The organism is Proteus sp. TJ1640 (assembly GCF_003144445.1).
Lineage (GTDB): Bacteria > Pseudomonadota > Gammaproteobacteria > Enterobacterales > Enterobacteriaceae > Proteus > Proteus penneri.
The window spans coordinates 288,357-346,027 of record NZ_PENY01000021.1; the positions used below are offsets into that span (position 1 = coordinate 288,357).

At 37.5% G+C, this 57,671-nt stretch carries 49 protein-coding genes and 12 tRNA genes (2 of these 61 cut by a window edge); 44 read left to right on the forward strand and 17 right to left on the reverse strand.

Annotation, left to right across the window (positions count from 1 at the left end; translation table 11 throughout):
* The 11 genes from pbpC to DK861_RS08815 form a co-directional block, all read left to right on the forward strand.
* Window positions 1-1,573, forward strand: partial view of a peptidoglycan glycosyltransferase PbpC gene (pbpC, locus tag DK861_RS08765; protein WP_109399854.1) — the 3' portion only. 749 nt of this gene lie to the left of the window's left edge; only the last 1,573 of its 2,322 coding nucleotides appear in the window; its start codon lies off the left edge, out of view; it ends in the stop codon at window positions 1,571-1,573.
* Window positions 1,574-1,914: 341 nt separating this feature from the next.
* Window positions 1,915-2,340, forward strand: coding sequence for a nucleoside-diphosphate kinase (gene ndk / locus DK861_RS08770; protein WP_072063236.1), 426 nt, complete (start codon window positions 1,915-1,917; stop codon window positions 2,338-2,340).
* A 158-nt stretch (window positions 2,341-2,498) separates the two neighbouring features.
* Window positions 2,499-3,680: a bifunctional tRNA (adenosine(37)-C2)-methyltransferase TrmG/ribosomal RNA large subunit methyltransferase RlmN gene (locus DK861_RS08775; protein WP_072063235.1), complete on the forward strand. Its 1,182-nt coding sequence runs from the start codon at window positions 2,499-2,501 to the stop codon at window positions 3,678-3,680.
* A gap of 88 nt (window positions 3,681-3,768) precedes the next feature.
* Window positions 3,769-4,203 carry a hypothetical protein gene (locus tag DK861_RS08780; protein ID WP_006533431.1) on the forward strand — a complete coding sequence of 145 codons (435 nt, stop codon included), beginning with the start codon at window positions 3,769-3,771 and terminating at the stop codon, window positions 4,201-4,203.
* 74 nt (window positions 4,204-4,277) lie between these two features.
* On the forward strand, window positions 4,278-5,249 hold the full coding sequence (rodZ, locus tag DK861_RS08785) for a cytoskeleton protein RodZ (RefSeq protein ID WP_109399855.1): 972 nt from the start codon (window positions 4,278-4,280) through the stop codon (window positions 5,247-5,249).
* 47 nt (window positions 5,250-5,296) lie between these two features.
* Window positions 5,297-6,418 carry a flavodoxin-dependent (E)-4-hydroxy-3-methylbut-2-enyl-diphosphate synthase gene (ispG, locus tag DK861_RS08790; RefSeq protein WP_006533429.1) on the forward strand — a complete coding sequence of 374 codons (1,122 nt, stop codon included), beginning with the start codon at window positions 5,297-5,299 and terminating at the stop codon, window positions 6,416-6,418.
* Window positions 6,419-6,540: 122 nt separating this feature from the next.
* Window positions 6,541-7,824 (forward strand): histidine--tRNA ligase, encoded by a 1,284-nt coding sequence (hisS, locus tag DK861_RS08795; protein ID WP_006533428.1) that lies wholly within the window; start codon window positions 6,541-6,543, stop codon window positions 7,822-7,824.
* A gap of 10 nt (window positions 7,825-7,834) precedes the next feature.
* On the forward strand, window positions 7,835-8,455 hold the full coding sequence (locus DK861_RS08800) for a YfgM family protein (protein ID WP_036912561.1): 621 nt from the start codon (window positions 7,835-7,837) through the stop codon (window positions 8,453-8,455).
* A 14-nt stretch (window positions 8,456-8,469) separates the two neighbouring features.
* Window positions 8,470-9,642: an outer membrane protein assembly factor BamB gene (bamB, locus tag DK861_RS08805; protein WP_006533426.1), complete on the forward strand. Its 1,173-nt coding sequence runs from the start codon at window positions 8,470-8,472 to the stop codon at window positions 9,640-9,642.
* 119 nt (window positions 9,643-9,761) lie between these two features.
* Window positions 9,762-11,252 (forward strand): ribosome biogenesis GTPase Der, encoded by a 1,491-nt coding sequence (gene der / locus DK861_RS08810; protein ID WP_109399856.1) that lies wholly within the window; start codon window positions 9,762-9,764, stop codon window positions 11,250-11,252.
* Between the two features lie 181 nt (window positions 11,253-11,433).
* Window positions 11,434-11,781 (forward strand): hypothetical protein, encoded by a 348-nt coding sequence (locus tag DK861_RS08815; RefSeq protein ID WP_239452157.1) that lies wholly within the window; start codon window positions 11,434-11,436, stop codon window positions 11,779-11,781.
* 89 nt (window positions 11,782-11,870) lie between these two features.
* Here the strand turns inward: DK861_RS08815 and hemF are convergent, their stop codons facing one another.
* Window positions 11,871-12,779 carry an oxygen-dependent coproporphyrinogen oxidase gene (hemF, locus tag DK861_RS08820; protein WP_109399857.1) on the reverse strand — a complete coding sequence of 303 codons (909 nt, stop codon included), beginning with the start codon at window positions 12,777-12,779 and terminating at the stop codon, window positions 11,871-11,873.
* Window positions 12,780-12,912: 133 nt separating this feature from the next.
* On the opposite strand from hemF, the gene DK861_RS08825 reads away from it, so the two are divergent.
* The 8 genes from DK861_RS08825 to cysM all read left to right on the forward strand — a co-directional run bounded on the left by DK861_RS08825 (window position 12,913) and on the right by cysM (window position 20,431).
* On the forward strand, window positions 12,913-13,350 hold the full coding sequence (locus tag DK861_RS08825) for a GNAT family acetyltransferase (RefSeq protein WP_072063231.1): 438 nt from the start codon (window positions 12,913-12,915) through the stop codon (window positions 13,348-13,350).
* A 334-nt stretch (window positions 13,351-13,684) separates the two neighbouring features.
* A complete protein-coding gene (locus DK861_RS08830) occupies window positions 13,685-14,287 on the forward strand; it encodes an RpoE-regulated lipoprotein (protein ID WP_239452158.1) in 603 nt (200 codons plus the stop codon).
* Between the two features lie 135 nt (window positions 14,288-14,422).
* Window positions 14,423-15,319, forward strand: a complete 897-nt coding sequence (locus DK861_RS08835; protein WP_109399858.1) for a Dyp-type peroxidase — start codon at window positions 14,423-14,425, stop codon at window positions 15,317-15,319.
* A 235-nt stretch (window positions 15,320-15,554) separates the two neighbouring features.
* Window positions 15,555-16,574, forward strand: coding sequence for a thiosulfate ABC transporter substrate-binding protein CysP (gene cysP / locus DK861_RS08840; RefSeq protein WP_109399859.1), 1,020 nt, complete (start codon window positions 15,555-15,557; stop codon window positions 16,572-16,574).
* Window positions 16,574-17,407, forward strand: a complete 834-nt coding sequence (cysT, locus tag DK861_RS08845; RefSeq protein ID WP_109399860.1) for a sulfate/thiosulfate ABC transporter permease CysT — start codon at window positions 16,574-16,576, stop codon at window positions 17,405-17,407. Before cysP ends, cysT begins: the two co-directional genes overlap by 1 nt.
* Window positions 17,407-18,249: a sulfate/thiosulfate ABC transporter permease CysW gene (gene cysW, locus DK861_RS08850; RefSeq protein ID WP_109399861.1), complete on the forward strand. Its 843-nt coding sequence runs from the start codon at window positions 17,407-17,409 to the stop codon at window positions 18,247-18,249. Before cysT ends, cysW begins: the two co-directional genes overlap by 1 nt.
* Window positions 18,250-18,280: 31 nt before the next feature.
* Window positions 18,281-19,369 (forward strand): sulfate/thiosulfate ABC transporter ATP-binding protein CysA, encoded by a 1,089-nt coding sequence (gene cysA / locus DK861_RS08855; protein WP_109399862.1) that lies wholly within the window; start codon window positions 18,281-18,283, stop codon window positions 19,367-19,369.
* Between the two features lie 177 nt (window positions 19,370-19,546).
* Window positions 19,547-20,431, forward strand: coding sequence for a cysteine synthase CysM (gene cysM / locus DK861_RS08860; RefSeq protein WP_109399863.1), 885 nt, complete (start codon window positions 19,547-19,549; stop codon window positions 20,429-20,431).
* Between the two features lie 221 nt (window positions 20,432-20,652).
* On the opposite strand, the gene crr is transcribed toward cysM, so the two are convergent.
* The 4 genes from crr to cysK all read right to left on the reverse strand — a co-directional run bounded on the left by crr (window position 20,653) and on the right by cysK (window position 24,617).
* Entirely contained in the window at window positions 20,653-21,162 is a 510-nt protein-coding gene (gene crr, locus DK861_RS08865) for a PTS glucose transporter subunit IIA (RefSeq protein WP_006533410.1), read from the reverse strand.
* Window positions 21,163-21,211: 49 nt separating this feature from the next.
* Complete coding sequence (gene ptsI, locus DK861_RS08870) at window positions 21,212-22,939, reverse strand: phosphoenolpyruvate-protein phosphotransferase PtsI (protein ID WP_072063226.1); 1,728 nt, start codon at window positions 22,937-22,939, stop codon at window positions 21,212-21,214.
* 137 nt (window positions 22,940-23,076) lie between these two features.
* Window positions 23,077-23,334, reverse strand: a complete 258-nt coding sequence (ptsH, locus tag DK861_RS08875; RefSeq protein ID WP_006533407.1) for a phosphocarrier protein Hpr — start codon at window positions 23,332-23,334, stop codon at window positions 23,077-23,079.
* A 329-nt stretch (window positions 23,335-23,663) separates the two neighbouring features.
* On the reverse strand, window positions 23,664-24,617 hold the full coding sequence (cysK, locus tag DK861_RS08880; RefSeq protein ID WP_109399864.1) for a cysteine synthase A: 954 nt from the start codon (window positions 24,615-24,617) through the stop codon (window positions 23,664-23,666).
* A 236-nt stretch (window positions 24,618-24,853) separates the two neighbouring features.
* Here cysK and DK861_RS08885 point away from each other — a divergent pair, with 236 nt between their 5' ends.
* Window positions 24,854-25,384: a hypothetical protein gene (locus DK861_RS08885; RefSeq protein WP_109399865.1), complete on the forward strand. Its 531-nt coding sequence runs from the start codon at window positions 24,854-24,856 to the stop codon at window positions 25,382-25,384.
* A 122-nt stretch (window positions 25,385-25,506) separates the two neighbouring features.
* On the opposite strand, the gene cysZ is transcribed toward DK861_RS08885, so the two are convergent.
* Window positions 25,507-26,277 (reverse strand): sulfate transporter CysZ, encoded by a 771-nt coding sequence (gene cysZ, locus DK861_RS08890; protein WP_072063223.1) that lies wholly within the window; start codon window positions 26,275-26,277, stop codon window positions 25,507-25,509.
* A 223-nt stretch (window positions 26,278-26,500) separates the two neighbouring features.
* On the opposite strand from cysZ, the gene zipA reads away from it, so the two are divergent.
* The 4 genes from zipA (at window position 26,501) to DK861_RS08910 (ending at window position 31,538) form a co-directional block, all read left to right on the forward strand.
* Entirely contained in the window at window positions 26,501-27,529 is a 1,029-nt protein-coding gene (gene zipA / locus DK861_RS08895) for a cell division protein ZipA (protein WP_006533402.1), read from the forward strand.
* Window positions 27,530-27,711: 182 nt separating this feature from the next.
* A complete protein-coding gene (gene ligA, locus DK861_RS08900) occupies window positions 27,712-29,739 on the forward strand; it encodes an NAD-dependent DNA ligase LigA (protein WP_109399866.1) in 2,028 nt (675 codons plus the stop codon).
* 228 nt (window positions 29,740-29,967) lie between these two features.
* On the forward strand, window positions 29,968-31,152 hold the full coding sequence (locus tag DK861_RS08905; protein WP_006533399.1) for a NupC/NupG family nucleoside CNT transporter: 1,185 nt from the start codon (window positions 29,968-29,970) through the stop codon (window positions 31,150-31,152).
* 170 nt (window positions 31,153-31,322) lie between these two features.
* Complete coding sequence (locus DK861_RS08910; RefSeq protein WP_072063220.1) at window positions 31,323-31,538, forward strand: DUF3820 family protein; 216 nt, start codon at window positions 31,323-31,325, stop codon at window positions 31,536-31,538.
* Window positions 31,539-31,540: 2 nt separating this feature from the next.
* Here the strand turns inward: DK861_RS08910 and DK861_RS08915 are convergent, their stop codons facing one another.
* Window positions 31,541-31,981 (reverse strand): MarR family transcriptional regulator, encoded by a 441-nt coding sequence (locus DK861_RS08915; protein ID WP_109399867.1) that lies wholly within the window; start codon window positions 31,979-31,981, stop codon window positions 31,541-31,543.
* A 183-nt stretch (window positions 31,982-32,164) separates the two neighbouring features.
* Between DK861_RS08915 and DK861_RS08920 the strand changes: the two genes are divergently transcribed.
* Complete coding sequence (locus DK861_RS08920; protein ID WP_109399920.1) at window positions 32,165-32,917, forward strand: SDR family NAD(P)-dependent oxidoreductase; 753 nt, start codon at window positions 32,165-32,167, stop codon at window positions 32,915-32,917.
* A 65-nt stretch (window positions 32,918-32,982) separates the two neighbouring features.
* On the opposite strand, the gene DK861_RS08925 is transcribed toward DK861_RS08920, so the two are convergent.
* The 3 genes from DK861_RS08925 to gltX form a co-directional block, all read right to left on the reverse strand.
* A tRNA-Ala gene (locus DK861_RS08925) sits at window positions 32,983-33,058 on the reverse strand.
* A 27-nt stretch (window positions 33,059-33,085) separates the two neighbouring features.
* A tRNA-Ala gene (locus DK861_RS08930) sits at window positions 33,086-33,161 on the reverse strand.
* A 158-nt stretch (window positions 33,162-33,319) separates the two neighbouring features.
* Entirely contained in the window at window positions 33,320-34,738 is a 1,419-nt protein-coding gene (gltX, locus tag DK861_RS08935; RefSeq protein WP_006533395.1) for a glutamate--tRNA ligase, read from the reverse strand.
* A 319-nt stretch (window positions 34,739-35,057) separates the two neighbouring features.
* Between gltX and DK861_RS08940 the strand changes: the two genes are divergently transcribed.
* The 10 genes from DK861_RS08940 (at window position 35,058) to DK861_RS08985 (ending at window position 38,472) form a co-directional block, all read left to right on the forward strand.
* Window positions 35,058-35,133 (forward strand) — tRNA-Val (locus tag DK861_RS08940).
* Between the two features lie 39 nt (window positions 35,134-35,172).
* Window positions 35,173-35,248 (forward strand) — tRNA-Val (locus DK861_RS08945).
* 43 nt (window positions 35,249-35,291) lie between these two features.
* A tRNA-Val gene (locus DK861_RS08950) sits at window positions 35,292-35,367 on the forward strand.
* A 41-nt stretch (window positions 35,368-35,408) separates the two neighbouring features.
* Window positions 35,409-35,484, forward strand: a tRNA-Lys gene (locus DK861_RS08955).
* A 41-nt stretch (window positions 35,485-35,525) separates the two neighbouring features.
* Window positions 35,526-35,601, forward strand: a tRNA-Lys gene (locus DK861_RS08960).
* Window positions 35,602-35,642: 41 nt separating this feature from the next.
* Window positions 35,643-35,718 (forward strand) — tRNA-Lys (locus tag DK861_RS08965).
* 38 nt (window positions 35,719-35,756) lie between these two features.
* Window positions 35,757-35,832: transfer RNA gene (locus tag DK861_RS08970), tRNA-Lys, on the forward strand.
* A gap of 41 nt (window positions 35,833-35,873) precedes the next feature.
* Window positions 35,874-35,949, forward strand: a tRNA-Lys gene (locus tag DK861_RS08975).
* A gap of 14 nt (window positions 35,950-35,963) precedes the next feature.
* Window positions 35,964-36,039, forward strand: a tRNA-Val gene (locus DK861_RS08980).
* Window positions 36,040-38,169: 2,130 nt separating this feature from the next.
* Complete coding sequence (locus tag DK861_RS08985) at window positions 38,170-38,472, forward strand: helix-turn-helix transcriptional regulator (RefSeq protein WP_006533394.1); 303 nt, start codon at window positions 38,170-38,172, stop codon at window positions 38,470-38,472.
* A gap of 971 nt (window positions 38,473-39,443) precedes the next feature.
* Here DK861_RS08985 and phsC read toward each other — a convergent pair.
* From phsC to DK861_RS09005, 4 genes are all read right to left on the reverse strand, one after another.
* Entirely contained in the window at window positions 39,444-40,223 is a 780-nt protein-coding gene (gene phsC / locus DK861_RS08990; RefSeq protein WP_109399868.1) for a thiosulfate reductase cytochrome B subunit, read from the reverse strand.
* Window positions 40,220-40,798, reverse strand: coding sequence for a 4Fe-4S dicluster domain-containing protein (locus DK861_RS08995; RefSeq protein WP_006533391.1), 579 nt, complete (start codon window positions 40,796-40,798; stop codon window positions 40,220-40,222). The genes phsC and DK861_RS08995 overlap by 4 nt, the downstream gene beginning before the upstream one ends.
* 14 nt (window positions 40,799-40,812) lie before the next feature.
* Window positions 40,813-43,092, reverse strand: a complete 2,280-nt coding sequence (gene phsA, locus DK861_RS09000) for a thiosulfate reductase PhsA (RefSeq protein ID WP_109399869.1) — start codon at window positions 43,090-43,092, stop codon at window positions 40,813-40,815.
* Window positions 43,093-43,966: 874 nt separating this feature from the next.
* A complete protein-coding gene (locus DK861_RS09005) occupies window positions 43,967-44,770 on the reverse strand; it encodes a sulfite exporter TauE/SafE family protein (RefSeq protein ID WP_109399870.1) in 804 nt (267 codons plus the stop codon).
* Between the two features lie 104 nt (window positions 44,771-44,874).
* Here DK861_RS09005 and DK861_RS09010 point away from each other — a divergent pair, with 104 nt between their 5' ends.
* The 3 genes from DK861_RS09010 (at window position 44,875) to mlaA (ending at window position 47,364) form a co-directional block, all read left to right on the forward strand.
* Window positions 44,875-45,651, forward strand: coding sequence for a helix-turn-helix transcriptional regulator (locus tag DK861_RS09010; protein ID WP_109399871.1), 777 nt, complete (start codon window positions 44,875-44,877; stop codon window positions 45,649-45,651).
* Window positions 45,652-45,844: 193 nt separating this feature from the next.
* A tRNA-Arg gene (locus DK861_RS09015) sits at window positions 45,845-45,919 on the forward strand.
* A gap of 707 nt (window positions 45,920-46,626) precedes the next feature.
* Window positions 46,627-47,364, forward strand: coding sequence for a phospholipid-binding lipoprotein MlaA (gene mlaA, locus DK861_RS09020; RefSeq protein ID WP_109399872.1), 738 nt, complete (start codon window positions 46,627-46,629; stop codon window positions 47,362-47,364).
* An 85-nt stretch (window positions 47,365-47,449) separates the two neighbouring features.
* On the opposite strand, the gene fadL is transcribed toward mlaA, so the two are convergent.
* On the reverse strand, window positions 47,450-48,760 hold the full coding sequence (gene fadL, locus DK861_RS09025) for a long-chain fatty acid transporter FadL (protein ID WP_109399873.1): 1,311 nt from the start codon (window positions 48,758-48,760) through the stop codon (window positions 47,450-47,452).
* Between the two features lie 346 nt (window positions 48,761-49,106).
* Here fadL and DK861_RS09030 point away from each other — a divergent pair, with 346 nt between their 5' ends.
* From DK861_RS09030 to sixA, 4 genes are all read left to right on the forward strand, one after another.
* Window positions 49,107-49,403: a YfcZ/YiiS family protein gene (locus DK861_RS09030; protein WP_006533378.1), complete on the forward strand. Its 297-nt coding sequence runs from the start codon at window positions 49,107-49,109 to the stop codon at window positions 49,401-49,403.
* Window positions 49,404-49,638: 235 nt separating this feature from the next.
* Window positions 49,639-50,943, forward strand: coding sequence for an acetyl-CoA C-acyltransferase FadI (gene fadI / locus DK861_RS09035; RefSeq protein ID WP_006533377.1), 1,305 nt, complete (start codon window positions 49,639-49,641; stop codon window positions 50,941-50,943).
* The gene (fadJ, locus tag DK861_RS09040) at window positions 50,940-53,102 is read left to right on the forward strand and encodes a fatty acid oxidation complex subunit alpha FadJ (protein ID WP_109399921.1); all 2,163 of its coding nucleotides are present in this window, start codon (window positions 50,940-50,942) and stop codon (window positions 53,100-53,102) included. Before fadI ends, fadJ begins: the two co-directional genes overlap by 4 nt.
* Before the next feature lie 386 nt (window positions 53,103-53,488).
* Window positions 53,489-53,962: a phosphohistidine phosphatase SixA gene (gene sixA, locus DK861_RS09045; protein ID WP_109399874.1), complete on the forward strand. Its 474-nt coding sequence runs from the start codon at window positions 53,489-53,491 to the stop codon at window positions 53,960-53,962.
* Window positions 53,963-54,047: 85 nt separating this feature from the next.
* On the opposite strand, the gene smrB is transcribed toward sixA, so the two are convergent.
* Both smrB and DK861_RS09055 read right to left on the reverse strand, forming a co-directional pair.
* Window positions 54,048-54,590 carry an endonuclease SmrB gene (gene smrB, locus DK861_RS09050; protein ID WP_109399875.1) on the reverse strand — a complete coding sequence of 181 codons (543 nt, stop codon included), beginning with the start codon at window positions 54,588-54,590 and terminating at the stop codon, window positions 54,048-54,050.
* Between the two features lie 152 nt (window positions 54,591-54,742).
* On the reverse strand, window positions 54,743-55,297 hold the full coding sequence (locus DK861_RS09055) for a DNA starvation/stationary phase protection protein (RefSeq protein WP_072063209.1): 555 nt from the start codon (window positions 55,295-55,297) through the stop codon (window positions 54,743-54,745).
* Window positions 55,298-55,679: 382 nt separating this feature from the next.
* On the opposite strand from DK861_RS09055, the gene prmB reads away from it, so the two are divergent.
* Together prmB and aroC are read left to right on the forward strand one after the other, a co-directional pair.
* Complete coding sequence (gene prmB, locus DK861_RS09060) at window positions 55,680-56,612, forward strand: 50S ribosomal protein L3 N(5)-glutamine methyltransferase (protein WP_109399876.1); 933 nt, start codon at window positions 55,680-55,682, stop codon at window positions 56,610-56,612.
* An 84-nt stretch (window positions 56,613-56,696) separates the two neighbouring features.
* Window positions 56,697-57,671, forward strand: partial view of a chorismate synthase gene (aroC, locus tag DK861_RS09065; protein WP_109399877.1) — the 5' portion only. Its footprint extends 111 nt past the window's final position; the window shows 975 of its 1,086 coding nt (coding positions 1-975); the start codon lies at window positions 56,697-56,699; its stop codon lies off the right edge, out of view.

The window sequence follows — 57,671 nt, forward strand, 5'->3', positions numbered from 1 at the left end:
ACCACAATTAGCGCCATTGCTGGCTCGTCGTATGTATAACGAAAAGCGAGAGCCTGTTATTACAACAACGATTGATATTAATATTCAACGGCAACTTGAAGAGATTGCGAATCAATGGAAGTATCAATTAGCAGATAAAACATCCTTAGCCATATTGGTTGTTGATCATACGGATATGAGTGTGAAAGGGTATGTCGGTTCTGCCGATTTTAATGACAATTCGCGCTTTGGTCATGTCGATATGATTAGTGCATGGCGCTCACCAGGTTCAACATTAAAGCCATTTATTTATGCGCTAGCATTAGATGAAGGGCTTATTCATGCAGAATCACTCTTACAAGATGTTCCTCGTCGATTTGATAATTATCGTCCTGGTAATTTTGACTCTGGTTTTAATGGGGCGGTCAGTGCCAGTGAAGCACTAAGTCGCTCTTTAAATTTGCCTGCGGTGCAACTTATCGAAGTGTATGGTGCCAAGAAATTTGCAGCAAAATTGCGTCATAACCATATTGAAATGCGCTTTCCTTATGGTTCAGAACCTAATTTAGCGCTGATCTTAGGAGGAACTGCGACACGAATGGATGAGCTTGTTTCTGCCTTTAGTGCGTTGGCAAGGCAAGGAAAAACAGCACCGTTACGTTTTAAACCGGAACAAATAATAGAAAACCGGGTGTTGATGTCACAAGGATCAGCATGGATTATTAGGCGAATATTAGCCGGAGAAGCCAGACCTCGTCCAGATAGCGCAATTTCACCTGTTGTTCCTTTGGCTTGGAAAACAGGGACAAGTTATGGTTATCGGGATGCGTGGTCTATAGGTGTAAATGCACGCTATACCATTGGCGTTTGGGTGGGCAGGCCTGATGGAACACCGGTTGCTGGGCAATTTGGCTTTGCGACAGCTGTTCCTATTATGAATCAGGTCAATAACTTATTAACTGGCTATTTTTATCAAAATAAACAAAGACCACCAACAGATTTACGTCCTAATAGTGTAACTGCGGCAACAATCTGTTGGCCAACAGGTAAGGCATTACCGAAAGAAGATAGCAATTGTAGAGTCAGTCGTCGAAGCTGGATCTTAGATAACACTATTCCGCCAACTTTATTAAATGATAGCCAAGAAGGCATTTTGGGGATCAACGAAAAAATTTGGTTAGATGATAAAGGCAAACGCACAGGGCCTAATTGCCCTAATGCAGAGCTAAAAGATATTGCTTTATGGCCGATAGCATTAGAAGCATGGTTACCTGAAAAAGAGCGTAGAGCAAAACGCCTACCACCGATTTCTGAAACTTGTCCACCAATCAAAGAGGACATTATTCCCTTGTTTATTTCGGGTATTCGTGCGGGTGATTTGCTAAGACCATTGCCTGGTGAAACTAATCTTGAAATAACCGTTTCTACGCAAGGTGGAAGTGGTATGCAATGGTGGTTTTTAAATGGTGAACAAATAGGGAAGACTGAAAATGGGGAAACGTTCTCTTATTTACTAGAAAAACGAGGTAAATACCAATTATCGGTGCTTGATTTAAGTGGTCAAACAGATATGGTTAATTTTATATTTCGTTAAACTAAAACGATGAGATAAACGAGAACTGAGTGATTTTTCACTAAAATAAGTTTTAATAAAGACAAAGAGGCTATTTATCGTGTGTCATTTCGGTTCTTTTTTATTGTTATTTTTAAGTTTGAACATGGAAAGCGTCAAAAATGTGATTAGATCGATAATTCATAACTTTTTTGCCACAGTTTTTTAAAAAAAAGGGTGTTTAATCTGTGCAATTCATTTTTATCCTCCTATAATCGAGCACTATTTTTTGCAGGGAATGCGGTTTTTGATTCGTTTTTCCATGATCTGCGATAAAAGAGATAAAAAAAGTTATCATTAATAAAATAATTTAGAGGTAAGACATGGCTATTCAGCGCACATTTTCTATTATCAAACCAAACGCAGTGAAAAAAAATGTTATCGGTGCAATTTATAACCGTTTTGAAAGTGCAGGCTTTAGCATCATTGGTGCTAAAATGTTGCATTTAACGCGTGAACAAGCTGAAGGCTTTTATGAAGAACACAAAGGCCGTCCTTTCTTTGATGGTTTAGTTGAATTTATGACTTCTGGCCCAATTATGGTTCAAGTGTTAGAAGGTGAAAATGCGATTCAGCGTCATCGTGATTTGATGGGCGCAACTAATCCAGACAACGCATTAGCGGGTACATTACGTGCTGACTACGCTGATAGCTTTACTGAAAATGCGGTACACGGTTCAGATTCAGAAGCTTCTGCTGCTCGTGAAATCGCATACTTCTTCACTGAAAACGAAGTTTGCGCGCGCTAATTTATTAGCATCTCTACGCGAAAAACAGTACAATGCGACGCCCTGTTTGATAATTAACGGGGCGTTTTTTTATTATTGTTTAAATATACAAATTATATAAGTATCCCGTTAGCATCAATGCTAATGCAGGCCGCATAGTGTAACAACGAGGCAATGTCATGACCCAATCTACCACTCCAGCGCCAAGCGCTTCTGTCGCTGTTTCTAAAGAAAATACTGTGAATCAAAAAACTAAAATTAATCTGTTAGATTTAAATCGTAAACAGATGCGTGAGCTTTTTGTCTCTATGGGCGAAAAACCTTTCCGTGCTGACCAAATTATGAAGTGGATGTACCACTACTGTTATGACGATTTTGATCAAATGACAGATATCAATAAGGTGTTACGCAATAAATTAAAAGAAATTGCTGAAATTAAAGCACCTGAAGTTTCTGAAGAACAACGTTCAACAGATGGCACGATTAAATGGGCAATTAAAGTTGGCGATCAACAAGTAGAAACTGTGTATATCCCAGAAGATGATCGCGCAACATTATGTGTTTCTTCACAAGTTGGTTGTGCTTTAGAGTGTAAGTTCTGTTCAACTGCACAGCAAGGTTTTAACCGTAACTTGAAAGTATCGGAAATTATTGGACAAGTTTGGCGTGCCGCTAAAATTATTGGCTCATTAAAAGAGACAGGCCGTCGTCCTATTACTAACGTTGTTATGATGGGAATGGGCGAGCCGTTGCTGAATTTAAATAATGTTATTCCAGCACTTGAAATTATGATGGATGATTTTGGTTTTGGTTTATCAAAACGTCGCGTTACTGTCTCTACATCAGGTGTTGTTCCTGCATTAGATAAATTAGCAGATGCGGTTGATGTGGCTTTAGCTATTTCATTACATGCGCCAACTGATGATATTCGTGATGAAATTGTTCCAATTAATAAGAAATATAATATTGCAATGTTTCTTGAAGGTGTTCGCCGTTATATCGCCAAATCAAATGCGAACCAAGGGCGTGTGACTGTTGAGTACGTTATGCTTGATCATATTAATGACAGCACAGAACAAGCTCACCAATTAGCAGAATGCTTAAAAGATACACCATGTAAAATTAACTTAATTCCATGGAACCCGTTCCCAGGTGCACCATATGGACGTAGTTCCAATAGTCGAATTGACCGTTTTTCTAAAGTATTAATGGAATATGGTTTTACGACGATTGTACGTAAAACGCGAGGTGATGATATTGATGCGGCTTGTGGACAATTAGCCGGCGATGTTATTGACCGTACAAAACGTACACTGAAAAAACGCCAACAAGGTGAACTAATTTCAGTAAAAGCAGTCTGATACGGTTAGGAATCTCTTTCTTTGTGAAGTGTATTACACAATTACAATGTAGAGAGAACACGGATGAATATATTTGAGGAATAAAGCGATGATAAGGATATCATCAGTAGTTATAACTATTGGCGTGATGTTATTGACATTAGGTTGCCAATCATCAGCCAATCAACAACGTGTTGCCGTGTCTACACGTTTACAATTAGGTGATGCATATTTAGCTGAAAAACAATATCAAATAGCACAATATCATTTCCAAAAAGTGTTATCGGTGATACCAAATCACCCTGATGCTAATTTAGGAATGGCATTAACATCTCAGTTATTGGGAAATTCTATTCAAGCGTTAGATTATTACAAATTAGCGATGAAGTCGAAGCCAGTAAATGTTAATGTATTAAGGCTTTACGGTAATTTCCTTTGTGAACAAAAACTATTAAACAATAATAGTGTGTCAATTGAAGATATACCGCCAGATTATTTGGTTTGTCAGCAAAGTGATCATAAAATATCAATAAATTCGCGGTGAGACGTTAAGGTACTTGGTGCTTTTGCGAGTTCATCAATGTTAAACATCCAATAGCCACAGTGCCTAGATTGCTAATGAATACTGAAAACAAAACCGAAGAAGTGAAATTAACAGCAGGTCAACTTTTACGCCAGGCACGAGAAAAAGTGGGGCTAACACAACAAACTGTTGCTGATCGACTTTGTTTGAAGTTATCAACAGTGCGCGACATTGAAACAGATTCTGTTTCTTCTGACATTGCACCAACATTTTTACGCGGATACATGCGTTCTTACGCTAAGTTAGTTGGCGTTCCTGAAAAAGAAATCCTTGGTTTTATCGACCAACAAGCTCCAGTTAAACAAATTAGAATGACAACCACACAAAATTATTCATTAGGAAAACGTCATAAAAAACGTGAAGGTTGGCTAATGAAAATCACATGGGTGATTTTGATTATTATGGTTGCTCTCGTAGGGATTTGGTGGTGGCAAGGTCATCAGGCTGATCAACAAGAATTAGTCTCTATGGCATCTCAAGACATAGGGCAAAGTAGCGCACAAGAAAACACCAATCCGATAGATTCTTCTTTAGTAACCTCAGATAATACGTCAACATCTGAAGGTGATAATTTACAAGTACCTGCTTCGTCATTAGTTGATAATCAAGCGAATAATGTCGCTACAACATCACCAACGACTGAAACTACATCACCAGCACCAACAGAAGTGAGAACGGTTCCATTACCCGTATCACCTTTAACAACATCAACAACTTCTCGGGCAGATTCAGAACAAGAATCTACCTCTTCGGAAACCCCTGCTATTGCGAACCAATTGGTTCTTATGTTTGATGGTGAATGTTGGTTAGAAGTTCGTAATGCTCAAAATAAAGTTTTATTTAATGGTATTAAGAAAGCGGGTGATCGTTTGGAATTTGATGGTGAGCAACCTTATAAACTAAAAATAGGCGCACCTTCTGTTACTCGCATACAGTTTAATGGTGAATCTGTTGATTTAAGCCGTTTTACTGGAAAAATAGCAAAAATAACAGTACCGAGTGCTTAATCTGACTACATATTTGAGCAAGCATGGAAGCATGGGAGAATTAATCAATGCATAAAGAATCACCTATTATTCGTCGTAAATCGACACGAATTTATGTGGGTAATGTACCTATTGGCGATGGTGCTCCTATCGCAGTACAGTCGATGACGAATACACGAACGACAGACGTAGAAGCGACTGTTCGCCAGATAAAATCTCTGGAGCGTGTAGGGGTGGATATTGTTCGTGTTTCTGTACCTACAATGGATGCTGCGGAAGCATTCAAATTAATTAAGCAACAAGTTAATGTGCCTTTAGTGGCTGATATCCATTTTGATTATCGTATCGCATTAAAAGTTGCTGAATATGGTGTTGATTGTTTGCGTATCAATCCAGGTAATATCGGTAGTGAAGAGCGTATTCGCCAAGTTGTTGACTGTGCTCGTCATAACAATATTCCGATTCGTATTGGAGTAAACGGTGGTTCACTTGAAAAAGATATTCAAGAGAAATATGGAGAACCAACACCTGAAGCGTTAGTTGAATCAGCAATGCGCCATGTTGATATTCTTGAAAGACTTAATTTTGAACAATTTAAAATTAGTGTAAAAGCTTCTGATGTTTTCCTCGCTGTTGATTCTTACCGTTTATTAGCGAAAAAAATAGATCAACCCTTGCATCTTGGGATCACCGAAGCGGGAGGGGCAAGAGCAGGATCGGTTAAATCTGCGATTGGCCTTGGGATCTTATTATCAGAAGGTATCGGTGATACATTAAGGATCTCATTGGCGGCCGATCCGGTTGAAGAAGTTAAAGTTGGTTTTGATATCTTAAAATCATTACGTATTCGCTCTCGCGGAATTAACTTTATTGCTTGTCCAACGTGTTCCCGTCAAGAATTTGATGTTATTGGAACCGTCAACGAATTAGAGCAACGTTTGGAAGATATTATTACACCTATGGATGTCTCTATTATTGGTTGTGTTGTTAATGGCCCTGGTGAAGCTGAAGTTTCAACATTAGGTGTAACTGGCGCAAAAACACGCAGCGGTTTTTATGAAGATGGTGTGAGACAAAAAGAGCGTCTTGATAACGTTAATATGATTGATCTACTAGAAGCCAAAATTCGTGCTAAAGCATCAATGCTTGATGACAATATGCGTATAAACATAAATCAATTGGACAAATAATACTCAAAAAACTGGCTCATTAATCAATGAGCCAGTTTTACTATTGATTTCACGTTGAATACTGATTGATTTCGCTTCTATAATCAGCCTAACAATCAATTAATAACTATTAGAGAAGAAAAGTGGCCCAAAAAATCCAAGCCATTCGTGGTATGAACGACTATCTACCTGCTGACACTCGTGTATGGCAGAAAATTGAAAATACGCTAAAACAAATTTTAGCAGGTTACGGCTTTAGTGAAATCAGAACACCTATCGTAGAGCATACCCCTCTATTTCAGCGAGCAATTGGTGAAGTGACCGATGTTGTTGAAAAAGAAATGTATACTTTTACCGATCGTGGTGAAGATGCCCAAAGTCTGACATTACGCCCAGAAAATACAGCAGGTTGTGTTCGTGCAGGTATCGAGCATGGTTTGCTTTATAATCAAGAACAGCGTTTATGGTATTTAGGGCCAATGTTTCGTTATGAGCGCCCTCAAAAAGGTCGTTATCGTCAATTCCATCAGTTAGGTGCAGAGGTCTTTGGCCTACAAGGCCCTGATATTGATGCAGAATTAATTATGCTGACTGCGCGTTGGTGGAAAGCGTTAGGTATTGCAGAACATGTAACATTAGAACTTAATTCTATTGGTTCACTAGAAGCGCGTGCTAAATATCGTGAAGCGTTAGTCGCTTTCTTAGAACAACATGTCGATAAGTTAGATGAAGACTGCAAACGTCGTATGTATTCTAACCCATTACGTGTTTTAGACTCAAAAAATCCAGAAATTCAGACTTTATTGAATGATGCGCCTGAACTTTTCGATTATCTTGATGACGAATCAAGAGCGCATTTTGATGGTCTTTGTGCCTTATTGGACGCTGTCGGTATTACATACCGTGTTAATCAGCGTTTAGTCCGTGGGTTAGACTATTATAACCGTACTGTCTTTGAGTGGGTAACTAGTGCATTAGGTTCACAAGGAACAGTGTGTGCCGGTGGCCGTTATGATGGCCTTGTGAAACAACTTGGTGGACATCCGACACCGGCAGTTGGTTTTGCTATGGGGATGGAGCGCATGATCTTATTAGTTCAAGCGGTTAATCCTGAATTTGTTGCAGATACTAATGTCGCTGATGTTTATCTCGCTTCATTTGGTGAAAAGAGCCAAAGTGCAGCATTAATGCTGGCTGAAGAAATTCGTGATCAATTACCAACATTACGTTTAATGACGAATCATGGTAATGGCAACTTTAAAAAGCAGTTAGGACGTGCTGATAAACAAGGCGCTAAAATTGCTCTTATTTTAGGCGAAGATGAAATTAATGCCGGCACTGTTGCAGTGAAAGATTTGCGTTCAGGGGAACAAACAATCGTTGCTCGCAATGACCTCGCTCAGCAATTGACTCTGTTATTAGGTTAAGGAGAGACTTGTGGAAGTTTATAGCACCGAAAACGAACAAGTTGATGCAATTAAACAGTTCTTTAAAAACTACGGTTTAACTATCGTTTTAGCCGCTGTTATTGGTTTTGGTGGTGTATTTGGCTGGAAATATTGGCAATCACACCAAACAAATCGCCTGCAAGAAAGTGCAGGTGCTTTTGCAACAGTCAGTGAGGCACTTGCTAAGCCTACGCCTGAAAATATTGCATTAGCTGAAAAATTTGTTACTGAAACCAATGATATTTATGGCGCTTTAGCTTCATTAGAATTAGCTCAAATTGCTATCGATGCTAATGATTTAGTCAGTGGTGAACGTCATCTAACTAATGCGGTGGCAAAAGTAAAAAATGACGCATTTGCAGATATGCTTAATCTTCGTTTAGCTCGCGTACAATTAGCATTAGATAAAACAGATGCTGCTTTAGTTTCTTTAGAGCAAGTGAAGGGCAAAGCATGGAATGGAATGAAAAATTATATCCGTGGTGATGTCTTAGCGAAGAAAGGCGATAATGCTGGTGCAGCAACCGCTTATCGTAGCGCGTTAACTGATGAAAACGCGGGTGCTATTCGCTCACTGGTTGAACTTAAACTCAATAATTTATCCAATTAAAGGGATCTTCAGACATGCAACTGCGTAAAACTCTCCTGGTTGGTCTACTAGCATCTGCTTTGTTGGCAGGATGTTCTAGTGAACAGGACAATGTGACAATGTCTCCATTGCCTGAGGTGCAAAGCCAATTTACACCTAAAGCTGTTTGGGACAAATCAGTTGGAAATGGTATTGGTAAATACTATTCTCACTTGTCACCAACATGGGATAGCGCAGTTATTTATGTCGCTGATCGCCATGGTTTAGTTAAAGCATTAGATGTAGAAACAGGTAAAGAGCTTTGGTCGCAAGATCTCTCTATTAAAACAGGTTTTCTTTCATCCAATGAGTCTGCATTACTTTCTGGTGGATTAACAGTTTCTGGCACTCGCGTTTTTGTGGGAACGGAAAAAGCGAAAGTATATGCACTGAACACAGAGGATGGCTCCATTGATTGGGAAACAGACGTTGCTGGTGAAGCCATTTCAAAACCTGTTGTTAGTGATGGTCTAGTACTTATTCATACCAGTAATGGCATGTTGCAAGGACTTGACTTATTAAGTGGTGAGATTGCTTGGACTATTAACTTAGACACTCCTTCATTATCTCTTCGTGGCGAGTCTGCACCTGCTGTCGCTTATGGCGCAGCGATTATTGGTGCGGATAATGGTCGCGTCAGTGCTGTTGTCCTTTCTCAAGGACAATTGATTTGGCAACAAAATATTTCACAAATTAAAGGCTCTACTGAAATTAGCCGATTAAATGATGTGGATATCACACCGATTATTGATGAAAATACAGTTTATGCAATGGCGTATAACGGTAATTTAGTTAGCCTTGATATGCGTTCTGGACAAATCCTTTGGAAACGCGAGCTAGGCTCAGTCAATGATATGGTGTTGTTGGGTGATAATCTTTACCTAGTTGACCAAAATGATAGAGTTTTATCTGTGCGTAAATCTGATGGTGTGACATTATGGACACAAGAAGATTTATTGCATCGTAATTTAACTGCTCCGGCTATTTTTGATGGCTATTTAGTTGTTGGTGATGCAGAAGGTTATCTCCATTGGATTGATACCAACACAGGTAAATTTATTGCACAAAACCAAGTGAATAGCTCAGGCTTATTAAGCCGCCCTCAAGCGGTACAAGATAAACTGATGATCCAAGCTCGTGACGGTAAGCTTTATCTTTATAGTCGGTAATTAATTGCTGACAAATCTATTTATTTTACGGCTCCTTTAAAGGAGCCGTTTCGTCTTTTTAGTAATTACATGTAAAATACAATCAGGTTTGTGATTGTATTTTTATGAGGCATCAAAAAATGATACCCGTTATTGCCTTAGTAGGGCGCCCTAACGTGGGTAAATCCACGTTATTTAATCGACTAACACGCACAAGAGACGCATTAGTTGCTGATTTTCCTGGCCTCACCCGTGACCGTAAATATGGTCGAGCAGAGTTAGAAGGCGAAGAATTTATTATTATTGATACCGGTGGTATTGATGGTGCTGAAGAGGGTGTTGAAACTCATATGGCATCACAATCGCTACAGGCTATTCAAGAAGCCGATATCGTACTGTTTTTAGTTGATGCTCGTGCGGGTTTGATGCCAGCAGACCAAGGTATTGCAAAACACCTTCGTGGTGTCGAGAAAAAAACGTATTTAGTTGCAAATAAAACTGACGGTATTGATATTGATACTGCATTAGCCGATTTTTACTCTTTAGGATTAGGTGAAATCTTCCCAATCGCGGCATCCCATGGTCGTGGTGTTGCTCAATTGATTGAACAAGCGTTATTACCAATTACGGGTAAAGTAGTGGAAGAAGAAGTCGAGCTGACTGAAGAAGAAGAAAATGCGGCTTATTGGGCTGCATTAGAAGCAGAACAAGAAGCGCAAGCATTAGAAGAGGAAGAAGATGACTTCGATCCTTCTACATTACCAGTAAAATTAGCGATTGTTGGTCGTCCTAACGTCGGTAAATCAACACTGACAAACCGTATGCTTGGTGAAGATCGTGTGGTTGTTTACGATATGCCGGGTACAACCCGCGACAGTATCTACATTCCTATGGAACGTGATGATAAAGAATATATCATTATCGATACTGCGGGTGTTCGTAAACGCGGTAAAGTAAAAGAAACAGTTGAAAAATTCTCTGTTATCAAAACATTACAAGCCATTGAAGACGCTAACGTTGCATTGCTGGTAATCGATGCCCGTGAAGGTATTTCAGATCAGGATCTTTCATTATTAGGTTATATCCTGAATGCAGGTCGTTCATTAGTCATTGCTGTCAATAAATGGGATGGCATGACACAAGATGATCGCGAACAAGTAAAAGCAATGCTTGATCTTAAACTAGGCTTTGTTGATTTTGCACGTGTTCACTTTATTTCTGCATTACATGGAAGTGGCGTGGGTAATCTTTTTGAATCAATTCAAGAAGCTTATGTCTGTGCAACCCGTCGTGTAGGGACTTCTATGCTCACTCGTATCATGAAGATGGCAGAAGATGATCACCAGCCACCGATTGTTCGTGGACGCCGTGTAAAAATGAAATATGCACACGCCGGTGGTTATAATCCACCTGTTGTGGTTATCCATGGTAATCAGGTAACTGATTTACCAGATAGCTATAAGCGCTATTTGATGAACTATTTCCGTCGTACTTTGCAAGTGATGGGTACGCCAATCCGTATTCAATTTAAAGAGGGTGAAAACCCTTATGCGGATAAGAAAAATAAATTAACCGTTTCTCAAATGCGTAAACGTAAACGTTTAATGTCGCACTTAAAGAAATCTAAATAAGAAATTTTATTATTTAAGTGAAAAGCCACATTTTATGTGGCTTTTTTATATCTACAATTCAATTAGTTATTTGGATGTCACTGTTGTTAGTCGCTTTTTATATTTCATAAAAAATTAATTATTTCTTTAAAAAAACGGCTAAAATGCAATTGATACTTATTCGTCTTAAAGAGCTATTACGTTGAAAAAAAAGATTATTATCACATCAGTTTTTATGCTTTCCGCTTGTGCAACACCTGAAAAATGGGAAGCAAATACCACTATACCATCTCCTTTAGATATCGCTAAAAACATGTGTATGCAAGAAGCCAATGCGCTATATCCCGCGAGATATATAGCTTCAAGTCAGCCTTCTTTTGCTCCAATGAAAATAAATGGTAAAGATATTCCAAACTCAAGGGCGGGAACAACTTTTCCTTCAGATGTGAATGAATGGCAGCGTAGGGATTATTTTAATACCTGTATGAAAGGAGAAGGTTGGGAAAATAAAAATAAAGTCACAGGGTTACTGGCTTTTTTATTTAATTGATTTTAGACAATATTTGTCATTAAACTTCTAGTTCTACTTTAGTAAAGCCACATTTTTAATGTGGCTTTATCATCAATAAATTAAGTTTTTTACACCCACTCTTTTTGGATCAAAAAGTCGCTGTATAACTTTGCTTCAGGGGTATTGGGTTCAGGGGAGTAATCATATTCAAAACGGACTAAAGGTGGCATAGACATTAAAATTGATTCAGTTCTTCCACCACTTTGTAAGCCAAATAATGTCCCTCTATCCCACACTAAATTGAATTCAACATAGCGACCACGGCGATAGAGTTGGAACTGGCGTTCTCGCTCTCCCCAATGCATTGATTTGCGCTTTTCAACAATAGGTAAATAGGCATCAAGATAACCAAGTCCAACGTGTTGGACAAACTCGAAACAGTGGTCAAAATCTGGGGTATTTAAATCATCAAAGAAAAGGCCACCCACACCACGAGGTTCATTGCGGTGTTTAATATAAAAGTAGTCATCACACCATTTTTTATAACGAGGGTAATAATCTTCACTAAAAGGTGTACAAACAGATTTAGCAACTTTATGCCAATGAATAACATCTTCTTCAAATCCATAATAAGGTGTTAAGTCAAAGCCGCCACCAAACCACCACACTGGATCTTCACCTTCTTTTTCAGCAATAAAAAAACGCACATTAGCATGAGAAGTCGGAATATAAGGATTAATAGGGTGAATAACTAATGAAACTCCCATTGCTTGGAAGCGACGCCCTGCTAATTCGGGGCGATGTGCAGAGGCTGATTTCGGTAAAGTGTCGCCATAAACATGTGAAAAATTGACGCCAGCTTGTTCAAAAAGAGCGCCATTAGTTAAAACGCGAGTACGACCACCACCACCTTCTTTTCTTTCCCAAGTATCTTGCTGAAAAGTGCCTTTTTGGTCTATATTTTCAAGAGAGTGACAAATTGTATCTTGTAGAGATAAGAAAAATTCTTTAACGCGATGAATATCAGGTAAACTCATAATAACCTACAGTTTTTATCATATTTATTAAAAATAGAACTTCATATTGTCTATGTTCTCATTTTCAAGTTGATTCATAAACTAAACAAGCGATAATAAATTCAGATTTATATGACTAATAATGGGCAAAGCCATGGAAATACGTGTATTTCGCCAAGATGATTTTGAGGCAATTATTACACTTTGGGAGCGTTGTGATTTGATATCGCCTGATAACGATCCTGAAATTGATATTGAAAGAAAGTTAAACCACTCACCCGATTTATTTTTGATAGCAGAAGTGTCAGGTGAGCTTGTAGGCACTGTGATGGGAGGCTACGATGGTCATCGTGGCTCTTTATACTATTTAGCTGTTCATCCAGACTTTCGAGGAAGAGGCATTGCGAATGCATTGATCTCCCGATTAGAGAAAAAGCTGATTGCGAAAGGATGCCCACAAATTACATTAGTTGTACCAGAAGAAAATGATGCAACAATTTGTATGTTTGAGAAGTTATTGTATGAAGATCAAAATCAAGAAAGCACAACTTATACTAAGCGATTAATTGTTGATCAGGATTTCGATCTTTAATTGTGTTTAAACCCCTGATATCTTTAGGGGTTGTTTCTCTTCCCTTTATACTTATCTCTTTTTCTTTGTTTCTATTCTTACGTTTATACTTCTTATTTTATACGTAAAATCTGATATTGCCTTTTCTGTGGAACAAAATGTTATGTTGATGGTCGTAACTAGGCTTTCTTTTCATGTGGTTATCTAAGATCAAATCAGTATATATTTTGTTATGCTGACTTATTGTAACTGTTTTAGCCTGATGTTTGAGGCAATACAAAGAGTAAGATAAGGTGTGCTTGATACCCTCAATATCTATTTTAATGTGTGATGAAAAAGTTTAACGGAGAAATAAATGATGCCTAAGTTTTGGTTATCCTTGTGTTTAAGCACGAGTGTTTTGCTATTAAGTGGCTGTTCATCCATGGGAGGAATGTCTTTTTCTGCACTAAATCCGATGAATTGGTTTTCAAATGATACGTTAACCGTTTCTGCTAATGGATTAGGAAATATCACCCAATCAACAAAAATAACAGAAAGTGAAATAAAAAATGAGTTAGGTGGTAGCTTCAATTACCGTGAAGGTATGGAGATGCAAGGTAGTGATATTATTGTTGTCGTCCAAGCATTAAAAGATAATAAAGTTCAAGTGGCTTTCTATGGCAAAGAAAAAAGTACCGTTGAGAAAATAGAAGTCTTTGATGACAAGGCAATGACAGATTGGGGTACAACGATAGGTACACCATTTAAAGATATTTATAAGAAAGCATTTGGTGCGTGTAGCAAAGGTCCTAAAGATGAAAAGCAGAGAACCATTTTGTGCCAATCTGCAGAAGCTAAATCGGTAAGTTATGTCTTTAGTGGCCAATGGGATGGCCCCGACGGATTAATGCCACCTGATGAAGTTTTATCAAACTGGACATTAACGCAAATTATTTGGCTTAATAAATCGCTTTAACGCTATTCCTTATAAAACAAGGAATAGTTTATAACTAGACTGTCTGATATTTGTTAAAAGGCAAATATTCAGAAAAAGATATTCGATATAATCAACATCATTTTGGGTGTTTTGATTATTGATTAGGAAAGCAATATGTCCCATGCACAAAGTGGCATTTTAGTCTCACATAGTAAATTTGGTCTTTTTATTGAAGCAATGGTCGTGGGTGAATTAGATGCTCTGCGTGAAGGGTGTCAGAAATTCATGCAATCATTATCTGATTTACAAAAGCAATTTCCTGATGCGTCATTAGGCGCAGTTGTTGCATTTGGCTCTGATCTTTGGAAAAAATTATCAGATGAAAACAGTGCTCCTGAGCTAAAACCTTTTCGCCCATTAGGTAAAGGTTTAGCACCAGCGACACAACGTGATCTCCTTATTCACATTCAATCTATGCGCCATGATGTGAATTTCTCACTCGCTCAAGCTGCTATTGCTGCTTTTGGTGATGCAATCAAAGTTGAAGAAGAAATTCATGGTTTCCGTTGGATAGAAGAGCGCGATTTAAGTGGTTTTATTGATGGTACAGAAAACCCACAAGATGATGAGCGTTATGGTGTTGCGCTAATTAATGATGGTGTTGATGCGGGTGGTAGTTATGTTTTAGTTCAACGTTATGAGCATAACCTAAAAAAATGGGCTCGTTTTAGTGAATCAGATCAAGAGAAAATGATCGGTCGTACTAAAAAAGACAGTGTTGAACTTGATGAATCAGAACGTAATGTGACATCTCACGTTTCTCGTGTTGTGATTGAAGAAGATGGTGAAGAGTTAGCGATTTTACGTCACAGCCTACCTTACGGCACTGCAAGCGGCAAACATGGTTTATATTTCTTAGCTTACTGTGGTCGTTTATATAACATCGAGCAGCAATTATTGAGCATGTTTGGTGAATTAGATGGCAAACATGACGACCTATTACGTATGAGTAAACCTGTAACAGGGAGTTATTACTTCGCACCTTCTTATGAAGTATTAAAAGCACTTTAATTATTATCTAGTGTTAAATACGTTTTATTAATGAAATGCCTGCTTTAAAGCGGGCATTTTTGTCTGAATTTTTTTCACATTAATAGCAATTGATACAAATTTAATAAATTAGCCTGAGTTTTATTCAGTTTTAATAACTTTCAGTTATATCAAATAACAAAAGCTAACTACACTGTTATAAATAAAGCCGATAAAGTAACCATTAGAATAAAACTTACAATGATGGGTACTTTTGATGAAGAAAAATACAATCAAAACCTTTGCATTACAAGCAACCGCAGTATTGTCTTTGGTTGTTAGTAGTTACGCAGGGGCCGCTCAATTACTTAATAGCTCTTATGACATTGCGCGAGAGTTATTCACACAGCTAAATAGTGATTTTAAAACGCAGTGGGATGCACAGCATCCTGATGACAAAGTGACTATCAAACAATCTCATGCAGGTTCTTCTAAGCAAGCACTTGCGATATTGCAAGGGCTACCTGCGGATGTAGTGACCTATAACCAAGTTACAGATGTGCAAATTCTGCATGATAAAGGCAAGCTTATTCCTGCGGATTGGCAACAACGTTTGCCTAACAATAGCTCACCTTATTATTCCACTATGGCGTATTTAGTTCGCAAAGGTAATCCTAAAAATATTACAACATGGGAGGATTTAACCCGCGAAGATGTCAAAGTGGTTTTCCCTAATCCAAAAACATCAGGTAATGGGCGTTATACCTATTTAGCTGCTTGGGGAGCTTTTGAAAAAGCTTATGGTAATGATGCAAAAACCCAAGAAGCAATGAAAAAGTTCCTTAAAAATGTTGAAGTGTTTGATACGGGAGGTCGTGGTGCTACAACCTCTTTTATTGAGCGTGGGCTTGGGGATGTGCTGATCAGTTTTGAATCCGAAGTTAATAATATTCGCCAGCAATATGGTGAAGATGAATATCAAGTTATTGTGCCACCTGTAGATATTCTAGCTGAGTTTCCAGTCGCTTGGATTGATAAAAATGTGCAACGTAATAACACAGAAACATTGGCAAAAGCTTACCTCAATTATTTATACAGTCCTAGAGCACAAGAGATCATCACGCAATTTAACTATCGCGTAAATGATAAAGCAGTCATGGCTCAAAAAGTAGCACAGTTTCCAGCAACATCTTTATTTACCGTTGAAGAGATATTTGGTGATTGGAATAACGTGATGAAAACGCATTTCACAACTGATGGCATGCTTGACAAGTTATTAGTGCAAGGACGTCAATAATGTTTACCACAACCAGTAAGCAGGTATTACCGGGATTTGGATTAAGCTTAGGCGGAACACTATTTTATACCTGCTTGATCTTACTATTACCAATGAGTGCGCTGGTTGTGCAACTTTCTGATATGAGTTGGTCCCAATATTGGGCGGTGATAACACATCCTCAAATTGTGGCTGCGTATAAAGTCACACTATTAGCGGCTGCGGTTGCCAGTATTTTTAATGCTATTTTCGGTATGTTGCTTGCGTGGATCATTACTCGTTACCGTTTTCCGGGTAGACGACTACTTGACGGTTTAATGGATTTACCTTTCGCTTTACCTACGGCTGTTGCTGGCTTGACGCTTGCAACTCTTTTTTCAACACAAGGCTGGTACGGTTTTGTATTGGATAAATTTGATATCAAAGTCATTAATACATGGATTGGCATCGCCGTTGCGATGGCTTTTACCAGTTTACCTTTTGTTGTAAGAACAGTTCAGCCAGTGCTTGAAGAGTTAGGCCCTGAGTATGAAGAAGCGGCTGAAACACTCGGGGCGAGTCGTTGGCAAACTTTTCGTAAGGTTGTATTACCGGAGTTATCGCCGGCGCTAATAGCGGGAACTGCGCTCTCGTTTACGCGCAGTTTAGGTGAGTTTGGCGCTGTGATTTTTATTGCTGGCAATATTGCTTGGCAAACAGAAGTCGTTTCTTTGATGATTTTTATTCGATTGCAAGAATTTGATTATCCTGCGGCAAGTGCTGTGGCTTCCGTGATTTTACTTGTTTCTTTAGTCTTACTGTTTTCAATTAATGGATTACAAAGCCGATTTGGTCAACGGTTGAGGGGGCATTGATGTCAGATATTATGCAACAACGCTCTATCTATCGTCGCCAAATAGATTGGGTAAAGTGGGGATTAATTCTTACAGGCGTTGTGTTATCCATTTTATTTTTAGTTGTGCCGATTGCGTGGATCTTTATGACTGCGTTTTCAAAAGGTGTTGAAATATTTACTGAAAACTTATTAGACAGCGATATGTTACATGCTGTCTGGTTAACGGTATTAATCGCGTTAATCACGGTGCCTGTCAATATGTTGTTTGGTGTCAGTATGGCATGGCTGGTTACTCGCTTTCGTTTTCCGGGGCGACAACTATTAATGACACTCATTGATATCCCTTTTGCGGTATCGCCTGTTGTCGCTGGACTGCTTTATTTACTTTTTTACGGCAGTAATGGCTGGGCTGGTCAATGGTTATCTCAGTTTGATATTCAGCTTATGTTCTCATGGCCGGGAATGGTTTTAGTCACCATATTTGTCACTTGTCCTTTTGTTGTTAGAGAACTGGTGCCGGTGATGATGAGTCAAGGTAGCCAAGAAGATGAAGCCGCGGTGTTATTAGGGGCGAGTGGATGGAAAATGTTTTGGCGTGTGACATTACCAAATATTCGCTGGGCATTGTTATATGGTGTGGTTTTAACCAATGCCAGAGCCATTGGTGAGTTCGGCGCTGTTTCGGTGGTATCTGGTGCTATTCGTGGTGAAACCTATTCACTGCCGTTACAAGTTGAATTGCTGCATCAAGATTACAATACTGTTGGTGCATTTACTGCAGCTGCATTACTCGCGATGATGGCAATTTTTACCTTAATGTTTAAAAGTGCTTTGCAATGGCATTTAGCCCGTCAGCAATGACATCATTATTGACACAAAGTAGAGGCAAAATATGAGTATTGAAATTAATAGTGTCACAAAATATTTTGATCGCACTGAAGTGTTGCATGATGTCACCCTTGATGTCGCTTCAGGTGAAATGGTGGCCCTGTTAGGGCCTTCAGGATCAGGAAAAACAACGCTTTTACGTATTATTGCGGGATTAGAACATCAAACCCAAGGGAAAATCTGTTTTGAAGGACAGGATGTTAGCCAATTGCATGCGAGAGATCGTAAAGTTGGCTTTGTTTTTCAGCACTATGCGCTGTTTCGCCATATGACCGTATTTGAGAATATTGCTTTTGGTTTAACAGTATTACCTCGACGAGAGCGCCCGAACAAAGAAGCTATTCATAAAAAAGTGCAGCAGTTGTTAGAGATGATCCAATTGCCTCATTTAGCGCAACGTTATCCAGCACAATTATCGGGTGGGCAAAAACAGCGGGTGGCTTTAGCTAGGGCTTTGGCTGTAGAGCCTCAAATTTTATTATTAGATGAGCCTTTTGGTGCTTTAGATGCCAAAGTAAGAACAGAATTACGCCGTTGGCTACGTGAATTGCATGAAGAGCTTAAATTTACCAGTGTCTTTGTGACTCATGATCAACAGGAAGCGATGGAAGTTGCTGATCGTATTGTGATTATGGGGAATGGTAAAATAGAGCAAGTAGGGACGCCACAAGAAGTATGGCAATCACCACAAAGCCGCTTTGTTTTAGAATTTCTAGGTGATGTGAATCATCTACAAGGTGAAATTAATGGCGCTCAATTACAGATTGGGGGATATCACTTGCCATTATCGGTGACACCGCTTTATCAAGGTTCAGTCGATGTGTTTTTACGCCCTTGGGAAATAGCATTAAGTACACATGAAAATAGTGTCTGTCGATTACCGGTTAAAGTCATTGAGGTTTCACCTAAAGGACATTATTGGCAATTGATTTTACAACCCATAGGATGGAGTAAAACGCCAATTACGGCAGTATGGAATGAGATTTCTTTAACGCCAACAAAAGGAAACACCTATTATATGGGCGGTGCTCAAGCCCGTTTATATTCGGGCGATACACCCTTAAAAACGGTATCGTTAGCTTATACTGCCTAATTTCATTATTAATCTATCGCTAATTTCACTCTTTTTCACCCATGCTTATTTCTGGCGTGGGTGTTTTGGTTTCTATAAAAGCAAAGAGACTTATCGAATTGCATTAATATTATTGCGTTAATAAGTTAAATATGATTTCTTCATTAATACAGACAAATAAATGAGCAGGGACTTATTGTGGCAGGGTTAGAACAATTTATTGGTAATACACCATTAGTAAAACTACAACGACTTACGCAAGAGGTAGACGCTGAAATCTGGGTTAAACTTGAAGGCAATAATCCTGCAGGTTCAGTTAAAGACAGAGCTGCATTATCGATGATTGAACAAGCGGAATTACGCGGTGAAATAAAACCGGGTGATACGCTGATTGAAGCAACCAGTGGTAATACGGGCATTGCCTTAGCGATGATTGCAGCGGTAAAAGGTTACCGCTTAAAATTGTTAATGCCTGAGAATATGAGTAAAGAGCGTCAAGCTTCTATGCAAGCTTATGGCGCAGAATTGATTTTAGTAAGTCGTGAAGTCGGTATGGAAGGTGCACGAGATCTTGCACAACAAATGGAACAGCAGGGCGAAGGAAAGGTATTAGATCAATTTAATAATCCAGATAACCCAAGAGCCCACTTTTTGTCAACAGGCCCCGAAATTTGGCAACAGACGCAAGGCCGTATTACACATTTTGTGTCAAGTATGGGCACAACAGGCACCATTACAGGTGTAGGTAGTTATTTAAAAACACAATCTGACCAAGTACAAATCATTGGACTTCAGCCAGAAGAAAAAAGCCAAATTCCAGGTATTCGTCGCTGGTCACCCGCTTATTTGCCGGGAATTTTTAAAAAAGAGCTGGTGGATAGTGTGATTGATATGTCTCAAATCGAAGCAGAATCAACGATGCGCCTTTTAGCAAGTCAAGAGGGTATCTTCTGTGGCGTAAGTTCTGGAGGGGCTGTTGCTGGCGCTCTACGCGTTGCAAAAGAAAATCCAGGGGCGGTGATTGTGGCGATTGTTTGTGATAGAGGGGATCGTTATTTGTCGACGGGTGTTTACTCGTCATAATTCAAACTGCAGCGTTACTCGTCATACTTTAAGGTGTAGCGTTGTTGACTGCGTTCATTCGCACTAGGCACATACTTGTGTATGTTCCTAGCGACTTATTTACTTGTCGCCTAGCTACATCTTGAATTATTTAGAGTATTTTGGGTCTTTGGTCTTGGGGTTTTGAATATAAAAAACCGCCACATCTGGGTGGCGGTTTAAATAGAGAACATTACAGAAGATTATTTTTTAATCTGAATAATAACGGTTTCACCAACAGTAACTGGGCCTGTCATTTTGGTTAAACCTTGAATTTCATCCATATTAGAGATAACAACGGGTGTTAAAACTGATTTTGCTTTTTCTTCTAATACAGCTAAGTCAAATTCTAAAATAGTATCACCGACTTTTACTTGCTGACCTTCTTCAGCGATACGTTTAAACCCTTCACCTTTCAGTTCAACAGTGTCGATACCGAAGTGGACAAATAACTCGATACCGTTGTCAGACTCAATAGAGAAAGCATGGTTAGTCTCGAAAATTTTACCGATAGTACCATCGACTGGCGCAACAATTTTATTACCAGCAGGTTTGATAGCAATACCGTCACCTACGATTTTTTCAGCGAAAACAACATCAGGAACTTCTTCGATATTGACGATTTCACCTGAAAGTGGTGCGACAATATCAATCGTGCCACTGCCTTTCTTTTCCTCTGAAACCAGTGATTTTAATTTATCAAACAGACCCATGAATCTTCTCCTAATTATTGTAGTTGGGACCGGGCTCTGGCTAATGCGATTAGCACAGTGTCTTTTCTTTAGTAAAAGTTTCTACTAAGTCCATCAATTCTTTAGCAGTTGGCTGAGCAAGTGCTTGCTCTGCTAGTGCTTTTGCATCATCGTAATTCGCGTTACGAATCACTTTTTTGATGCGAGGAATTGAAATAGCACTCATACTAAACTCATCTAATCCCATGCCGAGAAGGAGCAATGTTGCTCGTTCATCTCCAGCAAGTTCACCACACATTCCAGTCCATTTACCTTCAGCATGTGATGCATCAATTACCTGTTTTATCAGGTTGAGTACTGCAGGTGACATTGGATTATATAGATGAGATATCAGCTCATTTCCACGGTCTACAGCCAGAGTATATTGTGTTAGATCGTTAGTCCCAATACTAAAAAAGTCAACTTCTTTTGCCATATGACGAGCCATCACTGCTGCGGCAGGGGTTTCTACCATCACACCGACTTCAATAGATTCATCAAAAGCTTTCTTTTCTTCACGAAGCTGGCTTTTTAGTATTTCAAGTTCTGCTTTCAATGCACGGATCTCTTCAACAGAGATAATCATTGGAAACATAATGCGTAGTTTACCAAAAGCAGATGCTCTTAAGATAGCACGTAATTGTGGATGAAGGATCTCTTTACGGTCAAGACAAATACGAATTGCACGCCAGCCTAAGAATGGGTTCTCTTCTTTTGGTAGGTTCATGTAAGGTAAGTCTTTATCACCACCAATATCCATAGTACGAATAATGACCGCAGGACTTCCCACTGCTTCGGCTACTGCTTTATAGGCTTGGAATTGTTCCTCTTCTGTTGGTAAAGAGTCTCTATCCATAAATAAGAATTCAGTACGATACAGACCAACACCTTCAGCACCGTTACGTTCAGCACCCGCAACATCTCGAACTGTACCAATATTAGCGCAAACTTCGACTTGATGCCCATCAAGTGTAATAGCAGGTAGGTCTTTAAGTTTTGCCAATTCTTCTTTTTCGTGCAGGTACTCGTCTTTGATTGCTTTTAATGTTTCGAGTTCCTCATCTGATGGATTAATAATGATTTTGTTATTAATCGCATCAAGAACAAGATAATCGTCTTTTTTAATGGTTTGTGTCGCATTAGATGTTCCCACGATAGCTGGAATTTCTAATGAACGAGCCATAATAGAGGTGTGAGATGTTCTACCGCCTAAATCAGTGATAAAACCTAATACGTTGTCTAAGCTTAATTGAGCAGTTTCAGAAGGGGTAAGGTCTGTTGCAACTAAAATAACTTTTTCTGAAATAGCACTTAGATCGATAATTGGCATTTCTAAAATATTGCGCATCAAGCGTTTACCAATATCACGAACGTCAGCCGCACGCTCTTTTAGATATTCGTCATCTAACGCTTCTAATGCAGTTGCTTGATCTTCAATAACTGATTGAACAGCAGCTTCAGCGGTTTTTTTGTCACTTTTGATGAGAGCAACAATTTCTTGTTCTAATTCTTCATCTTCTAGCAACATGATATGACCTTCAAAGATTTCGGCTTTATCCGCACCAAGGTTTTTTTCAGCACGTTCTTTAATAATTTCTAGTTGTTGTGCAGATTTATTACGACCGTCTTTAAAGCGTTCGATTTGATCCTCAATTTCATCACTTTGGATCTTACGTTGGCTAATAATAATTGGTTCTTCTTTGAGGAGAAGGGTCTGACCAAATGCGATACCGGGTGATGCTAAAATTCCTGAAATCATAATTTATCCTACGACTTGCTGGTGATAATCTTAAAAGAATAGGATTGCAAAATACTGTTGTTTTAAAATCATCATTGAAATTAACTCCCCTGAATAGTTTCAGGGGAATAAATACTGTGCTAATAATTAATCGCGAATTATTCTAATTCCGCCATTAATTTTACCAATGCTTCAACGGCTTGTTTTTCATCTTCGCCTTCTGCAGAGATAGTCACAACAGTACCTTGAGTTAAGCCTAACGTTTGTAATTTGAAAAGGCTCTTCGCGCTGGCAGATTTGCCGCTAGAGATAAGCGTGATATCTGAAGAGAATGTTTTGGCTTCTTTTACAAATTGTGCCGCAGGACGAGTATGTAAGCCGTTTGGTGCTGTAATAGTAACTTCTTGCTGGTACATAGGATATTTTCCTTTTATAACTCAATTGTTCACATTAAGTCAGGACTTAGTAAGTGTAGATGAATTTGTCCTGCTTTGCGTAGCAATATCAGATAATATTAAGTCGTAAAGCGTCATCTGATAAAAATAGTGTTCAGAAAGATAAAAGAGTTCGTTTTGTTATCTCGGTTATTTTCTGATTAATTTCGACCTTCGAAATAATTAATTGATTAAATACTAAACTCGAAGAAATAAATCACCTGTCTGGATGACAAACTTTGATCTCTACCACAAAAAAAGCACCATTGAGGTGCTTTTTTAATAAATATTTTACAATTGAGTGATGCGATTTAGCTGTCAGAAATATCAGCAAAAAGTGGTGTACTTAAATAACGCTCACCTGAAGAAGGCAAAATAACCACAATTTCTTTGTTTGCAAATTCGGGCTCTTTTGCAAGTTTTACGGCTGCCGCAATAGCTGCACCTGAAGAAATACCTGCGAGAATACCTTCTTTCGTCATAAGTTCACGAGCAGTATCAAAGGCTTCTTCGTTAGTGATTTGAATAACGCGATCCAGTAACGATAAATCTAGGTTTTCAGGAATAAAACCTGCTCCGATGCCTTGGATTTTATGAGGGCCTGGTTTAATTTCTTCACCAGCTAGAGCTTGAGTTATAACAGGGGAGTCTGCTGGTTCAACCGCAACCATTGTTACTGCTTTACCTTGTGTGTTTTTCAAATAGCGACCAATACCTGTAATAGTACCGCCAGTGCCGACGCCAGCAATAACAGCAGCTACTTCACCATCAGTGTCATTCCAGATTTCAGGGCCTGTGGTTTTTTCATGAATTTCAGGGTTAGCTGGATTACTAAATTGTTGTAGTAAAAGGTAACGGCCAGGATCGCTATCACGAATTTCATTGGCTTTATCGATAGCCCCTTTCATGCCTTTTGCGCCTTCAGTCAGCACTAAATTAGCCCCTAATGCTTTGAGTAATTTACGGCGCTCTACACTCATGGTATCAGGCATTGTCAGTGTTAATTTGTAGCCACGAGCTGCTGCAACATAAGCCAAAGCAATCCCGGTATTACCACTAGTAGGTTCTACAAGCTCAACACCCTCTTTAAGAATACCTTTCTTCTCTGCATCCCAAATCATGTTGGCACCGATACGGCATTTTACACTGAAGCTTGGGTTACGAGATTCCACTTTAGCCAGAATGTTACCATTTCCGAAATGCTTTAAGCGAATTAAAGGAGTGTGCCCAATAGTTTGCGAGTTGTCTTCGAAAATCTTGCTCATTTTTATCCTCGGTACATGATTTTTTATAAGGTCAGATGAAATTACCATACGCCATCAAGCTAAAGATGGAAATAAGCTTTATGAATATACTTATAACTTTTTTATCTTTTTATTCCAAAAGATTCTAATCAAGAGTCAGTGAGACAATTCACAAATTAATAAATCAAGAGATGTGCAGTATATTGATGGCTGATAATCTATTTTTAACTACATTTCTTGCAAATACAGGGGTCATAATGGAAACCATTGAAGAGTTGATTAACGCACTTGAACTCGCTGTACCAGAATTAGATGCGCAAGCTTTGCGTGAAAATTTACCCGAGTCCGATGCTCAAGAAGATGTACTTAATTGGCTATACGAATCGCTCTCTGCTCAAGGATTAATGGATTATGTGGAATGGACAGAATATTTTGGTGATATTCCTGACTTGAAATCGTTAGAACAGATTTCTTTGTCTGAATCACCTAGCGCACTGATTTTATCTCAAGTTGAAAATATTGATTGGGATGAGGTGAGTATTGATCCTTATATGTTGCCTTATGAACTACCTTATCTGGAATATATTAACTACTTTTTGACAGAAAAAGGGTTACGATTGGTCGATCTCACACCGTTTGAAAATGCTTATATTCTCTGCATTCGAGATGATGAAGAGATTATTGAAAAACTAGATGGTGCATTAAATATCTTTGAAATGGGAATTAATGAGCGTGAGCCGATGGATAGAGAAGAAACCAAAGATTATATTCGTTCATTAATTGAGTAGTCTGGCTAATAACAAAATAAGCCAAACCACGCTATTGAAAAAAGTTTAAAATAAAACCCCGCTTACAATTAAATAAAACGGGGTTTTTTGTATTTATCGAGATGTCGCTAAATTAGTTAGGCTTACCACTGCCCATCTTGCACATGCTGTTTACGATAACGATCGCACCACATTGCAGTTGCTCCACAAATTGCGACGGGCATGATGACTAAATTTAGAATAGGGATCATGGTAAAAATATTAATAACCATACCAAATTGAAGATTATTCCATTTGTCCTGTTTGAGTGAGGATTTCATCGCTGAAAATGAAATTTTATGGTTATCAAATGGGAAGTCATTATATTGAATTGCCATCATCCAAGCACCAAAAGCAAACCATAAAATAGGGGCAACGGTTTGTCCGATAGCAGGAATAAAATAGAGTAATAACAAGACAATAGCGCGAGGTAAATAATAAGCTATTTTAGTTAGCTCACGTTTTAAAATACGCGGAACGTCTTTCAATATACCTGTAACTCCTGTATCTGGTGGTGCAATGCCAGTTATTTGGCCTTCTAATTTTTCAGCCAATAACCCATTAAACGGAGAAGCAATAATATTGGCTAAGGTACTAAAGAAATAAGTGAACACTAATAAGATAAAAATAACGGATAATGGCCAGATTAAATAACTCAACCACTGTAACCAATCAGGCACTTTTTCCATCATCCAATTGACCATGCCACCAATTTGACCATATAACCACCAAAAGGCGCTTCCGAGAATAATAATATTGGCTAGTAATGGTAAGATAACAAAACGTTTTAGCCCTTTGCGTGTAATTAAACGCCAACCAAGAGCAAAATAATGAAATCCATTTAAATTTTTATTCGTTTCTGTCAAATTTGTCATACTTCCTATTCTCTCCAATGAGGGCAAGCTAGTATCATATAGGGAGATAATCAGCCTTACTAGTCATGAATTGTCTAAAAAATGTGCATAAGAGATTGATGTGTGTATCTTTGTGACAAGAAAATTAAGTATTGGCTTGCACTTATGAGCATTGGCAAATACTCTTAGTAAAAAGTAATATTTGCCAACGTGGCTATTAAACCTCAAGACAACAGAGATAGAAATGATGCAGCAAAATTTGCGTCTGATATTAATCGTTGTTGGTGCGATTTTAATCATAGCTTTGTTATTACACGGCTTATGGATTGGTCGAAAAGAGCGTTCTAAGCTTTTCCGTAATCGCCCAGTAAAACGTCAGAAACAGAATTATCAGTCAGATGAGAACGATGACGAACCACAATATGCTGAGGCTAGTCATCAGACATCAACTTTATCCTCTACTGAAAAGCGGGAGAGTGAGCCACCGATAAAATCGGCGCCTCTACATGAACCTGAAATTTCAGTGGTAGATAGTGATCCATTAATGTCTGAAACCCAAACAAAAGGGAACTCTCACGATACTTCATTACAGCAAGAGCCCAGCCTTGGTGTTTTTGATGTGATTGAAAAAGAGCCAGCACCTATTGTTAGAGATGAGCCAAAACCAGCTCCTGCGGTTAATGTTGCGAGTGAAATAAAATCACACGTTAATACAGAAAGCCCATCTGCAAATTTTGAGCCTTCAATTTCAGAGACAGCGGCTCATGTGACTCCTGTTGAAACTGAGGTTTCGCATCATGTTCCTGCTGAAGAGTCAATGGCAGAATCGGCTTCGCAAGCGTCAGAAGCAGAGAAAGAGCTAGTTATTGTTCTAAACGTAAGTGCACATCATGGTCAAATGCTGGATGGTGAAGCGTTAATGCAAAGTATCATTCAAGCTGGATTCCAGTTTGGTGAAATGAATATTTTCCATCGTCATCTTAATCCAACAGCTAATGGGCCTGTATTGTTTAGTTTAGCGAATATGGTGAAACCGGGAACATTTAATATTGATACAATGGCGGAATTGACGACACCAGGTGTATCAATGTTTATGATGGTGCCATCTTATGGTGATGCTAACCAAAACTTTAAATTGATGTTACTTACGGCTCAACGTATAGCATCTGATGTAGGTGGTGTTGTGCTGGATGATGAACGCAAACTCTTAACGCCACAAAAAATCGAGCTTTATAAATCTAGAATTCGCAGGACGTTGGATCTAAATCAATAGCTTTATACTCGTCATACTTCAAGTTGCAGCGTTGTTGACTACGTTCATTCGCACTAGTCACATACTGATGAATGCTCCTAGCGATTCATTTACTTGTCGCCTAGCTGCACCTGGAATTATTTAGAGTATATATCTGTAAAAATACCCCCGCTTGCGGGGGTTTTTCTTCTTTGGTGATAATCATGAATAAAAACACCCAACAAAAAATTGATAAACTTCGCGTTACTCTACGTCACCATGAATATCTCTATCATGTCATGGACGCACCTGAAATACCTGATGCTGAATACGATCGCTTAATGAATGAGCTAAAAGCATTAGAAGCTGAATATCCTGAATTAATTACCTCTGATTCGCCTACACAGCGAGTTGGTGCCTTGCCTCTAACTGCATTTGAGCAAGTGAGACATGAAATTCCGATGCTCTCCTTAGATAATGCTTTTGATGAAACAAGCTATCTGGCGTTTGATAAGCGCTTACGTGATCGTTTAAAAAATAGTGAAGAGATTACTTTCTGCTGTGAATTAAAATTGGATGGATTGGCCGTCAGTTTACTTTATGAAAATGGAGTATTAGTACAAGCTGCAACGCGTGGTGATGGTACAACAGGGGAAAATATCACTGAGAATGTAAGAACGATAAAAGCCATTCCATTACGTTTATATGGTGAAAATATTCCTGCTCGTATTGAGATCCGTGGCGAAGTCTTTATGAATGAAAAAGGGTTTGAATATTTAAATGAGGAAGCTCGTCGCACAGGTGGAAAAGTTTTTGCTAACCCTCGTAATGCTGCAGCCGGCTCATTAAGACAGCTTGATCCCCGTATCACAGCAAAACGCCCATTAACCTTTTTCTGTTATGGTGTCGGGGTACTCGAAGGTGGAGAATTACCAACAAGCCATTATGCGCGCCTACAACAGTTTAAAAAATGGGGATTGCCCGTTAGTGATGCTGTTAAACTTTGCACAGGTAGCAAAGCAGTACTTGATTTTTACCATCATGTAGAAGAAATTCGCCCTAACTTAGGCTTTGATATCGATGGTGTCGTTATTAAGGTGGATGATATTGCTCTGCAAGAAGAGCTAGGTTTTGTCTCAAGAGCACCACGTTGGGCTATTGCTTATAAATTTCAAGCTCAAGAGCAAATGACGATTATCAAAGATGTCGAATTTCAAGTTGGGCGTACTGGAGCAATTACCCCTGTTGCTCGTTTAGAGCCGGTACAAGTTGCTGGTGTTGTTGTGAGTAATGCTACATTACACAATGCTGATGAAATTGAACGCTTAGGGATACGCATTGGCGATACGGTGGTTATTCGTCGAGCAGGTGATGTTATTCCTCAGGTTGTTAGTGTGATCGAAGAGAAACGTCCAGCTGATGCACAAGAGATTATTTTTCCAACGCAATGCCCAATTTGCCAATCTGATATAGAACGTATTGAAGGCGAAGCGGTAGCGCGTTGTACAGGAGGATTAATTTGTGGTGCACAACGTAAAGAAGCACTTAAGCATTTTGTTTCTCGTCGTGCGATGGATGTCGATGGTATGGGCGATAAAATTATCGACCAATTGGTTGAAAAAGAGTATGTCAAAACGCCAGCAGATCTTTTTCGTTTAGATGAAAAAATCCTATCTGGTTTAGAGCGAATGGGTGAAAAATCAGCAAAAAAATTGATCACTGCTTTAGACAAGGCTAAATCAACGACATTTGCGCGTTTTATTTATGCTCTCGGAATTAGAGAAGTCGGTGAAGCAACGGCAAGTGGATTAACCGCCCATTTTTCTACGCTTGAAGCATTACGAAATGCGGATGTTGAAGCGCTAAAATTAGTCCCTGATGTAGGCGATATCGTGGCTAAACATGTCGTTAATTTCTTCCAAGAGGAACACAATAGAACGGTTATTGATCAATTGATCAATGATGCTGGTATTACATGGCAAGCACCTATTATTGTGACTCATGAAGTGGGTGAAAATCCTTTTGCAGGTAAAACTGTCGTGTTAACTGGATCACTTTCACAATTAACCCGTGATGAAGCAAAAGACAGATTAGTTGCATTAGGTGCAAAAGTGAGTGGAAGTGTTTCTAAAAAAACTGACATGGTGATTGCGGGTGAAGCGGCTGGCTCTAAGTTAGTGAAAGCTAATGAATTAGGGATAACTGTTATCGATGAAGATGAAATGATACGATTACTTGATCAATCGAAATAATCATTCTACTATTTAATAAATGCTACTGGAAAACCTTCCTAGTAGCATTTTTTACTTAAGCTAAATGTACATTTAATGTTCCTTAAGTAACTTTGAAAATGTGATCAACCTATCTTATTTAATAAATAGTGTGTATATGGTTTCATAGTATTGTGACAAAAATCACATCGTAATGTTACGCGTTACATAAAATGCTCTACAAGATTTATTTTTATTTTTGGAGCATGCATGTCTTCTATCATTCACTTCGTTTTAGCACTCGCCGTTATTGGCGCATTAGCATTCATTGCGAGTAACAATCGCAAAGGGATCCGTCTGCGTTATATCGTGCAGTTATTAGTTATTGAAATCGCATTAGCATGGTTTTTCCTCAACTCTGATGTTGGTGAGGGCTTTGTTCGTGGATTCGCTGGATTATTTGATCACTTATTAGGTTATGCCGCGCAAGGTACTGAGTTCGTATTCGGTGGCATGATGAAAGGTGGTTTAGCATTCTTCTTCCTGAATGTTTTATGTCCAATTATCTTTATTTCTGCATTAATTGGTATTCTTCAGCATATCAAAGTATTACCTTTCGTGATCCGTATTATCGGTACAGTGCTTTCTAAAGTGAATGGTATGGGGAAACTGGAATCATTCAACGCAGTGAGCTCATTAGTTCTTGGTCAATCAGAGAACTTTATTGCTTATAAAGATGTTTTAGGCAAAATGTCTCAGCGTCGTATGTACACTATGGCTGCAACAGCAATGTCGACAGTATCAATGTCAATTGTTGGAGCATACATGACAATGTTAGATCCAAAATACGTTGTTGCTGCTCTAGTACTGAATATGTTCAGTACCTTTATCGTCCTTTCGGTGATTAACCCATATTCTGTTGAGAATGAAGAAGATATTCAAATGGGTAATCTTCATGAAGGTCAAAGCTTCTTTGAAATGTTAGGTGAATACATTCTAGCTGGTTTCAAAGTTGCGTTAATCGTAGCTGCAATGCTGATTGGGTTCATTGCCTTAATTGCTGCAGTGAATGCAATTTTCAGCATGATTTTTGGTATTAGCTTCCAAGATTGCTTAGGTTACGTTTTTTATCCATTAGCATGGGTTATTGGTGTTCCAGAGCAAGATGCATTACGTGTTGGTAGTGTTATGGCAACTAAACTAGTGTCTAACGAATTCGTTGCAATGGGTAGCTTACAAGATATTGCTGCTGAAATTTCACCGCGTTCTGTTGGTATCTTGTCTGTATTCTTAGTTTCATTTGCTAACTTCTCTTCAATCGGGATTGTGGCAGGTGCGATTAAAGGTTTAAACGAAGTACAAGGAAACGTTGTTTCTCGTTTCGGTTTGAAATTACTGTTTGGTTCTACATTAGTAAGCTTCTTATCCGCAGCTATCGCAGGTCTGTTTGTTTAATCTTGGAAGATACAATAGATAGGTAGCATGTGAATAAAATAACAATGTAAATTGCATCATTTGTTAATCAAGTAACAGAAAATCAAGCAGTACCTTTGGGTACTGCTTTTTTTATCTTTAAATTACCCTATAATCGGAACTATTTCTTCAAGGGCAATGTGGTAGAGAACATGTTAGAGAAACAGCATCTTATTGATATAGCAAACACACAAATGCCATTTGGTAAGTACAAAGGGCGAATGTTAGTTGATTTACCTGAAGAGTATTTATTATGGTTTGCTAAGAAAGGACAGTTCCCTGAAGGAAAATTAGGGCAACTCATGGAGATGACCCTTGCAATTAAAATTGAAGGCTTAGAAGGACTATTAAAGCCCTTAAAGCGATGATGTTAATTATTATCTATACCGGATTTTTCAGGTGTTAATGCATTAATAATTTTCTGACTTAATTCAATAAATAATGTTTGTTCTCCGAGCGTTAAACATTTACTTATTTTTTCAGCATTTTGTTTTCGACCTAATGCTGCTCTTGCTAAAAAAGCGTGACCTTCATCAGTTAAATGGGTAATAAATTCACGCTTATCTTTTTCAGAACGTTTTTGTGCAATAAATCCTAATGATTTTAATCCTCGCATAAATTTTGACAAATTTTGTCTTGAAATAGCCAAAGAATCACTCAATTGAGAAGGGGTTAAGTCACCTCGTAAGCGTAATAATTCCAAAATATCATATTGACCCCAGGTGACTTGCTCTGGGGTATAACGAGTTCGCTGCGCGACTAATGTACATTGTAATAATGACAATGCATTTTCTAATTCACATTTTTCCATAAATACGCCATCTCATGAATTATATTAACTAAAGTTAATATTATCAGGTCATTCATTTTGAACAAACTTTATATTGATTAACTAAAGTTAATCAAATATTATGGTTTATAGTTAACTTTGGTTAATTATTTTACGGTTGCTTGATAGAAACTGATGTCATTGATAAGAGGTACAGTCGAAATGATGGATTATTTTAAAGGTAGAGTGATTTTAGTCACTGGTGCAAGTACTGGTGTAGGTGAAGGTATTGCACAGTTACTATTTCAACGTGGTGCGACGGTTTTCATTACAGGTAGGCATTTAGAGCAAGTAATAAAAACCGCACGTTCTATTGATATAACAGGCGAGAAAGTGATTGCTTTACAGGCTGATATGACCTCATCTTCTCAAGTCGAAAAAATGATTGAGGCTGTTATGTCTCAAGCTGGAGCATTACATGGCTTGGTTAATAATGCAGGGATCACGGGGCCTCATAATACGTCTATTGTGGATTATGAGATTGAAGATTGGAAAGCAGTAATAGATACCGATGTTAATGGCGTATTTTATGGCTTGAAATATGGTATACCCGCAATATTAAAAAGTGGGGGAGGGAGTATTGTGAATCTTTCTTCATCTAATGGCATCGTGGGAATTGCGGGTATTTCAGCATATACAGCAGCTAAACACGCCGTATTAGGGATCACACGTTCAGCTGCGCTTGAGTTTGCAGATAAAGGAATAAGGATCAATGCTATTGGGCCTGGGTATGTTGATACGCCAAGAATGCAAATGCTACCTAACGAAGTTCGTGAATGGATGGCAAATACACACCCAATGAAAAGAATGGCAACTAGAGAGGAAGTCGCTAAAACGGTTGCTTTTTTACTTTCAGATGAGAGCAGTTTCTCAACAGGAGCGTTTTATGCCATTGATGGCGGTTACACTGCACAGTAGAAATAAATAAAGGGAGAGTAGAAAACAAAAAATCCCGAAGATTTCTCTTCAGGATCTTAAAATTCTGGTGGAGCTAAACGGGATCGAACCGTTGACCTCTTGCATGCCATGCAAGCGCTCTCCCAACTGAGCTATAACCCCACATATTGGATTGTTCTAGAAGTATATTGGTGGAGCTAAGCGGGATCGAACCGCTGACCTCTTGCATGCCATGCAAGCGCTCTCCCAACTGAGCTATAGCCCCAACATACTGGAACGGGCTTGATAATAGGCAACAAGCACAATACTGTCAATCAGTTAATCTCACATTATTTATTGATTGCTGAAAAAGAGTACAAAAAAAAAGATACATTCCCTATTTTAGGAATGTATCTTTCTTGATAAGCAAGATTAATGAGTAAATTAAGCTTGGTTTTCTCTTTCAGTAATAAAGTCTAATGCTTTATTAATACGTGCAATACTCCGTGTTTTACCAATAGCATGAACAGTAACATCTAAGCCTGGAGATTGGCCGGCACCCGTTACAGCAACACGTAATGGCATACCCACTTTACCCATACCGATTTCCAATTCATCAGCGGTATCTTGAATAGCTTGGTGAATATTTTCAGCTGTCCACTCTGTAATTGCTGATAATTTATCGCGAACAACTTCTAATGGTTGACGAGCAACTGGGCGTAAATGTTTTTTCGCAGCTGTTTCTTCAAAGTTCTCGAAATCAACATAGAAGTAATGGCAACTTTCAGCCATCTCTTTTAATGTTTTACAGCGTTCGCCTAATAATTTGATCAGTTCAACTAATGATGGGCCATTACTGGTATCTATATTTTGTTGTTTGATATGCCAATCTAAATGAACAGCGACTTTCTCTGCTGGCAATGTATTGATGTAGTGATGGTTTAACCAAAGTAGTTTATCAGTATTAAATGCACTGGCTGATTTACTGATAGCTTCTAATGTGAAGTGTTCAATCATTTCATCAATAGTAAAGATCTCTTGGTCACCATGAGACCAACCTAAACGTACTAAGTAGTTTAATAGTGCTTCTGGTAAATAGCCTTCATCACGATATTGCATTACGCTGACAGCGTTATAACGTTTAGATAATTTTTTACCATCATCACCTAAAATCATTGATACGTGAGCATATTCTGGTACAGGCGCACCTAATGCTTTGAGAATATTGATTTGGCGAGGTGTGTTGTTGATATGATCTTCACCACGAATAACGTGAGTGATTTCCATATCCCAGTCATCAATAACAACACAGAAGTTATAAGTTGGAGACCCATCAGTACGACGAATAATTAGATCGTCAAGCTCTTGGTTACTAAATTCAATTGGGCCACGAATTTTGTCATCAAAAATAACAGAACCTTCCTGAGGGTTTAAGAAACGCACAACATGAGGCTCATCAGCGCTGTGATTATGGTTACCACCACGGCAACAACCATCGTAACGCGGTTTTTCACCTTTGGCCATTTGATCTTCGCGTAGCTGTTCTAAACGCTCTTTAGAGCAATAGCAACGGTATGCAGTACCCGCAGATAACATTTGATCAATCACTTGGTTATAGCGATCGAAGCGTTTAGTCTGATAATAAGGACCTTCATCCCAATTCAGATTTAACCAATTCATACCGTCCATGATTGCATCGATGGCTGGCTGAGTAGAACGTTCTAAGTCGGTATCTTCTATACGCAGTACAAATTCGCCCTTATTGTGACGGCTATATAACCAGGAATAAAGTGCGGTACGCGCACCACCAACATGTAGATAGCCAGTAGGACTTGGTGCAAAACGGGTTTTTATTTTACTCATTGGGATTGCCTTTGTACGTCTTACTTATATAGATAAGTAATCGTGATTATCAAAAAAACGAAATGGTTACCTCATTTTATCACTGGATGTTAATTCCTCAATGGCATTAAGCCTTTAACAGAGATAAAATTTTCAAATTGATGATTTTTTGTTTGACGAAGAGTACCCGTAGGATTATTTTGGTTAATTGCTGTATCACTTATGATGCTAAAAAAAGCATCTTGACTAAAAATAAAACGAACGATCATTTTCACAATAAAAAACTGATAAAAATCGTTGACTCATAGCGCAGTATCCCTATAATGCACCCCATCACGACGGGCGGTTAGCTCAGTTGGTAGAGCATCTCCCTTACAAGGAGGAGGTCGTTGGTTCGAGCCCAATACCGCCCACCATTATTTTCGTTGTGATAAGTTGTATGATTTAGTGTGATTGGGCGGTTAGCTCAGTTGGTAGAGCATCTCCCTTACAAGGAGGAGGTCGTTGGTTCGAGCCCAATACCGCCCACCAATTACATTAAAGCGTGGTAGTGAGAATTTAGTCATCATGAAGTGGGCGGTTAGCTCAGTTGGTAGAGCATCTCCCTTACAAGGAGGAGGTCGTTGGTTCGAGCCCAATACCGCCCACCACTTCATTCGGTTATTTCGCGCAATATCACATAATTAGGTATGGGTCGTTAGCTCAGTCGGTAGAGCAGTTGACTTTTAATCAATTGGTCGGGCGTTCGAATCGCCCACGACCCACCATCCACAAAGCTACTTACAGATTTACGCAAAAATTATTTAACGGGTCGTTAGCTCAGTCGGTAGAGCAGTTGACTTTTAATCAATTGGTCGGGCGTTCGAATCGCCCACGACCCACCATCCACAAAGCTACTTACAGATTTACGCAAAAATTATTTAACGGGTCGTTAGCTCAGTCGGTAGAGCAGTTGACTTTTAATCAATTGGTCGGGCGTTCGAATCGCCCACGACCCACCATTCCTAAGAATACAACATAAAGTAGTGAACATTGTGACGGGTCGTTAGCTCAGTCGGTAGAGCAGTTGACTTTTAATCAATTGGTCGGGCGTTCGAATCGCCCACGACCCACCATTCACAAAGCTACTTACAGATTTACGCAAAAATTATTAAACGGGTCGTTAGCTCAGTCGGTAGAGCAGTTGACTTTTAATCAATTGGTCGGGCGTTCGAATCGCCCACGACCCACCATTTAATAGTTCAGCGGGCGGTTAGCTCAGTTGGTAGAGCATCTCCCTTACAAGGAGGAGGTCGTTGGTTCGAGCCCAATACCGCCCACCACTTCTTTATTTCTTCGTTATACCTTCTTCTTTATTTTCCCTGCGTTTTTATAAAATAATCCACAAGAGTCATTTGGTTTTTAATAGCTGTGTGATGCAATCTAGTNTTATTTCTTCGTTATACCTTCTTCTTTATTTTCCCTGCGTTTTTATAAAATAATCCACAAGAGTCATTTGGTTTTTAATAGCTGTGTGATGCAATCTAGTCATATTTTTGGACATTAATTGTTGTCTTTGTGTCAGCCGTTTATTACTTTGCTCATCGCACTGTGTATTCTTACACGTGTATGCTTTCCTAGTTATGCGTTTCTAAGATTGTTTTAACTTATTATTGCATTGCGCTTTCTGTGAAAAGGGGCATAAGTCGGATTCTTTATTACACTTTTTTACATCCAACCATGATTTATCATTTAAATTGAAGTGCTTAAAAATAAGTCGTTCTTTTATTGTTAAGTTAATCATTTTAGAGCAGGGTTCTAACTTAATAGAAGATATGTATTTATTTTTGAATAGAGACCAAGTTTTATTCTGAAAATATAAAAAAATTACTCTAATCAAAAAGGAAATATCTACTCCTCTTGAGCATAAATATAGGTTTTCCTAGTTTATTCATAAAATTAAACAACCTTAAATACACTGTTATAAATTATTTGAGCATTTTTATGAGCAATATCTCTCATAAAATGAGCAAGTTAAAACATTTTAAGTCACTATTGAAAAATATTTGGCACTCCCTTTTTAAGGAAAAGTTCAGAAGATTAAAAGATAAAAATTGGGTTTTATAGTTTATCTTCTTTTCTAAAGATACGACAAAATGAGAGAATTTACTTAACGTTTAATTTAAAATAGATTGGATTTAAAATTTGATGTTTATCAATGTTTGCATAATAATGCACTGGATCATAAATGATATAAAGCAAAAATCACTCATTTTATCAGTAATTGATTTGTCCTAGAGTGGTTAATTTCATTTTTTATGAAAAATGGAGAAATTTGAGCATCTAGCAGGAATATAAATTATATAAAAATATTAATGTTTATTTTATCCTATGGATAACTCTTATACAGTGTAAGTGTGATTACTTAGGATATAAAATAATTGATTTTTATTTTTATTAACAAAATTAGATCATGCTAAAGTTGATATTTAACAGTTTATTCCTTTGTGAATTTAACTTAAGAGGTATTGATTACTCTGTTTTTGCAGTGTACTAAATGTGCGTATTTGAGTGAAAAAGAAAGAATAATATTGTGTCGTCATAACAAGACCACTTTTTATGATAATAAGTATGCTCTTTGAATAACTTACTGATAAACAATATATTAATATTCGTTTTTTCTCTATTTTATAAAGAAGATTTTCAATATAACTGAAACTTAAAATAAGTTATTTATTAATAAAAATTCAAAAAAATGAGTAATTAGGTCTATTCTTTATTTATTCTCGTGTAATAAAGAATTGAGGAGTATGAAATATATTTAGCTGAAAGAGTAAGTGTTTATGCTTATATAAATTAATTAACAAATGTTTAAAATGTGATTTATATCTATATTTTAGTGTAAATCTCGTAACATTATGATATTAAAATATAATATAGACTTTTTTATAAACTCATCAGATTTCATTGATTTTAATTAAGCTAGTTAATAAAAATAAAAAAATCGTTACCTTTATGAGGTTAATTTATTATTTTAAATAAATTAGTCTGACATAACTTGATTTATTTTTACACAATACCAATAATCATACTTTAAATTAATATAATTATAGATAATAATTCTAATTAATGAGTAAAATTTAAGGAAAAAAAAACGTGATTTTATAAGTAAAATATTTCAACTATATGAAAATAAAGGAAACATACCATCATCCTAAGTATTGTTTACTAGTACGAGTAAATCATTGCACCTGCACTATCTTTTTTTGACTGGTTGAAAGTGTTTAAATGCGTAGTATATTATTTACATATGATAAGTCATGTTTTGAATTGTAATATTTCTTATCTACTAAAAATAATATTTTATTAAAACAAAAAGGTGTCATCAATAATATATGTTTTTATATATTATTGCGCAGGAATACACCATTATAAATTAGATATCAATCAAAGTGAAAAGCGAGAACAATATTATGAGTAGCAAGTATCCAGTCGCTTATGCTGTTGGACAAAAAATTAAGTCATTAAGAAAATCTCAAGGTTATACTGTATTTCAGTTAGCAAAAGAAATTGATATTAGTGAACAACAGTTATTTCGTTATGAGCGTGGTGTAAACCGTATTGATATTGATTGCTTAGTTAAAGTACTTGAAGTACTAGGTGTTAATATTGGTAGCTTCTTTGAAGAAGTAACTGGCGGAATGGCTCAAGAAACTGAGCTAAATGAACAACATATTCCAGCTCATTTCGATAGCAAGGCTCTTTCTATTTTCTAATAATATTTTTTAAATTAGAAAATAACTCATTTTAGAATAGCTAAATTGAGTAAGATAATTCTTATATACAAATGTTTCTCTTTAGTTAGTTGATAATAAGAATTATCTTAGCGGATGAAATGAAGTCTCTATATGAAATAAATGCCCTTATTAGGGCATTTTATGTTTATAGAGATAAATATTTTTAATTTTTACAAAAAGAAGAATAATTATATTGTAAATGAACTAAAATCTTCATGCTTAGAGAAATATATTATCATATTTATTAGTATGAGAAAAAATAGCTAATTGATGCTTGTTTAGAATAAGCTACTCATAAAATTACCTCTTATATTACCTACCACAATTTTACCTCCTGGTAACATTTTTGAAGCTATTAAACGTATAATTTATGTTTTTCACATCAATAAATTAAAAAATCCATTTAATATGATAAATGCAAAATATACGTATTGGTGAAAATAGGTTATCAGATCAAAAGTTAAGTATTATCATTAAATGACTATTTATGATAATGATAGTTAATATCATATCAGGATAGATTATTGTTGCCTTTTGATCGAGATGAAAAGGTAGTAACAATAAGTCTTTGAGCAGTTTAAGAATATGATTTAGTTGCTGGTCGGTTGAGTGGATATTAAAAATGCTTTATAGACCTGTTAGGATTATTTAGATAGATTAATATGCTTTGCTTGTTCTGGGTATAAAACATTTATTAATCATAAAAATGGTAAGATCTCTCTGCAGTTTGACGACGCTACTAACACAAGCCTTTACGATTTGTATAAATTCGGTCTTTATGTATCGCAGTAATAGATTGTCATTTAGGCATATTTTTTAGCGTTGTCATTTGTGCATTAGATAGCTTCCTTGTTACAAAAAAGGTTATGAAACTCTGAATTAGGATCAAAAAATGCCCGTTTAAACGGGCATTTTAGGAAATGAAATGTAACAGAAGAAATATTGAGAAATTAATGTTCTGTTTTTTCTGCTATGGAGCCATGATCTTCATGTTTCTGATGGCGATGATGACCATCGATCATGCTACGGAATGTTTGAGTAAAAGTATCACCCAGTGTACATAAATAGAAATGTGCACAAATAAACATTAATGCCACAATACCTAAAACTAAGTGTGCTTTTAACATCCAATAGCCATAGCCAAGTACTTCTGGATATAAACATAATAATCCAGTAACAAGTAACAGTGGCACTAAACCAAACATCACACCTAAGTAAGCGAGTTGTTGAAGTGGGTTAAACTTATCAGTTTCAGTTGCAGCGAAAGGATGTGGTTCGCCTTTCATTATACCGTAAAGATAAAAGCGAGCTTGTTTGATACAACGACCAATTAATCCGTTAAATTTTACTTTGTAATGTACACCGTTATTAGTTGTTAGATTGATAAAAATAAAACCAATCCAGAACGCGATAAGAACAAAACCACAGATCTTATGTAACAGCACCATTGATGTAACATTGCCGATAGAGAAATGCCCTAAAAAGCCACTTAATAGCAATAGGATAAACAGTAAAGCATTACCCCAGTGCCAAAAACGAATTGCTTTGGAGTATAAATAAACACGTTCTTCTTCATAATGACCAGCGTGTTTTGGTGCAAGGGCATAGCGTAGTAAACCATGAATAACTAATACTGTTATCATAGCAACGATTAATAAACCAGCTGCGATTAACCATACAGGCCAATAATCTGGCGTATAATGGAGTTCTGCTCCCCAGATACTAGTCATGCTTTATCTCCCTGATGGATTTCTTTACGACGGAATAAACTCGGTTTTCCGACATTATCTAATTGGTATTGATAAACGGATTTTTGTTTGATCCAAGCCTGAATTTCAGGTGAGTCGATGCGACCAAAAGCAAGTGCATCTGTTGGGCATACTGATACGCATGCGGGTAATTCTCCCTCAGCTAATCGAGTATCAGAACAGAAGTTACATTTGTCTGCGATATGTGTCACTGGGTTGATATAACGAACATGGTAAGGACAAGCACCAACACAGTAATCACAGCCAATACACAGCTCTTTTTTCACCTGAACGATACCATTTTCATCAATAAAAGAGGCACCAGTAGGGCAAACAGAAACACAAGGCGCATCTTCACAGTGTTGGCAAGAAACACGGAAAAATTGGTAATGAGGATGGCCTGCTTCATCATTATGAGGACCCTGTATTTGGACTTGAAGTCGGCTAAATCCTTCTGGAATGTCATTGATGACTTTACACGCAACAGTACAAGCTTGGCAGCCAATACAACGTTTCTCATCATGTAACATGACAAATTGTTTATCATTATTGTTCATCGTTATTTTTTTCCTTAAGCCCGACTAATTTTGACACCTGATGTATGCACATCAGTACCTGATACAGGGCTAATCTCATGATGTAATAAATTGCCACAGTGAATGCCTGTCGTTGTCGCAGCTGTTTTCGCACCTGCTTTTGCACCTGATCCCATATAAACAAATACAGTGTCAGGGCGAATGCCTTCAGTGATCAGAGCATGTGCTTTTTCTTTACCGATACTGTTTTCTAGAATGATTTCATCACCATGTTTAATGCCATGATTTTTAGCTGTTTCAGGGTGAAGCCAAACAGGGTTTTTCCACATTAATTCAGCTAATAATGGTACGTATTGTGTTGCACCATTAGTGTGAACGGCGACTTTGCCTTGAATAAAATAAAGCTCGTCTTTTTCTTTTAATGGGAAGTTGTGGAAGCGTGGAATACCGTAGTTTTCTAAACGGCTTTCTAGTTCCTCAGAGTAGATTTCAATTAAGCCACTCGGTGATTTAAATGACAGTGATTTTTCCATCATATTATTGCCATCAACATGCTTGATAGCATCAGGATATTGCTCAACAAAAGCTTCTACATAAGAAGGCTCACGTAAAAGTAATGGGAGACCATAGGACAAGTAGCCTTTTTTATGGATTTCCTTATACAGTGCTTCATCACCATTGACTTGATATAGCTGACGAACACCCATATTTTCCCATGGGAAATATTGAGCTAATCCCAGTTTTTTCCCTAATTCCATCCAAATTAACCAGCTTGGTTTTGTATCACCAATTGGCTCGACAACTTGCTGGCGTAATGCATAAGCTGGATTTAAACCTGAAACATCAGAAATCTCTTCATCACGTTCTAAATAAGTTGTTTCAGGTAATAGATAATCGGCATAAGCGGCACTTTCGCTTAAATAAACATCACAGCTAACAATTAAGTCTAATTTCTGTGCGGTTTTTTCTAGCTCAGGGCGACAACTTACTGTTTGGAATGGGTTATGGCGAGACATAATCCATGCTCTGGTTTGATATGGCACACCGTTTAATGTTGAATCAATAATAGATTGAACGATACCACCACCTTTATTGATATATTTAAATTGAGGTGCAGTAGCATCAATACGTTTTGCTGTAATTTCTGGCATTCCCTTAACGCTTGGTTTAGCGAGTTCAGGCGCAACATTAATACCCGCGAGTTTATTGTATTTTGATGCTGCTTTTTTCTGATACATGCCACCTTCACGTTCAAAGTTACCGAGCAATGCATTGAAGGTGAAGATCATTCTGCGCATATTAATTTCTTCTTTATTAAAGGTTGCGCGGTGACCAGGCATAATCAGTGCATGAGGTGCTTGGGATGCAATCTCACGAGCAATGCGAACAATATCGTTAGCTGGAACATCAGAATGAGATTGAGCCCATTCAGGGGTTGTATCTTGTAGAACTTCTTTTAATTGTGGGAAACCTACCGTAAATTTCTCAATGAAATCTTTATCGTAGAGATCTTCTTTAATTAATATATGACACATTGCCATTAGAACAGGTAAATCCCCGCCTGGGCGGATCGCGTACCACTCATCAGCTTTACTTGAAACAACAGATAAACGAGGATCAAAGCTGACTAATTTCGCACCACGTTCTTGTGCTGTCATTAACTCATGAGTTTCTGCAACTTCAATACCTTCATAAAGGTTATGACCAAAAGAGATAATATATTTTGAATTTGCGAGATCCATTTTAAGATCGCCACCCATCATAACAGATGCTGCAATGGCTTTACCTGCAGGGCATGTTGATGCGTGTGTAAACGTATTGGGGGAGCCAAATGCAGCCGCTAAATGGAAAAGATGAGATGAGAGCGATCCGGATTTTGAGGAGAAAGAGATGCTTTCTGCGCCATAGTTTTGCTTTATGGCATTCATTTTTTCGGCGATTTCGCTATAAGCTTGTTCCCAACTTATCACTTCCCATTCACCCGCGCCTCTTGGACCTTTGCGTTTCATAGGTTTGACAATGCGGTTTGGGTCATTAACTAGGCTAACACCACTGCCACCTCTTGCACAAACTCGGCTACTTTGGTGTTCAGCATTTCTATTTCCTTGGATAAAAACAGTCTTGTTGTTAACAACCTGAGCTTCTATTGGACAACGATAAGAACACATTTCACACAGGCTAGGTGTTAATTTTGACTGACCCTTAAGAGAATCTACAGGATTAAATGCAAGTGCACCTGGTGGTAAACTACTTACGGTACAACCCACACATCCTATTCCCATCCCCTTAATGAAAGAACGACGACTAATACTCATATAACCTCCAGTTTCTTCTTATAGCTAAATATTATATACGGACGGTTAAATAAATATTTGAAGGTGTCTCCATTTTATTAATCCATAAGTGATGACTTAGTTGTAAATAATAAATAATAGAGAATAATAAGTTAATAAATATCACTAAATAAATTAACTAAAATAGACAAAATTAAATGATAATTATTTTCTTCTATCAAATGCTGTAATAAAGTTTCGGAGAAGGAATAGAGGTTTTTTATAGATATGGTAGTTATATATTGTTCTTTTAAATTCACCAACTTATGGTATTAATCTATTTTGTTAAAGTGTATTTTAAATATATTATTAATAATAATTAAGATTTGACAAAAAAACCTATCGATATATAATTTATTATATATCGAGTGTTGGTTATATTGTAATTAACTTGTTATTTAAAAATAACGATAAATAATACTTTTGATACTATTTAAATTTAGTTTTTTCATAAATTATCCTCTTATGAAAAATAGCTAACTTATTATTTTGATAATAGATATAAATAAAATAGAAAAATAAATCAGTGATGCATGGTACGAAAAAATGCTCGGTTAAATGTGATCAGGCTGATATTAAGCACGAGACAATTTATAAATTATTATTCATTATGTTTAAATATTAATTAATGATATTAATCGTTATGGAACTGTGTCGTGATTGTCAAAAAGAGATATATTTTGTTTTAAGTGTCTTAATAGCATTAATGCTAAATGGAGACGTGTAGGAAAAAGATGGAGTGAAATGTTAAAGACATGGTGACTTTTTTGAACATTTAAAGCCACCATTTTATATGTAGTCATTATTGTTTTTTCGTTGTTTGTTGTCTTTGGAACTTTTATATAGAAGAAAGGATTTAAAACAGCATGACAATTAAAACAAGACTCAGTAATAGAGGATAAATTCTTGCATGCCATTTGTCGGGAATACGAGATAAAAAACGTTCAGAGATCTTCAAACCAACCCAAGTGCTACAAATCAGAATAAGTGCAGCTTTTAGCCAAATATAACCAATGAAACCAGATTCACCATTTAAAGGTGACATAAAAGAAAGGGCAACGTAAGTGAATGTTGCTGTGAGTGCTAAAGGTAAGGTTAATACATTTGCCATTGCTGCTGATTGTGTCATCGGTGTTCCTCTACGGCGCAATAAAGGTACTGTCATCACGCTTCCACCAACTCCTAGAAAAGCAGCAATAATACCAATTACGGTACCATTAATACTTTCTTTTGCTTTGGTCACTTTTTTTGTATTGTGAGTAGGAGCTATAAAACCGGGGCGAAAGTAGCAGTCTAAAATAGCGATAAAAAGATAACCAATAAAGATCCATTTGATCCACGTACCTTCAACCGTTAAGGCGAGAAGAGCACCTAAGATCCCACCAAAAGCGATACCAATAAACAGTATGGACATGATATTCCAATCAAGCCTTTTTGCTTTATGGTGCTTAATGGTTGTGACTGTTGCAGAAAACAACATAATTAATGCAGAAGTAGCAACGGCGATTTGCATAGCATGCTCAGCAGGTAAACTGTCTATTCCCCAGAGTGTCAGAATAAGTGTATAGAGTAAGGGAACAGTGACAAAGCCGCCACCAAAGCCAAATAACCATGTTGTAATGCCTGAAATTAGACCAAAAGAAATCAGCCAAAGTGTCATTTCAAATCTCCTGTTGAGTCAGGAGATTAACGATATAGAATAAAGTGATGTCTTACCCACGTGATAATGACAACTTTATACGAATTTAGGACAATTTAAAGATTATGCGTAATATCGATATCAATTGTGTGGATAATCTTCCTCGCGATATTTTAGCATTAGGCTCTGATTATCCTTATGACACATTTCTTGAATCCCATTATCATCGACGAGCACAATTTTTATATGCCCCTAATGGGGTAATGAAAGTTAAAACAGAAGATGGTCAATGGATTGTATTACCTTACAGTGGCGTGTGGATCCCAGCAGAAAAAGTACATCAAGTGCTAATGTTGGGGAGTAGCACTTATAGTCTCTATATTGAGCCTAATAAAATTCCTCGTCACTCAGAATATTGTGAAGTTTTACAAGTTTCACCTCTGCTTCATCAGCTATTACTTTCAGCTAATGAGCTTCCTTTACTTTATGATTTAGGTGGACGAGATAGTGCATTATTAACTTTGCTTTGTCATGAATTAGCTCAGGCAAAACCGTTACCTTATTTTACGCCATTACCACAACATGCTTTATTAGATGAATTGTGTACTGAATTTATGTCACAACCCAATATTCGCACTAGACCAGAAATGTGGGCTGAAAAATTAAATAAAAGCCCACGTACTTTTACCCGTTTTTTTCATAAAGAAACCGGTCTTTCTTTTCGAGATTGGCGTCAAAAAGCGTGTTTAATGTATGCGTTGACTGCTTTAAAAAAAGGTGATTCGGTCACTAAAGTTGCTTTAGAGCTGGGTTATGAAAATCCTAGCGCCTTTAGTGCGATGTTTAATAAAGAGATGGGGTATTCACCTAAATTATTTTTAAAACAATTGAAAGAGTTTTAATAAAATAGACATATGTAAGCAAAAATATAATCATTGATTCTTATATATTAGGTGATTTTTAAGTTAAATTGCATTGTTCAAAAAAGAAACAAAAAAATTCCTTCCAATATCAGTGCGTTAAAACTTGATTAATAGAGAGCGAGGGAGGTAAAATGTAGGCCGTCCATAAGTTACATTTGATTTTTCTACATACGTTCCCTTAGTTAAATGGATATAACAAGCCCCTCCTAAGGGCTAGTTACAGGTTCGATCCCTGTAGGGAACGCCATCTATTACCCATGCTATAAATCTAGACATTCTTCCTAGAGCTGTTTTTATCAGTTCACGCTATCTATTATCGTCATTATTTCACTCACTTGTTCAATAATCGATAATAAATACAGGTTTTTATATGAATATAAAGTTAATTAATAACATTTGATATTTAAAGTTTTTATTTATTACTTATTTTCTGTTGATGATGTGTAATGCTAGACCAATTGATATCTTTATCCCTCCTGAAAATTTTGATCAAGTTTAAAATCACTCAGGGCGGTATTAATCAATAAAGATGAATGGCTCTCGTGGTTTTACCTAAATCAAATAAAGACAGTGGCTGACTATATTGAAAAAAGTGATTTAGTGAAGAGTGTATTAAGTGAACATATTGCAGTTCTTCTTAACGCTGGAAATACCATTATTATAGATTTTCCTGCTAATACACTGAAGTAGCGACAATGGTTAAAATCATTAGCAGATATTGATGTATTGAAAGTAGAATCTAATTACATAACATCGAATATTTTTATATTTGTCCATAATATAGGGTTAATATTTTAAATTAGCTCGATAAGATAATCACAAAAACCGAATAATCTTATAAGATCAAAACCTAATAAAAGTACCACTTATTATGCATTGACAGTATTATGTCTAGAATTTATGAATATGCGAATTATGATGCTGCTCATCATAAGATAATTAGCGGAGAACATTATGAAGTATCGCCTGTGCGGTGTTGCTCTTTCAGTTGCCTTACTTTCAGGATGTGCAAGCACCTCTAATAATGGGGAGGGGCGTTCTGACCCATTAGAAGGGTTTAACCGCCAGATGTTTGATTTTAACTACTATGTATTAGATCCCTATATTTTACGTCCAGTTGCCGTTGTTTGGCGTGATTATGTGCCACCACCAGCAAGAAATGGCTTATCTAACTTTTTAGGTAATTTAGAAGAGCCTGCAAGTATGGTGAACAGCATATTACGTGGTGATTTTGAAAAGGGTGCAAAACATTTTGGTCGATTTTGGATCAACACCGTCTTTGGTATGGGTGGTTTAATTGATGTTGCTGGTATGTCCAAAGAAACGATGGAAAAGGAAGTACCAATGCGATTTGGTAGTACGTTAGGTCATTATGGTATGGATTATGGCCCTTATGTTGTTGTACCAGGCTATGGTAGCTTTACTGTCCGTGAAGAGGGTGGTGATTGGGCTGATTTAACCTACCCTATGTTGAGCTATTTAACGTTTTGGATGTCAGCGGGTAAGTGGGCATTAGAAGGCATTGAAACACGAGCGCAATTGCTCGACTCTGATGCTATTTTACAAAATTCATCTGATCCTTATTTAATGATGCGTGAAGCCTATTTCCAAAGTAATGACTTCCAAGCGGGCACAGTAAAAGAAAATCCTAATGCGAAAGCCATTGAAGATGATTTGGATTCCATTGATTAGTGAATTATCTTTTTAGCTTGGTGAATAAATAAAAAATGGTCTTAAAAAAGACCATTTTTTGTATAAAAGCGATATAGCGTAACAGTTAGAAACGGTAGTTAAAGTTCATACCGTATAACCATGCTTTACCTGATGATTCAAATTCGTAAGCAGGTAATGGTAATTCTTCAGATAATTTCTCTTTGATTGTGACTTTTTTACCGTGCATATACGCTAAGCCCACATCAACAGACATATCTTTGTTAAATGCATAAGTCGCCCCAGCACTTAACCAGAAGCGATCTTGGTCAGGAATGGAAATAGAGCGTTTATCAGCTGGAACTGGACTATCATCGAAAGCGATACCGGTACGGAATGTCCAGTTATCATCGTGATAATAGGTTGTTCCTAAAGCCACTCGCCATGCATCTCGGAAGCCTTCTTCTTTCTTGAAGAGTTGTTGACCATCGCTCTTACGTGTGGCTCTCAATTCTTTAAATTCACTCCAGCTTGTGTAAGCAAAGTTATAATGAACAGCCCATTTTGGTGCTACACGATGATAAGCAGCAAATTCCCAAATTTCAGGCAAGTTAAGATCAAGTTTGCCTTTAATGGTTCCACCTTCTGTTCCAATAATAGAATTACCGCCAGGAAGAGGGATTGTTTTTAAATCACTTTGGAACTCACCGTCTTTAAATTTCACTTTTACTTTAGAGCGATAAGTAAAACTTACACGATTGTCTTCATCAAACTCATACAGTAAGCCAGCATTCCAGCCAAAGCCCCATGCATCACCTTTAAGTTGGGCTACGCGTGCTGAAGGTGATACTGGAAGACCAATCATTCCTGGTAATTCACCAGCATGACGCGTGATTTCAGCATCAGCGTAAAGAGCATTTAACCCTAAACCTACGCTAAAATGATTATTCACACGGTAACCTGCACTTAAGTTTAAGTTCATGGTTTTTAAATCGGTTTTACCACCAATAAGGCCAGCAGTATAATCCTTTTTAAAATCAGTGGCTAAACCAAAGTTTGTTGTACCTGATGCCCCAATCGCCCATTTATCATTAATTGGTGCTACAAAGTGGATATTAGGGACTAATGCGCTTGGTGCGATATCGTCAGCGTTAGTGCTAGCATGAGCACCAATAGGTGAATTACCTTTAATGTCAACACTTGGGTTAATATGGATAGCACCAACAGAGAATTCAGGGCGATCGAACATGGTAAGTGCAGCTGGGTTACGGCTACCTACGCTTGCGTCATCGGCAATAACGCCTTCTCCTGAAAATGCACGCCCTAGTGCTGAAGTAGAATATTCATTTAACTGAAAACCGGCAGCGCCTGCTTGAGAGGAGATAACACCTACCAAGGCAGCTAGTGCTGTGCGAGTAAACAGGTTTTTACGGTTCATGACCTAAACCCTCATAATTTTTTTTAAGTTAGTAACTTCTGATTAGAAGCGCTGGATTTTAGGTGCGGTTGTCGTTATGACAAATCAGACCAGTTGATTAAGTATAAAGTTGATTACCCTAAATGTTGCAAGTATGTTTTACAAATATTGCCAATTAGATTCAATATTTGGGATTTGCTTAACATATTTTTCACAAAACATTCCGATAAAGGTGTTTTTGATTGTTAAATAAACAGAATAATCAATTATTTTTGTAAAATTGTAATAAAATTTGAGCTAAAGCAGTTTATTTTATTTTTTTACGATTATGATAGATAATTAACATTTCTTTCGTTGGGAGACTAAAATGGCAGACGCAATTAATCGTTGTAGTGCAGAAGAAACCGCTGCTTGCTGTTGTGTAGATGTGGGTACTATTATTGACAATAAGAATTGCACAGCGTCATATCAGCATGTCTTCGCTGATAAAGTACAAGCGCAAGCAATGTTAGATCAACTTAGTGCAAAAGCACAATCTATCGCTTCAGAGCCTTGCAAAATTAATCAACAATTTGCTGATGTTGATGGTGGTGTTCAACTTACCGCTGATTTTACATTCTCTTGTGAAGCAGAAAACTTAATCTTTCAGTTGGGATTACGTTAATCCACTGAAATAAATAGATTTAAGGCTGTTGAAATTCAACAGCCTTTTTTATATCCCTTCATCACGTTATTATCTTTTTCTATCATTATTGTTAAGTTTCAGACATTTCATCGAAATATTGAGCGCTAACTCCCACTTCTTGTAAAATAACGTTTCTGAAAAGTGAATTTTTTGTTAACACTATTATCAGGTCAGACCTCTTTGGTGCTAGGAAATCATTTTGTCAGGAGCCGTTATGAAGTCATCAACGAACAGTGCTATGAAAGATCGCATCGCTATTGTCAGCGGGCTACGCTTACCTTTTGCTAAACAAGCGACTGCGTATCGAGGAATACCTGCGGTTGAATTAGGGCGTTCAGTGGTTCAAGAATTAGTAACTCGCAATGAAATTCCTCCTGAAATTATTGATCAACTTGTTTTCGGACAAGTGGTTCAAATGCCAGAAGCACCGAATATTGCCAGAGAAATTGTGCTTGGCGCAGGATTAAGTGTAAAAACGGATGCTTATAGTGTAACAAGAGCATGTGCAACAAGCTTTCAGGCGATAGCTAATATTGCTGAAAGTATGATGGCTGGGCACGTATCTGTTGGTATTGCTGGTGGTGCAGATTCGTCTTCAGTGTTGCCTATTGGTGTGAGTAAAAAACTTGCTGATGTTTTATTAAGCCTTAATAAAGCCAAATCATTAGGTCAACGATTAAGTTATTTAAGCCAATTACGATTTCGTGATCTCCTTCCTGTAGCACCAGCCGTTGCTGAATACTCAACTGGATTACGTATGGGAGATACGGCAGAACAAATGGCAAAGACTTATCATATTTCCAGAGTTGCTCAAGATGAATTAGCGCATCGTTCTCATCAATTAGCAACTAAAGCATGGGAAATGGGAAAACTAGATAATGAGGTGATGACCGCTTTTTTCCCGCCTTACAAAGAAGGTTTCCATCAAGATAACAATATTCGTAAAAATTCCGTTCTTGATTCTTACGCCAAGTTAAAACCTGCTTTTGATCGCCGCCATGGTAGTGTCACTGCCGCAAACAGTACGCCATTAACCGATGGTGCAGCCGCTGTATTAATGATGAAAGAATCTGTTGCTAAAAGTCTTGGCTATCAACCTTTAGGTTATTTGCGCAGTTATGCTTTTACAGCGACAGATGTCTGGAAAGATATGCTATTGGGGCCATCATATGCCACACCACTGGCACTTTCTCGCGCAGGTCTTGCATTAAGTGATTTAACGTTAATTGATATGCATGAAGCTTTTGCTGCACAAACACTCAGTAATTTGACACTGTTTGGTAGTGAGCGGTTTGCTAAAGAGCAACTAGGATTATCCAAGGCGATTGGAGAAGTGGATATGGATAAGTTTAATGTGCTAGGTGGTTCTATTGCTTATGGACATCCATTTGCTGCAACTGGTGCAAGAATGGTCACACAGACACTCCATGAGCTTAAACGACGAGGTGGAGGGTTTGGGTTGACCACTGCTTGCGCAGCGGGTGGATTGGGTGCTGCGATGATTTTGGAGGTGGAATAATGGAACAACAACAAACCACACTAGAAAAATCATCTGTTTTTCAATTCTCAGTTCGTAATGACAAAGTAGGTGTTATCACCATTGATGTTGTTGGTGAAAAAGTAAATACACTAAAAGCAGAATTTGTACAGCAGTTCCAAGATGTTTTGAAACAAGCGCAACAACATTCTGGTGTAAAAGGATTAATTATCACATCAGGTAAGGCAGATAGTTTTATTGCAGGTGCGGATATCTCCATGATTGCGGGTTGTCAAACTAAAGAAGAGGCGAGTGCACTCGCAAAAGCAGGGCAAGACCTTTTTACCCAACTCGAAAATTATCCATTACCTGTTGTGGCCGCTATCAATGGCGCATGTCTTGGTGGAGGGCTTGAATTGGCCTTAGCTTGTCATGGGCGAATTTGTTCTGATAATAACAAAACGCGTTTAGGGCTTCCTGAAGTGCAACTTGGATTACTGCCGGGTTCTGGCGGAACTCAACGTTTGCCCCGTCTTATTGGTGTGACATCCGCGTTAGATATGATATTAACGGGTAGACAAGTTAATGCGAAAAGAGCCTTAAAATTAGGCCTTGTAAATGATGTTGTTTCACAAGATATTTTATTAGAAGTTGCTGCTAAATGGATTTTATCGGGTAAAAAAGAGCAGAGAAAGCATTCGATGATGGATCGTTTCTGGGCAAACACAACTTTAGGGAGAAATATACTGTTTGGGCAAGCTAAAAAACGCACATTAGCAAAGACAAAAGGCCACTACCCAGCAGCTGAGCGTATTCTTCATGTTATAGAACGAGGTCTTGAAAAGGATATACAAACAGGGTTTAAAGAAGAGGCTAATGCGTTTGGTGAACTCGCTATGACTCCAGTTTCATCTGCATTAAGGCATCTCTTTTTTGCTTCTACGGCACTTAAAAATGAAACAGGATCATCTGAAAAGCCAGATAATTTACACCATATCGGTATTTTAGGTGGTGGATTAATGGGGGGAGGGATTGCCTTTGTTACAGCGACAAAAGGTAATTTACCAGCAAGAATTAAAGATATCAGCGATAAGGGAATTGCTCAGGCACTCAATTATAGTTGGAAAGCGCTTTCAGCTAAAATGAGTAAAAAAAGATTATCTGCACGCGAACGTCAGCGCCAAATGGGGCTGCTCTCTGGCTCTTTAGATTACAGCGGTTTTCATCAATCAAACATTGTTGTTGAAGCGGTTTTTGAAGATTTGGCTTTAAAACAAAAGATGGTTGCAGATATTGAAGAAGTAGGTAAAGGTAAAATTATTTTTGCTTCAAATACCTCTTCGCTTCCTATTCATAAAATTGCTGAAACAGCAAAATACCCAGAAAAAGTGATCGGACTTCACTATTTCAGTCCAGTGGAAAAAATGCCTTTGGTTGAAGTTATTCCACATGGAAGTACGGATGAAAAAACCATTGCTACAACAGTCGCTTTTGCTAAAAAACAGGGTAAAGTTGCAATAGTTGTTGGTGATAAACCTGGATTCTATGTTAACCGTATTCTGGCTCCTTATATTAGTGAAGCATTGACATGCTTAGTACAAGGAGAACCTATTGAAAATATTGATAAAGCACTTGTTCAGTTTGGTTTCCCTGTAGGGCCTATTCAGTTATTAGATGAAGTAGGTATTGATATCGGTACAAAAATAACGCCGATATTAGTAAATGCATTTGGTGAAAGATTTGCTTCTCCTCCTGCTGTTGATGCCATTATTGCTGATGATAGAAAAGGCCGTAAAAATGGACGAGGTTTTTATCTTTATGCAAAACATGCATTACCTTTCTCATTAGGTAAAAACAAAAAACAGCCTGATCCAACGATATATCGACTATTACAAATTAAGCCTAAAAAACAACACTCTTTCTCTGAAATTACAGAACGTTGTTTATTATTAATGCTAAATGAAGCAGTTCGTTGTTTAGATGAAAATATTATAAAGCAACCACGAGATGGTGATATAGGGGCTGTATTTGGTATCGGTTTCCCTCCTTTTTTTGGTGGCCCATTCCGTTATATGGACAGTATGGGAACAACAAAGGTGACAGAAAAGCTTAATCAACTTGCCGATAAATATGGAGAAAAATTTCGCCCTTGTGAACGTTTAGTTGAAATGGCTAAACGAAATGAACGTTTTTACGATTAATATCATCGCTTACCATTGCTTTTTCCTTTTGTGACATTTGTTTTGATTGAGGCGCTTAGGCGCCTTTTTTCTTGTGTTTTTTGCGTCAGATTAATAATTGATGAATTTTTAATAGAAAAAGAGGTCGAAAGTGTCAATGATAGCCAGATATGGCAAAATGATTATTCGAACATAAATTTAAAAACGAAGCTGTTTAGAATAAGATTCTAAAAATGATGTTAATTTGCAAACCAACGGTATGATCTTAAAAAGATCAGTAATGCTATTGCAATTAGGGTATTGAAGATTTTAGATGGGGATATATTGATTTAAATTGATTTAAATTAAGTATCTTAAAAGTGTAAATACCAGTAATTACAAAAATAAAATAGGTTTAATAATTTATTATGCAAATTTTTATTATGCGCCACGGAGAAGCAGCCATTGATGCTGCCAGCGATGCACTAAGACCACTGACTGATCGTGGAAAAAATGAATCAATAAAAATGGCTGAATGGATGACAAAGCAGGGACATACTATCGATTATGTTTTAGTCAGCCCTTATTTACGTGCTCAACAGACATTGGAAGCAGTAAAAGTCGATTTAGCACTACCTAGTAAAATAGAAACTGATGATGGACTTATCCCCGGAGGAAATCCTTCACATATTGCACATTACTTACGTGCCTTGGGGGATACAGGATATAAAAATATTCTTGTTATTTCTCACTTACCTTTGGTTGGCTATGTTGTTGCTGAACTTTGTCCGGCGGTATGTGCTCCTATGTTTTCAACATCAACCATTGCTTGTGTTGATTTTGATTTATCAAAAGGTTCAGGGGCGTTGTTATGGCAAGTATCACCTTCGACATTGAAATAAAATTTAAATGAATTAGCTGAGTAAGTAATTAACACCTTATTTCACCCGATAGGTGATTTAAGGGTTAATGCAATAGAGTTTTGGTTTAGCGGCGAGCAAGATCGTCGTTTTCTACTAAAACTAATAATGCAGCATCACCTCCCCATTCTTTTGGGGCTTGATGAAAAGCAATAACATCAGGGTGTTGCGCTAACCAAAGTGGTGTTTGCTGTTTTAAAATATGTTTGCCATGCCCATGCATAATACAGGCACAATAAACATGTTCTCGTCTACATGCTGCAATCAATGCGCCAATCTCTTGTTTTGCAATTAGCTGTGTTAATCCATGTAAATCTAGAAAAAATTCAGGTGTATAATCGCCACGACGTAGTTTTTTTAATTCATAAGCATTAGCGCCTTCTCTTAAATAGCGCATTGGGCCTTCTGTTGCTAAGTTAGGTTGAAATTCATCTGAAAAATAATAAGAGGCATCAACTTGTTCTTGTTGAAGACGTTCAACAGTGTAGTGTGTCACTTTCTTACGTTTTGGTGAATGAAGTATTTTATCTTGAGGTAATTTCTTAGTGCCTTTTATCATCTCCTGAAATAACTCAATTTCAGAAGGTGGTAATGAAAATTTTTTATTCATTTTTTACGATTCTTCATAGTGTTACTGTTTTTATAAGGCAATAGTACATGAAATAGTGTCAGAGATAAAAAAGTATAGGTTATAAATTTAACATAAAAAAAAGCAGGGAATTTACCCTGCCGAAATAGTCACATAGCTAGCAAATAGATGAATTAATGGCCTGAGGTTTCAGCACGTCGGCAGGCTTCAAATAAAAACCATGTACGACGTTCAGTTTCATCAATCCAATTTTCAATTAAACTTGCAGTAGATATATCATTATTTTCATCACACACCACATGCGCATTTCTTAATTCGGCTGCAAGTGATTGGTTATCTTGGCATAATTCAGCAAGCATATCTAAAGGTTCGACAAATTCTGCATTATTATCTTTAATACGTTGCATTTTTGAAATCTGACTAATAGAACGCAATGTCATACCACCAATTTTACGGACACGCTCTGCGATAGGATCAGTCATTGCAAATAATTGGTCACCTTGCTCATCTAACATTAGGTGGTAATCACGGAAATGAGGGCCACTTACGTGCCAGTGGAAATTTTTTGTTTTTAAATACAATGCAAAAACATCAGCTAAAATTGCATTCATTGCAGCACCGACCTCTTTTGTTGCTTTAGGGGTTAGGTCTGTGGGGGTTGTTAGAGAACGAGTTTGGAGTTTATGTGCATCATTAACTTCAGACTGGGTTAATTTTTTATTACTCATTCTTATCTCCTAAAAATCAAAGAAAGATTATTGAGAGAGCAATCTAATCAAGAAAATAACAAGTAGAGAATGAATATTTTTTGATGTAATTTATTTTCTGCTCAATAATAAATTTATGATTTTAAGTATGATCCCCTTTTTCATTATTTCTAGCTAAAGTCAAAAAATTAAACAAATATTCTTTGTTTTGATAATTTGATAATTTTTAATTTTGCTTGATTGTTTTTATTTAGTTTATATGACTTTATTTAGATGTCCTTTTGTAGTATTGGGGGATGAGAGAATTATTTAGTAATGTTTCCTTTTTTTATTTCTTAGCGCTGATTTATCATTATCTTCATGGCAAACTACAGACTTTCCATTTCTTCAGAGGACAACCATTTTGGATATAACACTAAAAGAGGAAGCAGTTGCTGATTTGAGCACGATCCTAGATATGCTACGTTGGGCTATGAGTCAGTTTAATTCATCTGATATTTATTATGGTCATGGCACAGATAACGCATGGGATGAAGCATTGCAGCTTGTATTGCCAACTATCGCACTTCCTTTAGATATTCCAGATGTGCTGTTATCGACTAAATTAACAACTTCTGAAAAACTGGAAATCATTACCCTTATTGAAAGCCGAATTGAGCAAAAGATCCCTGTTCCTTATTTAACTCATAGCGCTTGGTTCTGTGGTCACGAATTTTATGTTGATGAACGTGTTCTTATCCCTCGCTCTCCTATTGGTGAACTAATCAATAACCATTTTGATGGTTTAATTCAGCAAGAGCCAACACGTATTCTCGACTTATGCACGGGTAGTGGCTGTATTGCGATTGCTTGTGCTCATGAGTTTGAAGAGGCGGAAGTCGATGCAGTTGATATTTCTGAAGATGCACTGGAAGTAGCTGAATTTAATATCGAAAACCACGGGTTAGTGCATCGTGTTTATCCAATGCAATCAGATTTATTTAACGCTCTTGTCCCAACGCCTTACGATATTATTGTGACAAATCCTCCGTATGTTGATATCGAAGATATGGGTGATTTACCTGATGAATACCAAGTTGAACCTGAATTAGCATTAGCTTCGGGTATTGATGGCCTAGATATTACAAGACAAATTTTACTAAAGGCCCCTGAATATCTGAGTGAAAAAGGTATTTTAGTGTGTGAAGTGGGTAATAGTATGGTTCACCTTATAGAGCAATTTCCCGAGGTTCCATTTACATGGCTTGAGTTTGAAAATGGTGGAATCGGTGTCTTTATGCTGACTCGTGAACAGCTCGTCGAATATTCAGCGTGTTTTTCTATTGATAAACGTTGATGTAACAGTAATGAGACGGTAGATTGTTATTTATTGAAAATAACATATTGATAACATCACACAGTAAAAGATAGGAATAAAGGGATGGCAGGAAACAGTATCGGACAATTATTCAGAGTCACAACTTTTGGTGAGTCTCATGGTATTGCATTAGGTTGCATTGTTGATGGTGTACCTCCTGGATTACCTTTAACTGAAGCCGACTTACAAGTTGATTTAGATAGACGTAGACCCGGAACATCACGTTATACCACGCAACGCCGTGAACCTGATCAAGTTCGTATTTTATCAGGTGTATTCAATGGTGTTACAACAGGAACAAGCATTGGTTTACTGATTGAAAACACGGATCAACGTTCTCAAGATTACAGTGAAATCAAAGATGTTTTTCGCCCTGGTCATGCTGATTATACCTACGAACAAAAATATGGTTTACGTGATTATCGTGGTGGTGGACGCTCTTCTGCTCGTGAGACAGCAATGCGTGTTGCCGCTGGCGCAATTGCAAAAAAATATCTAAAAGAGAAATTGGGTATCGAAGTTCGAGGTTACCTATCTCAATTAGGGCCAATTACGTGTGAGCTTGTTGATTGGTCTATTGTCGAAAGTAATCCATTTTTCTGTCCTGATCCTTCGCGTTTAGATGCGCTAGATGAATATATGCGCGCATTGAAAAAAGAGGGCAACTCGATTGGCGCAAAAGTGACTGTGGTGGCAGAAGGGGTGCCAGTAGGATTGGGTGAACCTGTTTTTGACAGACTAGATGCAGATTTAGCGCACGCATTAATGAGTATCAATGCTGTTAAAGGAATTGAAATTGGTGATGGTTTCGGTGTTGTAACATTAAAAGGTACTGAAAATAGAGATGAACTCACTAAGAATGGTTTTACCAGTAATCATGCAGGTGGCATTTTAGGTGGAATTAGCAGTGGTCAGCCAATTGTCGCTCATATTGCTTTAAAACCAACGTCTAGTATTACTATTGCAGGTAAAACGATTAATCGTGATGGTGAAGAAGTTGATATGATAACCAAAGGTCGTCACGATCCTTGTGTGGGA

Bases quoted from the DNA above. Each gene is read 5' to 3' on its own strand.
- ndk (WP_072063236.1), top strand. From the start codon at position 1,915: ATGGCTATTCAGCGCACATTTTCTATTATCAAACCAAACGCAGTGAAA.
- DK861_RS08995 (WP_006533391.1), bottom strand. From the start codon at position 40,798: ATGAACAATAATGATAAACAATTTGTCATGTTACATGATGAGAAACGT.
- DK861_RS08775 (WP_072063235.1), top strand. From the start codon at position 2,499: ATGACCCAATCTACCACTCCAGCGCCAAGCGCTTCTGTCGCTGTTTCT.
- DK861_RS08830 (WP_239452158.1), top strand. From the start codon at position 13,685: ATGATGCCTAAGTTTTGGTTATCCTTGTGTTTAAGCACGAGTGTTTTG.
- cysW (WP_109399861.1), top strand. From the start codon at position 17,407: ATGTCAGATATTATGCAACAACGCTCTATCTATCGTCGCCAAATAGAT.
- DK861_RS08825 (WP_072063231.1), top strand. From the start codon at position 12,913: ATGGAAATACGTGTATTTCGCCAAGATGATTTTGAGGCAATTATTACA.
- der (WP_109399856.1), top strand. From the start codon at position 9,762: ATGATACCCGTTATTGCCTTAGTAGGGCGCCCTAACGTGGGTAAATCC.
- DK861_RS08835 (WP_109399858.1), top strand. From the start codon at position 14,423: ATGTCCCATGCACAAAGTGGCATTTTAGTCTCACATAGTAAATTTGGT.
- rodZ (WP_109399855.1), top strand. From the start codon at position 4,278: ATGAATACTGAAAACAAAACCGAAGAAGTGAAATTAACAGCAGGTCAA.
- mlaA (WP_109399872.1), top strand. From the start codon at position 46,627: ATGAAGTATCGCCTGTGCGGTGTTGCTCTTTCAGTTGCCTTACTTTCA.
- crr (WP_006533410.1), bottom strand. From the start codon at position 21,162: ATGGGTCTGTTTGATAAATTAAAATCACTGGTTTCAGAGGAAAAGAAA.
- bamB (WP_006533426.1), top strand. From the start codon at position 8,470: ATGCAACTGCGTAAAACTCTCCTGGTTGGTCTACTAGCATCTGCTTTG.
- fadL (WP_109399873.1), bottom strand. From the start codon at position 48,760: ATGAACCGTAAAAACCTGTTTACTCGCACAGCACTAGCTGCCTTGGTA.
- DK861_RS09030 (WP_006533378.1), top strand. From the start codon at position 49,107: ATGGCAGACGCAATTAATCGTTGTAGTGCAGAAGAAACCGCTGCTTGC.
- smrB (WP_109399875.1), bottom strand. From the start codon at position 54,590: ATGAATAAAAAATTTTCATTACCACCTTCTGAAATTGAGTTATTTCAG.
- phsC (WP_109399868.1), bottom strand. From the start codon at position 40,223: ATGACTAGTATCTGGGGAGCAGAACTCCATTATACGCCAGATTATTGG.
- DK861_RS09005 (WP_109399870.1), bottom strand. From the start codon at position 44,770: ATGACACTTTGGCTGATTTCTTTTGGTCTAATTTCAGGCATTACAACA.
- fadI (WP_006533377.1), top strand. From the start codon at position 49,639: ATGAAGTCATCAACGAACAGTGCTATGAAAGATCGCATCGCTATTGTC.
- DK861_RS08910 (WP_072063220.1), top strand. From the start codon at position 31,323: ATGTTAGAGAAACAGCATCTTATTGATATAGCAAACACACAAATGCCA.
- cysA (WP_109399862.1), top strand. From the start codon at position 18,281: ATGAGTATTGAAATTAATAGTGTCACAAAATATTTTGATCGCACTGAA.
- sixA (WP_109399874.1), top strand. From the start codon at position 53,489: ATGCAAATTTTTATTATGCGCCACGGAGAAGCAGCCATTGATGCTGCC.
- cysP (WP_109399859.1), top strand. From the start codon at position 15,555: ATGAAGAAAAATACAATCAAAACCTTTGCATTACAAGCAACCGCAGTA.
- ispG (WP_006533429.1), top strand. From the start codon at position 5,297: ATGCATAAAGAATCACCTATTATTCGTCGTAAATCGACACGAATTTAT.
- ptsI (WP_072063226.1), bottom strand. From the start codon at position 22,939: ATGATTTCAGGAATTTTAGCATCACCCGGTATCGCATTTGGTCAGACC.
- ligA (WP_109399866.1), top strand. From the start codon at position 27,712: ATGAATAAAAACACCCAACAAAAAATTGATAAACTTCGCGTTACTCTA.
- DK861_RS08885 (WP_109399865.1), top strand. From the start codon at position 24,854: ATGGAAACCATTGAAGAGTTGATTAACGCACTTGAACTCGCTGTACCA.
- DK861_RS08905 (WP_006533399.1), top strand. From the start codon at position 29,968: ATGTCTTCTATCATTCACTTCGTTTTAGCACTCGCCGTTATTGGCGCA.
- DK861_RS09010 (WP_109399871.1), top strand. From the start codon at position 44,875: ATGCGTAATATCGATATCAATTGTGTGGATAATCTTCCTCGCGATATT.
- phsA (WP_109399869.1), bottom strand. From the start codon at position 43,092: ATGAGTATTAGTCGTCGTTCTTTCATTAAGGGGATGGGAATAGGATGT.
- DK861_RS08985 (WP_006533394.1), top strand. From the start codon at position 38,170: ATGAGTAGCAAGTATCCAGTCGCTTATGCTGTTGGACAAAAAATTAAG.
- DK861_RS09055 (WP_072063209.1), bottom strand. From the start codon at position 55,297: ATGAGTAATAAAAAATTAACCCAGTCTGAAGTTAATGATGCACATAAA.
- cysK (WP_109399864.1), bottom strand. From the start codon at position 24,617: ATGAGCAAGATTTTCGAAGACAACTCGCAAACTATTGGGCACACTCCT.
- DK861_RS08920 (WP_109399920.1), top strand. From the start codon at position 32,165: ATGGATTATTTTAAAGGTAGAGTGATTTTAGTCACTGGTGCAAGTACT.
- DK861_RS08780 (WP_006533431.1), top strand. From the start codon at position 3,769: ATGATAAGGATATCATCAGTAGTTATAACTATTGGCGTGATGTTATTG.
- ptsH (WP_006533407.1), bottom strand. From the start codon at position 23,334: ATGTACCAGCAAGAAGTTACTATTACAGCACCAAACGGCTTACATACT.
- cysT (WP_109399860.1), top strand. From the start codon at position 16,574: ATGTTTACCACAACCAGTAAGCAGGTATTACCGGGATTTGGATTAAGC.
- cysZ (WP_072063223.1), bottom strand. From the start codon at position 26,277: ATGACAAATTTGACAGAAACGAATAAAAATTTAAATGGATTTCATTAT.
- zipA (WP_006533402.1), top strand. From the start codon at position 26,501: ATGATGCAGCAAAATTTGCGTCTGATATTAATCGTTGTTGGTGCGATT.
- gltX (WP_006533395.1), bottom strand. From the start codon at position 34,738: ATGAGTAAAATAAAAACCCGTTTTGCACCAAGTCCTACTGGCTATCTA.
- DK861_RS08915 (WP_109399867.1), bottom strand. From the start codon at position 31,981: ATGGAAAAATGTGAATTAGAAAATGCATTGTCATTATTACAATGTACA.
- hemF (WP_109399857.1), bottom strand. From the start codon at position 12,779: ATGAGTTTACCTGATATTCATCGCGTTAAAGAATTTTTCTTATCTCTA.